At 53.0% G+C, this 56,910-nt stretch carries 56 protein-coding genes (1 of these 56 only partly in view); 36 read left to right on the plus strand and 20 right to left on the minus strand.

The annotated features are described in order from the left end of the window. Both IDM48_RS02445 and IDM48_RS02450 read right to left on the minus strand, forming a co-directional pair. Positions 1–405, minus strand: partial view of a metallophosphoesterase gene (locus tag IDM48_RS02445; RefSeq protein ID WP_190617892.1) — the start only. The gene continues 549 nt to the left of window position 1, outside the view; only the first 405 of its 954 coding nucleotides appear in the window; its start codon is at positions 403–405; its stop codon lies beyond the left edge, outside the window. Between the two features lie 18 nt (positions 406–423). Next, positions 424–2,556, minus strand: coding sequence for a transglycosylase domain-containing protein (locus tag IDM48_RS02450; protein WP_190617894.1), 2,133 nt, complete (start codon positions 2,554–2,556; stop codon positions 424–426). Positions 2,557–2,644: 88 nt separating this feature from the next. On the opposite strand from IDM48_RS02450, the gene IDM48_RS02455 reads away from it, so the two are divergent. The 3 genes from IDM48_RS02455 (at position 2,645) to IDM48_RS02465 (ending at position 4,412) form a co-directional block, all read left to right on the plus strand. After that, positions 2,645–2,842 (plus strand): DUF4177 domain-containing protein, encoded by a 198-nt coding sequence (locus IDM48_RS02455; protein WP_068170608.1) that lies wholly within the window; start codon positions 2,645–2,647, stop codon positions 2,840–2,842. Positions 2,843–2,944: 102 nt separating this feature from the next. Continuing rightward, positions 2,945–3,433 (plus strand): RidA family protein, encoded by a 489-nt coding sequence (locus IDM48_RS02460; RefSeq protein WP_190617897.1) that lies wholly within the window; start codon positions 2,945–2,947, stop codon positions 3,431–3,433. Continuing rightward, positions 3,420–4,412, plus strand: coding sequence for an NUDIX hydrolase (locus IDM48_RS02465; protein WP_190617899.1), 993 nt, complete (start codon positions 3,420–3,422; stop codon positions 4,410–4,412). Before IDM48_RS02460 ends, IDM48_RS02465 begins: the two co-directional genes overlap by 14 nt. Positions 4,413–4,497: 85 nt before the next feature. Here IDM48_RS02465 and IDM48_RS02470 read toward each other — a convergent pair whose 3' ends face one another. Continuing rightward, complete coding sequence (locus IDM48_RS02470) at positions 4,498–5,175, minus strand: Crp/Fnr family transcriptional regulator (RefSeq protein WP_068170614.1); 678 nt, start codon at positions 5,173–5,175, stop codon at positions 4,498–4,500. Positions 5,176–5,459: 284 nt separating this feature from the next. Between IDM48_RS02470 and IDM48_RS02475 the strand changes: the two genes are divergently transcribed. After that, positions 5,460–6,650 carry a MarP family serine protease gene (locus IDM48_RS02475; protein WP_238398014.1) on the plus strand — a complete coding sequence of 397 codons (1,191 nt, stop codon included), beginning with the start codon at positions 5,460–5,462 and terminating at the stop codon, positions 6,648–6,650. 6 nt (positions 6,651–6,656) lie between these two features. Here IDM48_RS02475 and aroQ read toward each other — a convergent pair whose 3' ends face one another. Continuing rightward, on the minus strand, positions 6,657–7,103 hold the full coding sequence (aroQ, locus tag IDM48_RS02480) for a type II 3-dehydroquinate dehydratase (RefSeq protein WP_190617902.1): 447 nt from the start codon (positions 7,101–7,103) through the stop codon (positions 6,657–6,659). A 226-nt stretch (positions 7,104–7,329) separates the two neighbouring features. Then, positions 7,330–9,264, minus strand: coding sequence for an acetate--CoA ligase (acs, locus tag IDM48_RS02485; RefSeq protein WP_190617904.1), 1,935 nt, complete (start codon positions 9,262–9,264; stop codon positions 7,330–7,332). A 216-nt stretch (positions 9,265–9,480) separates the two neighbouring features. Here acs and nth point away from each other — a divergent pair, with 216 nt between their 5' ends. Both nth and IDM48_RS02495 read left to right on the plus strand, forming a co-directional pair. Next, on the plus strand, positions 9,481–10,305 hold the full coding sequence (nth, locus tag IDM48_RS02490; protein ID WP_190617906.1) for an endonuclease III: 825 nt from the start codon (positions 9,481–9,483) through the stop codon (positions 10,303–10,305). Further along, complete coding sequence (locus IDM48_RS02495) at positions 10,295–11,038, plus strand: NUDIX hydrolase (RefSeq protein WP_190617907.1); 744 nt, start codon at positions 10,295–10,297, stop codon at positions 11,036–11,038. Before nth ends, IDM48_RS02495 begins: the two co-directional genes overlap by 11 nt. A gap of 6 nt (positions 11,039–11,044) precedes the next feature. Here IDM48_RS02495 and IDM48_RS02500 read toward each other — a convergent pair whose 3' ends face one another. Beyond that, positions 11,045–12,826 carry a bifunctional 3'-5' exonuclease/DNA polymerase gene (locus tag IDM48_RS02500; RefSeq protein ID WP_190617909.1) on the minus strand — a complete coding sequence of 594 codons (1,782 nt, stop codon included), beginning with the start codon at positions 12,824–12,826 and terminating at the stop codon, positions 11,045–11,047. 185 nt (positions 12,827–13,011) lie between these two features. Between IDM48_RS02500 and IDM48_RS02505 the strand changes: the two genes are divergently transcribed. From IDM48_RS02505 to IDM48_RS02530, 6 genes are all read left to right on the plus strand, one after another. Next, positions 13,012–14,355: a TadA family conjugal transfer-associated ATPase gene (locus IDM48_RS02505; protein WP_190617911.1), complete on the plus strand. Its 1,344-nt coding sequence runs from the start codon at positions 13,012–13,014 to the stop codon at positions 14,353–14,355. After that, the gene (locus IDM48_RS02510) at positions 14,345–15,070 is read left to right on the plus strand and encodes a type II secretion system F family protein (protein ID WP_190617913.1); all 726 of its coding nucleotides are present in this window, start codon (positions 14,345–14,347) and stop codon (positions 15,068–15,070) included. Before IDM48_RS02505 ends, IDM48_RS02510 begins: the two co-directional genes overlap by 11 nt. Next, positions 15,067–15,558, plus strand: coding sequence for a type II secretion system F family protein (locus IDM48_RS02515; RefSeq protein ID WP_190617916.1), 492 nt, complete (start codon positions 15,067–15,069; stop codon positions 15,556–15,558). Before IDM48_RS02510 ends, IDM48_RS02515 begins: the two co-directional genes overlap by 4 nt. A gap of 56 nt (positions 15,559–15,614) precedes the next feature. Next, on the plus strand, positions 15,615–15,851 hold the full coding sequence (locus tag IDM48_RS02520; RefSeq protein ID WP_083147221.1) for a DUF4244 domain-containing protein: 237 nt from the start codon (positions 15,615–15,617) through the stop codon (positions 15,849–15,851). A gap of 108 nt (positions 15,852–15,959) precedes the next feature. Beyond that, positions 15,960–16,433, plus strand: a complete 474-nt coding sequence (locus tag IDM48_RS02525; protein WP_190617917.1) for a TadE family type IV pilus minor pilin — start codon at positions 15,960–15,962, stop codon at positions 16,431–16,433. After that, a complete protein-coding gene (locus IDM48_RS02530; protein WP_238398015.1) occupies positions 16,430–16,813 on the plus strand; it encodes an Rv3654c family TadE-like protein in 384 nt (127 codons plus the stop codon). Before IDM48_RS02525 ends, IDM48_RS02530 begins: the two co-directional genes overlap by 4 nt. Here IDM48_RS02530 and IDM48_RS02535 read toward each other — a convergent pair. Then, positions 16,761–19,247: a DEAD/DEAH box helicase gene (locus tag IDM48_RS02535; protein ID WP_238398065.1), complete on the minus strand. Its 2,487-nt coding sequence runs from the start codon at positions 19,245–19,247 to the stop codon at positions 16,761–16,763. The two genes, IDM48_RS02530 and IDM48_RS02535, sit on opposite strands and share 53 nt — an antisense overlap. A 128-nt stretch (positions 19,248–19,375) precedes the next feature. Here IDM48_RS02535 and IDM48_RS02540 point away from each other — a divergent pair, with 128 nt between their 5' ends. The 5 genes from IDM48_RS02540 to IDM48_RS02560 all read left to right on the plus strand — a co-directional run bounded on the left by IDM48_RS02540 (position 19,376) and on the right by IDM48_RS02560 (position 23,508). Further along, the gene (locus IDM48_RS02540; RefSeq protein ID WP_233126000.1) at positions 19,376–19,825 is read left to right on the plus strand and encodes a pyridoxamine 5'-phosphate oxidase family protein; all 450 of its coding nucleotides are present in this window, start codon (positions 19,376–19,378) and stop codon (positions 19,823–19,825) included. A gap of 32 nt (positions 19,826–19,857) precedes the next feature. Further along, positions 19,858–20,943 carry an NADH:flavin oxidoreductase/NADH oxidase gene (locus IDM48_RS02545; RefSeq protein WP_190617919.1) on the plus strand — a complete coding sequence of 362 codons (1,086 nt, stop codon included), beginning with the start codon at positions 19,858–19,860 and terminating at the stop codon, positions 20,941–20,943. A 122-nt stretch (positions 20,944–21,065) separates the two neighbouring features. Further along, a complete protein-coding gene (locus IDM48_RS02550) occupies positions 21,066–22,088 on the plus strand; it encodes an NADP-dependent oxidoreductase (RefSeq protein ID WP_190617921.1) in 1,023 nt (340 codons plus the stop codon). Between the two features lie 22 nt (positions 22,089–22,110). Then, positions 22,111–23,010 (plus strand): oxygen-dependent tRNA uridine(34) hydroxylase TrhO, encoded by a 900-nt coding sequence (trhO, locus tag IDM48_RS02555; RefSeq protein ID WP_190617923.1) that lies wholly within the window; start codon positions 22,111–22,113, stop codon positions 23,008–23,010. Positions 23,011–23,025: 15 nt separating this feature from the next. Further along, on the plus strand, positions 23,026–23,508 hold the full coding sequence (locus IDM48_RS02560) for a GyrI-like domain-containing protein (protein WP_145176426.1): 483 nt from the start codon (positions 23,026–23,028) through the stop codon (positions 23,506–23,508). Positions 23,509–23,605: 97 nt separating this feature from the next. Here the strand turns inward: IDM48_RS02560 and IDM48_RS02565 are convergent, their stop codons facing one another. After that, entirely contained in the window at positions 23,606–23,758 is a 153-nt protein-coding gene (locus tag IDM48_RS02565) for a hypothetical protein (RefSeq protein WP_158004401.1), read from the minus strand. A gap of 315 nt (positions 23,759–24,073) precedes the next feature. Between IDM48_RS02565 and IDM48_RS02570 the strand changes: the two genes are divergently transcribed. Next, positions 24,074–24,613: a GNAT family N-acetyltransferase gene (locus tag IDM48_RS02570; protein WP_190617925.1), complete on the plus strand. Its 540-nt coding sequence runs from the start codon at positions 24,074–24,076 to the stop codon at positions 24,611–24,613. 29 nt (positions 24,614–24,642) lie between these two features. On the opposite strand, the gene IDM48_RS02575 is transcribed toward IDM48_RS02570, so the two are convergent. Both IDM48_RS02575 and IDM48_RS02580 read right to left on the minus strand, forming a co-directional pair. Continuing rightward, the gene (locus IDM48_RS02575) at positions 24,643–25,089 is read right to left on the minus strand and encodes a pyrimidine dimer DNA glycosylase/endonuclease V (RefSeq protein ID WP_145176423.1); all 447 of its coding nucleotides are present in this window, start codon (positions 25,087–25,089) and stop codon (positions 24,643–24,645) included. Further along, positions 25,089–25,367 (minus strand): GNAT family N-acetyltransferase, encoded by a 279-nt coding sequence (locus IDM48_RS02580; protein WP_190617926.1) that lies wholly within the window; start codon positions 25,365–25,367, stop codon positions 25,089–25,091. Before IDM48_RS02580 ends, IDM48_RS02575 begins: the two co-directional genes overlap by 1 nt. Positions 25,368–25,445: 78 nt before the next feature. Between IDM48_RS02580 and IDM48_RS02585 the strand changes: the two genes are divergently transcribed. From IDM48_RS02585 to proC, 5 genes are all read left to right on the plus strand, one after another. After that, positions 25,446–27,095 (plus strand): DUF7059 domain-containing protein, encoded by a 1,650-nt coding sequence (locus tag IDM48_RS02585; protein WP_190617928.1) that lies wholly within the window; start codon positions 25,446–25,448, stop codon positions 27,093–27,095. Positions 27,096–27,105: 10 nt separating this feature from the next. Continuing rightward, entirely contained in the window at positions 27,106–27,519 is a 414-nt protein-coding gene (locus IDM48_RS02590) for a pyridoxamine 5'-phosphate oxidase family protein (protein ID WP_068170661.1), read from the plus strand. Between the two features lie 327 nt (positions 27,520–27,846). Then, positions 27,847–30,684 (plus strand): type I DNA topoisomerase, encoded by a 2,838-nt coding sequence (gene topA / locus IDM48_RS02595; protein ID WP_068170664.1) that lies wholly within the window; start codon positions 27,847–27,849, stop codon positions 30,682–30,684. A gap of 114 nt (positions 30,685–30,798) precedes the next feature. Next, entirely contained in the window at positions 30,799–31,596 is a 798-nt protein-coding gene (locus tag IDM48_RS02600; RefSeq protein ID WP_190617930.1) for a sugar phosphate isomerase/epimerase family protein, read from the plus strand. A gap of 10 nt (positions 31,597–31,606) precedes the next feature. After that, positions 31,607–32,455 (plus strand): pyrroline-5-carboxylate reductase, encoded by an 849-nt coding sequence (gene proC / locus IDM48_RS02605; protein ID WP_151145365.1) that lies wholly within the window; start codon positions 31,607–31,609, stop codon positions 32,453–32,455. A 467-nt stretch (positions 32,456–32,922) separates the two neighbouring features. Here the strand turns inward: proC and IDM48_RS02610 are convergent, their stop codons facing one another. Together IDM48_RS02610 and IDM48_RS02615 are read right to left on the minus strand one after the other, a co-directional pair. Then, positions 32,923–33,558 (minus strand): potassium channel family protein, encoded by a 636-nt coding sequence (locus tag IDM48_RS02610; protein WP_068170748.1) that lies wholly within the window; start codon positions 33,556–33,558, stop codon positions 32,923–32,925. Positions 33,559–33,583: 25 nt separating this feature from the next. After that, positions 33,584–35,002, minus strand: a complete 1,419-nt coding sequence (locus tag IDM48_RS02615; protein ID WP_420803876.1) for a TrkH family potassium uptake protein — start codon at positions 35,000–35,002, stop codon at positions 33,584–33,586. 134 nt (positions 35,003–35,136) lie between these two features. Between IDM48_RS02615 and IDM48_RS02620 the strand changes: the two genes are divergently transcribed. The 10 genes from IDM48_RS02620 (at position 35,137) to ccsB (ending at position 44,890) form a co-directional block, all read left to right on the plus strand. Beyond that, positions 35,137–36,345, plus strand: coding sequence for an acetoin utilization protein AcuC (locus IDM48_RS02620; RefSeq protein WP_238398017.1), 1,209 nt, complete (start codon positions 35,137–35,139; stop codon positions 36,343–36,345). Positions 36,346–36,505: 160 nt separating this feature from the next. Then, positions 36,506–37,495 (plus strand): metalloregulator ArsR/SmtB family transcription factor, encoded by a 990-nt coding sequence (locus IDM48_RS02625; protein ID WP_238398067.1) that lies wholly within the window; start codon positions 36,506–36,508, stop codon positions 37,493–37,495. A 39-nt stretch (positions 37,496–37,534) separates the two neighbouring features. Beyond that, positions 37,535–39,265 carry an FCD domain-containing protein gene (locus IDM48_RS02630; RefSeq protein ID WP_151145368.1) on the plus strand — a complete coding sequence of 577 codons (1,731 nt, stop codon included), beginning with the start codon at positions 37,535–37,537 and terminating at the stop codon, positions 39,263–39,265. A gap of 249 nt (positions 39,266–39,514) precedes the next feature. Continuing rightward, the gene (locus tag IDM48_RS02635; RefSeq protein WP_005504750.1) at positions 39,515–39,613 is read left to right on the plus strand and encodes a 30S ribosomal protein bS22; all 99 of its coding nucleotides are present in this window, start codon (positions 39,515–39,517) and stop codon (positions 39,611–39,613) included. A 78-nt stretch (positions 39,614–39,691) separates the two neighbouring features. Next, complete coding sequence (locus IDM48_RS02640; RefSeq protein WP_068170679.1) at positions 39,692–39,961, plus strand: glutaredoxin family protein; 270 nt, start codon at positions 39,692–39,694, stop codon at positions 39,959–39,961. A 76-nt stretch (positions 39,962–40,037) separates the two neighbouring features. Then, entirely contained in the window at positions 40,038–40,718 is a 681-nt protein-coding gene (locus tag IDM48_RS02645) for a histidine phosphatase family protein (RefSeq protein ID WP_190617932.1), read from the plus strand. A 42-nt stretch (positions 40,719–40,760) separates the two neighbouring features. Continuing rightward, complete coding sequence (locus tag IDM48_RS02650; protein ID WP_068170682.1) at positions 40,761–41,387, plus strand: TlpA family protein disulfide reductase; 627 nt, start codon at positions 40,761–40,763, stop codon at positions 41,385–41,387. Beyond that, positions 41,380–42,126 (plus strand): cytochrome c biogenesis CcdA family protein, encoded by a 747-nt coding sequence (locus IDM48_RS02655; protein ID WP_068170685.1) that lies wholly within the window; start codon positions 41,380–41,382, stop codon positions 42,124–42,126. Before IDM48_RS02650 ends, IDM48_RS02655 begins: the two co-directional genes overlap by 8 nt. A gap of 15 nt (positions 42,127–42,141) precedes the next feature. Then, positions 42,142–43,746, plus strand: a complete 1,605-nt coding sequence (gene resB, locus IDM48_RS02660) for a cytochrome c biogenesis protein ResB (protein ID WP_068170688.1) — start codon at positions 42,142–42,144, stop codon at positions 43,744–43,746. A gap of 67 nt (positions 43,747–43,813) precedes the next feature. Next, positions 43,814–44,890 carry a c-type cytochrome biogenesis protein CcsB gene (ccsB, locus tag IDM48_RS02665; protein ID WP_145176477.1) on the plus strand — a complete coding sequence of 359 codons (1,077 nt, stop codon included), beginning with the start codon at positions 43,814–43,816 and terminating at the stop codon, positions 44,888–44,890. Positions 44,891–44,973: 83 nt separating this feature from the next. Here the strand turns inward: ccsB and IDM48_RS02670 are convergent, their stop codons facing one another. Continuing rightward, entirely contained in the window at positions 44,974–45,393 is a 420-nt protein-coding gene (locus IDM48_RS02670; RefSeq protein ID WP_190617934.1) for a PLD nuclease N-terminal domain-containing protein, read from the minus strand. Positions 45,394–45,540: 147 nt separating this feature from the next. On the opposite strand from IDM48_RS02670, the gene IDM48_RS02675 reads away from it, so the two are divergent. Then, positions 45,541–45,834 carry a DUF4229 domain-containing protein gene (locus IDM48_RS02675; protein WP_068170691.1) on the plus strand — a complete coding sequence of 98 codons (294 nt, stop codon included), beginning with the start codon at positions 45,541–45,543 and terminating at the stop codon, positions 45,832–45,834. A 119-nt stretch (positions 45,835–45,953) separates the two neighbouring features. On the opposite strand, the gene IDM48_RS02680 is transcribed toward IDM48_RS02675, so the two are convergent. From IDM48_RS02680 to gluQRS, 6 genes are all read right to left on the minus strand, one after another. After that, a complete protein-coding gene (locus IDM48_RS02680) occupies positions 45,954–46,871 on the minus strand; it encodes a 1,4-dihydroxy-2-naphthoate polyprenyltransferase (RefSeq protein WP_151145385.1) in 918 nt (305 codons plus the stop codon). 101 nt (positions 46,872–46,972) lie between these two features. After that, complete coding sequence (locus IDM48_RS02685) at positions 46,973–48,169, minus strand: AMP-binding protein (RefSeq protein WP_190617935.1); 1,197 nt, start codon at positions 48,167–48,169, stop codon at positions 46,973–46,975. A gap of 290 nt (positions 48,170–48,459) precedes the next feature. After that, complete coding sequence (locus IDM48_RS02690; RefSeq protein ID WP_190617937.1) at positions 48,460–49,413, minus strand: 1,4-dihydroxy-2-naphthoyl-CoA synthase; 954 nt, start codon at positions 49,411–49,413, stop codon at positions 48,460–48,462. A gap of 14 nt (positions 49,414–49,427) precedes the next feature. Continuing rightward, a complete protein-coding gene (putP, locus tag IDM48_RS02695; protein ID WP_190617938.1) occupies positions 49,428–50,918 on the minus strand; it encodes a sodium/proline symporter PutP in 1,491 nt (496 codons plus the stop codon). Positions 50,919–51,052: 134 nt separating this feature from the next. Next, positions 51,053–52,036, minus strand: coding sequence for an EamA family transporter (locus IDM48_RS02700; protein WP_190617940.1), 984 nt, complete (start codon positions 52,034–52,036; stop codon positions 51,053–51,055). Further along, the gene (gene gluQRS / locus IDM48_RS02705) at positions 52,029–53,018 is read right to left on the minus strand and encodes a tRNA glutamyl-Q(34) synthetase GluQRS (RefSeq protein ID WP_190618590.1); all 990 of its coding nucleotides are present in this window, start codon (positions 53,016–53,018) and stop codon (positions 52,029–52,031) included. The genes IDM48_RS02700 and gluQRS overlap by 8 nt, the downstream gene beginning before the upstream one ends. 123 nt (positions 53,019–53,141) lie before the next feature. Between gluQRS and IDM48_RS02710 the strand changes: the two genes are divergently transcribed. Continuing rightward, the gene (locus IDM48_RS02710) at positions 53,142–54,056 is read left to right on the plus strand and encodes an MBL fold metallo-hydrolase (protein ID WP_190617941.1); all 915 of its coding nucleotides are present in this window, start codon (positions 53,142–53,144) and stop codon (positions 54,054–54,056) included. Positions 54,057–54,146: 90 nt separating this feature from the next. Here the strand turns inward: IDM48_RS02710 and IDM48_RS02715 are convergent, their stop codons facing one another. Continuing rightward, on the minus strand, positions 54,147–55,184 hold the full coding sequence (locus IDM48_RS02715; RefSeq protein WP_068170712.1) for a phosphatase PAP2 family protein: 1,038 nt from the start codon (positions 55,182–55,184) through the stop codon (positions 54,147–54,149). 138 nt (positions 55,185–55,322) lie between these two features. Between IDM48_RS02715 and IDM48_RS02720 the strand changes: the two genes are divergently transcribed. Continuing rightward, the gene (locus tag IDM48_RS02720) at positions 55,323–56,372 is read left to right on the plus strand and encodes an o-succinylbenzoate synthase (protein ID WP_238398020.1); all 1,050 of its coding nucleotides are present in this window, start codon (positions 55,323–55,325) and stop codon (positions 56,370–56,372) included. Positions 56,373–56,910: the final 538 nt, after the last annotated feature.

A 56,910-nucleotide genomic window follows, 5' to 3' on the forward strand; every position in this document is an offset into this window, starting at 1 on the left:
GAAAACCGGCGCGTAGTAGCAGTTAGACCCTGGCACATAGACGCCGGGGAAATCCAACAGCGGATCCAACGCATTTAGCAGAGAGGGCAGAGCTTTCATATGTGAGAGATTGTCACCGGTGTTGATGACCAAATCAGGATTGATTTCAGCCAGCGAATGCATAAATTCATGCTTCTTCTTTTGACCGGGAACCATATGCATATCTGAGATATGCAAAATGGTGAAATCATCAGATCCGGCAGGCAGAATCGGCAAGGTTTCGTGCCGTATCTGGAAATTGTTGAGCTCAATAAAGTGAGCATATGCGAGGGTGGCGGCCCCTGCGAAAGATCCCGCAGCGGTCAGGGCGCCAACGCCCTTAGCCACAGAAACAGCAGAAGCCGCCACATTGGTGGAATTCACCATGAATATATTTTCTCCTCGTTAGTACTGAGTACCTAGAACCTTCTCAGAAGGCATATTGAATTTCTTGGTGTTGTACTTCTTCGCCTGGGATTGCATGAACTGCTGCCACTGACCACCTGCGTAGGTTGCACCGTCCACGTAGTTCAAGGTCTTGCCGTTGATCGCCAAGTTGTTGAGGGGGCGGTTTTGCTGATCCAAATTACCTACCCACGATGCAGTGGAGAGGCCACGGGTGTAACCGACGGTCCAAGTCTGAGTGGAATTATCGGTAGTACCGGTCTTTGCCGCTGAAGCATCGGGCAAATCAATACCGCGCCTCCACGCCGAACCATCGACCAAAACCTGCTTGAGAACGTAGTTCACACCGTTGGCAACGTCCTTATCGAGAGCTTTGGAGCAGTCAGCCTTGAATTTCTGAATGACTTTACCGCGGCGGTCTTTGACCTCATTGATTGCCTGAGGGGTGCAATAGGTGCCTTCGTTAGCGAAGGTTGCGTAGGCTGAAGCCATCGTCAGAGGGGTAGTTTGCTGAGTACCAATGAGGGACGCTACGTCGGGAACCGAGTAAGCGACTTCTTTATTGTCCGGAGTTGAGCTACCGGTGTACAGGCGGAGGTCTTCCGCTGTCTTCTTCACTCCGCAGAGGTCTTCTTTAGAAGCCATCGAGTAAAGGAAAGAGTTGATGGAGTTCTTGATGCCGTAAGCTACGGTGTTCCAGGTTTGGTAACCCTCTTCTGCGTTGCCAAACTTCCATCCACCAGGAACATAAATGCTCCCGCCATCTACACAGGAGGCTTTCCACCGGAAAGATTCTGGGTAGCTCAGGCTGGTGCCGTCAATGAAAGCGTTGACTCCCTTGCCTTCCCTAATCCACTCGGCAAGCACAATGGGTTTGAACGTAGAACCAGGCTGGAAGCCAGAAGAACCACCGTCGATAGCACCGACGTTGTAGTTGTAGCCAGAAACCTGGTGCGATCCGTCATCTACATCGCCTAGCTTACTGTTCTGAGCCATAGCAACAATCTTACCGCTACCAGGCTCGACAGAAACCAAAGAGGTATTGACATTATCGGGATTATTATCAGAAGGCTGCGTTGATTCAACGGCGTCCTTCGCATCATTCTGAGCAGAGGTGCTCAGTGTGGTGGTGATTGTGTAACCCGCTTGGTACAGGTTCTTCAAACGGTCATCCTTAGTTGCACCGAACGTTTTGTCCTGCATGACTTTAGCCACGATGTAGTTGCAGAAGTAGTCAGCATTTCCTGCGGTCGAGCAACCACTATCGGTGGTGTGAAGGTCAAGATCAAGTTCGGAGTTGACGGCTTCGTTGTATTCGTCTTCAGTGATCTTGCCGTCGCGGTACATCGTTCCTAGCACCACGTTGCGACGTTCTTTAGCCAGCTCGGGGTTCACATCGGGGCGGTACTGGTTAGGCGACTGCACCATACCAGCCAAGAGAGCGGACTGCTGAACGTTGAGCTTAGATGCGGGAATGCCCCAGTAATACTGAGAAGCAGCTTCTACACCGTAGTTAGAACCACCGAGGTTCACGATGTTGAGGTAACCTTCAAGAATTTCGTCTTTGGACTTATTTTGCTCCATGGAAATCGCAAGCTTGATTTCCTTGACCTTATCCATGTAACCCTTGTTTGCGCCCAGAGTTGAGGCTTCTTCGCCGTTGACTTCAGCCTGATCAATCAAAAGATTGTTGACGTACTGCTGAGTGAGCGTAGACGCGCCCTGGCGATTGCCGGGGCGGAGAAAGTTATTAATGACAGCGCGGAACATACCAAGCGGAGATACCGCACCGTGCTCATAAAACGTACGGTCTTCCACAGAAATAATGGCGTCCTGCATATGCTTGGACATGTCCGAAAGAGGCACCGAGGTGCGGTTCTGAGAGTAGAAAGAAGCCAACTCGGTTTTACCATCGGAGGCAAGGATGGTGGACGGCTGAGAGAGCGGTCCATCGGACATATCCTCTGGTAGACCCTTGAACCAGTTAATGGAGGACGTCGCGGCAACTCCCATGCCAACGGTAGGGGGTATCAGAATGCCGGCGGTCAAAAAACCGGCGATAATACTCAGTGCTATGAACTGAATAAAGTCACCTGGAGTGCGCTTGGTACGAACGTTCTTGGATGAAGCCATTCCCACAGTTTACAAGTTGAATCTGGGAATTGGGGAGTGGGAACGTTTTAACTTTCCAAATCCTTATCACAAGCACTAGGCTAGGGGTATGGAAAAATGGGAATATGCAACTGTGCCCTTGATGATTCACGCTACCAAGCAGATCCTCGATAACTGGGGTGAAGATGGCTGGGAACTCGTAACCGTTCTCCCTTCATCTGCACCTGCTTCTTCTGCTCCTGAAGGCAACATGGTTGCCCCTACTGCGGGAAACCCCATCGCTTACTTCAAGCGCAAGAAGGCATAGCCACTACTACACTTGAACAAACGACCGGTTTTTCGTGCTGTTGAGGTACGAAACCGGTCTTTGTGCGCTTTATATACAGCGATTTATTTACAAGGACACACGATGAGCGAAAATAACTCTTATATTGAGGAACGCATCCGCGAACTGGGGTATGAACTACCCCAGGCGCCCGAGCCTGTCGCAGCCTACGTGCCGGCAGTTATCAGCGGAAACTATGTGTATACCTCGGGTCAGCTTCCTTTCGTGGACGGTAAACTGCCCGCTGTGGGTAAAGTCTCTGATGTTGCAACAGAGGGAACAGTTAGCCCCGAGGAAGCGAAGAAGCTAGCCGCTATCTGTGCCTTGAACGCCTTGGCTGCGGTCAAGCAGGTCATCGGTGATTTAGACCGTGTGAAGAAGATTGTTAAAGTTGTCGGATTCGTGGCATCGGAAACCTCTTTCTTCGGTCAGCCCGGTGTTATCAACGGTGCCTCCGAACTGTTTGGTGAGATTTTTGGCGACGCCGGTATCCACGCCCGCTCTGCGGTAGGTACTCCTGTGCTGCCCATGGATTCGCCTGTAGAAGTTGAGATCATTGTTGAGTACATCTAAAACCGGTTTATATACAGGTGCCCTCAATACCGTGCGTCCTAAGCGTCCGGTATCCCCTGCAGAACCCAGCGCCACCTGCGAGCGGTTTTTTAAGATTCCTGAAGAATTTGCTCCCGCTGTCAAAGCATGGATTGAAGAGGGCGCTGAAGGCGCATGCCAGGCAAAAACTGCCTCCTCTATCGTTTATGTACGAGACGGTCGCGGAGGGCTAGAAACTATCCTGACCTACCGTCCGGGATTCTCTCCCATGGGCACGGTGGCGTTCCCCGGTGGTTTATGCACGCCAGAAGATTCCGAACAGGTGCCCTGGATCGGACCCAGTAACGAAGTGTGGCGCGACGTCTTCCACCATGACAATCTCGAAACCGCGCACACGGCGGTAGTGGGCGCTATCCGTGAATCGTTTGAAGAAATCGGTATTCTGTTGGCTGGCCCCGATGAGCTGAGTACCGTAGAGATCAGCTCAGACGGATGCGATCAGATGGCCGTGCGTGAAGCCGTAGCCAACGGCGATAAGAACTTCGGTGACTACCTGGTCAAGCGCGGGCTCAAACTGCGCACTGACCTTTTGCGCCCCATCGTGCGCTGGCACTCACCAGATTTTCGCCATAAACGCTACGACACCCACTACTTTGCGTGTGCCGCACCGGTGGGGCAGAACCCTAAGCTGCTGACCTCCAAAGGGATTTGGGGCGATTGGGTGAACGTGCGCGAACTGTTGGCACAGAAGGAAACTTCTTACCTGGGTGATCTCATCGACCAGGAAGAAACTCGCGGTCGGACCTTTGAAGAGCTCATTACTCCTGGCTCACTGTGCGTTCTTGAAGATCTTGCCCGCGCGTCCACATCTGTCGCTTATCTGGCGCAAAAGCGCGCCGTCAGCGTGAAAAAAGCGGACGTCGTAATGAAAGACGGCGAGTTTATGCTGCGTTTTACCGCACCCACCAAAGCGGGCGCCCGCGAGAAGTGCCGTCTTTAGCGACTCATTTATCAAAGACATAAAAATTCCCCGTGGAAATTTCCACGGGGAATTTTGTTTGCGCCCATTGTGGGGCGATGAAAATTTAGCGTGAGCGGTTGCGTAGACGCTGCAGGTCAAGAATGACCACCGCGCGTGCTTCCAAACGAATCCAGCCGCGGGACACAAATTCAGCCAGCGCCTTGTTCACGGTCTCGCGTGAAGCGCCAACCAACTGAGCCAGCTCTTCCTGAGTCAGCTCGTGAGCTACCAAGATGCCGTCGGTAGCGGGGCGGCCAAAGCGGTCTGCCAAATCCAGCAGAGCTTTAGCAACGCGACCGGGAACGTCGGAGAAGACCAAGTCTGCAAGGTTCTCGTTGGTGCGGCGCAAACGACGAGCCAAAGCCTGAAGAACCTGAGCAGAAATCTGAGGTGACTTCTCCATAGCCTTGCGCAAAGATTCGTGCTTGACGGCTGCGAGACGGGTTTCAGAAACAGCGGTTGCGCTGGTGGAACGAGGTGAAGGGTCGAACAGAGCCATCTCACCGAAAATTTCACCGGGGCCCATGATAGCTACGAGGTTCTCGCGGCCGTCTGATGCGGTGCGTCCGAGCTTAATCTTGCCGGAAACGATGAAGTAGAGCTGATCTCCGGGATCGCCCTCATAAAAAAGGTTAGCGCCTCGTGAAAGGTCGACCTCGGTGATGTCTTCGGTTAGTGCGGCAAATGCCTGGTCGTCGAGGGATGCAAAGAGGGGTGCGCGACGCAGTACTTCAAGATCCATGTCTCTCCTTAAAATCTTAGGGTGTGGATGCCATATCTTTGAGGCGTAGAGAAAGAGTATAAACCCGGCTGTCTATACACGCCAAAAATGGTGTGACATATTCAACTAGTATCGAGACTACCTCAATTTATGGCTGGACACACCCCTATTTACCGGGCATTCACTTTCCACAGGCGACTCTAAGGATGATTTGGGGGCATCCCAGAGAAAAACCTACTAGAGTCGGCATTTCTATCTACGGCACAATAGATAGGTCAGCCTGTCTCAACATGAGGGGAGCACCCGTGGGATTTCATCTGCTCGATATTATTTTGGTGCTTATTCTGGTGCTCTATTTCTTGAACGGATTACGCCGGGGATTTTTCGTATCCTTGGGAACCCTAGCTGGATTTGCGCTAGGTGTTCTTGCCGCTTTCTACATCACTCCCTGGGTCATCACCCAGGTGGATGCCAACTGGTATGTCATTGCAGCTGTCATCTCAGTCGTATTATGCGTGGTGGTTGGCCAGTGGCTTGGTTTCCTCGTAGGACGTGCCATTCGGCGGTTTTCTGACGCCACCCCCTTACGCGGCGTCGAGCGAGTAGCAGGAGCAATTCTGAATCTTGTGGTTGCTTCTTTGGCAATCGTGGTGCTTGCCCTAATCGTGAAACCTTTGGGTGTAACGCCCATCAATACAGCTGTCTCTGAATCCAAGGTAATTGAGATGCTCGTTCGTCTCACCCCCGATTCCTGGGAAACTCAGGTAGAAAAAGCTCGGGCACAGGTCATGAGTTCAGGAGTAATTCCTGAAGTTCAAAATCTTTTGTTCCCCTCAGAAGAAGCACCTACCGAGGTTATTTCTAATCCTGCGCTAGAAGCTGCTCGGGAATCGGTGGTGCAAATTTGGGGAGCGGCGGAGGCATGCAGTTTCAGTTCCGAAGGATCAGGCTTTGTTGCTGCACCACATGTAGTGGTGACGAACGCGCATGTGGTCTCCGGCGTCGAGCAACCCGTGGTTCAGGACGCAGCAGGCAAGTCCCACAGGGCAGATATCGTTTACTATAATCCCACCGAAGACTTAGCGCTCTTGCGAGTCGATAATCTTGAAACCACGCCGCTTACCCTGGGAAGCAACGCCGCAGCGGGAACCACCGTTGCTTTTATGGGCTTTCCGCAGGGTGGACCGTTCCAGAATCGCAGCGCCACGGTGCAGGGGCTCGGTTATACCCAAACCATCGATTCAGCAACAGGCGAAAAGAACCCGGTGCGACTGGTGTATCAATTGGCTGCCAATGTTGAGCAGGGAAATTCTGGTGGTCCGGTACTTGATGTAAACGGCAACGTAGTGGGCATTATCTTTGCCAAAGCAACTCAGGGACAGACGGGCTACGCTATTCCGGTCTCGATCCTCTCCGACGTCCTAGCATCTCATTCCGCCGATACGCAGACTGTCGATAGTGGCCAGTGTACTCCCGGCACGATACCAACTACCTAGCGCTCTTTACGATTTCTCATTCAAGTAATGGGCTAGGAAATCTATTGCCATGGTGTAACCCCATGCGCCCGCTCCAGCGATCACTGCGGTGGCTTGCAAAGACACAAATGAACGGTGTCTAAAGTCCTCCCGGCGGTGCACATTCGAAAGATGAACCTCTACTACCGGTAATTCGGCGGCTTCTAGAGCATCGTGAATCGCCACCGATGTGTGCGTATAAGCTGCCGGATTGATGATGATTGCCGCAGCTTCGGTGCGTGCTCGCTGGATTTCGTCGATGAGCGCACCTTCATGGTTTGACTGCATAAACTGCACATCGAACCCTGCTTGTGCGGCGCGCTTTCGTACCTGTTCCTCAATATCAGCGAGGGTGGTGATTCCATAGATTTCGGGTTTGCGGGTGCCCAGCATATTCAGATTGGGGCCATTGAGGACGAAGATGGTTTGCGACATGGCTTTAGTCTAACGGTCAGTATTTTCTGCAGAAAGTTGCTCGGCGCGTCTACAACGAATGTGCGTCATCGTGAAGCTCCGATAAATACGACTCGCGAGTTATAAACGCCGGCGGGCGTCCTCCCAACTATCTGCTAAAGCTGAGATTTTAGCTAAGGCTGGTGGGACGCCCATCGGCGGTTATTGTTCGAGCTGGAGTGTTTGTCGGAGCGGAAGAGCGCGACTGCTACTTTTTGTACGTCTCTACAATCGCATCCATGACGGCCGAGTCAGCCAAGGTTGTGACGTCGCCTACCTGGCGGTCTTCTGCGACGTCTTTGAGCAGGCGGCGCATAATCTTGCCGGAGCGAGTCTTGGGTAGCTCGGGCACGATGACCACTCGCTTGGGTTTAGCAATCGGTGATATTTCTACGCCCACGTGCGCGCGGATTTCCTGCTCCAGTTCTTCGTGGTTGAGGTTTTGTCCCTGCGCTTCGTCGGAGAGGATGACGAATGCCATGACTGCCTGGCCGGTGGTTTCATCGGTTGCGCCTACTACTGCAGCTTCTGCGACTGAGGGGTGGGAGACTAGAGCGGACTCAATCTCGGGGGTGGAGAGGCGGTGGCCGGAGACATTCATGACGTCGTCCACGCGACCCAGCACCCAGAGGTCGCCGTCGGCGTCGCGCTTTGCGCTGTCGCCCGCGAAGTAGCGGTCGCCAAAGCGTGCCCAGTAGGTGTCGACGAAGCGGCCGTCATCGCCCCAAATGGTGCGTAGCATAGAGGGCCAGGGCTCGGTGATAGCCAGCAGTCCGGGTTGTTCATTGGGTAGCGGATCGCCGAGGTCGTCTACTATATCGATGCTGATACCGGGGATAGGCTGCTGCGCCGACCCGGGCTTTGCAACGGTGACGCCGGGTAGCTGAGAAATCATGATTGCGCCGGTTTCTGTCTGCCACCAGGTATCGACGATGGGGCACTTGCCGCCACCGATGACTCGGTGGAACCAGACCCAGGCTTCGGGGTTGATAGCTTCGCCCACGGTTCCCAGAACGCGCAAGGAAGAAAGGTCGTATTCAGCGGGGATGTCTTCGCCCCACTTCATCATGGTACGAATCGCGGTAGGGGAGGTGTACATGATGGAAACGCCGTATTTTTGCACAATTTCCCAGAAACGGCCGCGGTGCGGGGAGTCTGGGGTGCCTTCGTAAATGACCTGGGTGGCGCCATTGACCAGCGGGGCGTAGGCAACGTAGGAGTGACCGGTTACCCAGCCAACGTCAGCAGTGCACCAGTACACGTCGGTTTCGGGTTTGAGGTCAAAAATGTTTTTGTGGGTGAAAGCACCTTGGGTGAGGTAGCCTCCGGTCGTGTGCAAAATGCCCTTAGGTTTGCCGGTAGTGCCGGAGGTGTAAAGGATGAACAGCGGATCTTCGGCGTTCTGTACCGAGGGGGTGTGTTCAGTTGAAGCAGCATCGACAACGTCGCTCCACCAGAGGTCACGCCCTTCGACCCATGCAACCTCAGCTTTATTGCGCTTGACAACCACAACGTTGGTAACTGACTTGCCACCCTTTTCCAGTGCCTTATCGACGGCTGGCTTGAGCATGGAAGGCTTGCCGCGGCGGAAGGAGCCATCGGCAGTGACCACGAGCTTAGCTTCGCCGTCTTCAATGCGGGAAAGAAGCGCATCTGCAGAGAAACCGCCGAAAACAACCGAATGAATGGCGCCAATGCGGGCACAAGCCAACATGGTGATGACGGCTTCGGGAATCATGGGCAAGTACACTGCCACGCGATCGCCTTTGCTCACGCCCAGGGATTCGAAAGCGTTTGCAGCCTTGGAGACTTCATCTTTGAGCTGAGTATAGGTGTACTCGCGGGTATCGCCAGGTTCACCTTCGAACAGGATGGCGGTGCGGTCGCCCTTGCCAGCTTCTACATGGCGGTCCACGGCGTTGTAGCAAGCGTTGAGTTCACCGTCTGCAAACCATTTGGCAAAGGGAGGGTTCGACCAGTCCAGAGTCTGCGTGAAATCCTTGCTCCAGGTGAGAAGTTCTCGTGCTTGATGAGCCCAGAACTCGGGGCCCTGCTCGCGAGCGGTCTCGTACAAATCTGCGGTGGCATTTGCCTGTGCGGTGAATTCTGCCGGGGGAGCAAACGTTTGAGGAGCCTCTGACATGGGAATATCCTTTCAGCTGACGTTGAGCAATATGCTCAGCGGGAAGTGTAACTACTTTTCACAGTAAGGGAATTTGTTGCTCCTGTCACATTTATTCCGTCATAAGCTCGTAAAAATCAGGTGAAATATTCAGCGTGTAATCTTGAACGAGTGAGCAGATTAACGCCAACCGAGCCTTTATCAGAACAGGAGCTGAGCCTCCTGGAAATTCGCCAGGTGCCGCCTTTTAAGGCGGAGGACGCCGCTCGTCGTCGCCGGAAAAATCCTGAATCGTCCCTGGGCAAGAAAAGACGCGCCCGCAAGATCAATCGAATCCTGGCAGACACTTTCCCCTATGCTGTTGCTGAATTAGATTTTGAGAGCCCCTTTGAACTGCTCGTTGCCACGGTACTCTCTGCCCAAACCACCGATGTGCGGGTCAACTCGGTGACTCCCACTCTCTTTCAGCGTTATCCAGATGCTCACGCACTGGCAGAGGCTCCCTTGGAAGCAGTAGAAGAAATAGTGCAACCGCTTGGTTTTTACCGTTCTAAGGCAGCCTCTATCGTGCGCCTGGCGCAGCAGCTCACTGAAGACTATGACGGCGTAGTTCCCCAGGAATTAGAGGAGCTCGTCAAACTTGCAGGGGTCGGTCGGAAGACCGCTTTTGTGGTGCTAGGTAATGCTTTTGGGCGGCCTGGTCTAACCGTTGATACGCATTTTGGACGGTTATCGCGCCGGCTTGAATTCACTACTCATGAGGAACCTGCGAAGGTTGAAAAGGATGTCGCTGAACTCTTCGATTCTTCTGATTGGACTGATCTCTCTCAGCGTCTCATCTATCATGGACGGCGTATTTGTCACTCTAAAAAACCGGCATGCGGAGTGTGCCCTATCGCCGATTTATGCCCCAGCTATGGAATCGGCGAAACCGATGAGACAAAAGCGGCACAATTATTGAAGTACGAAATGGCACCGGGGCGCGAACACCTGCATCTCAGGTTTGTGCAGGGTGCATCTCGCCGAGAATTGCGAAGTGAAGGGTGGAGTCTTGGAGCATAAAACTGAGCATCGGGCTCTAACGCAGCTCAAGAAGCTTGCACAGGCAGAGAACTTGGTGAACGATCCTGCAGAAAGCTGGCGAGTGGGGGAGCTAGATGATTCCAGCGTCAAACAAGCAGCCGTGTTGATTCTGTTTGGTGTTTTGGATGAGGTTCCCGCGACCCATCGTCAGGGACACGTTGCAGATGATTTAGATGTCCTGATTGTGGTGCGCGCGGCAACCCTACGCCAACACGCTGGTCAACCTGCATTTCCCGGTGGAAAGGTCGACCCAGAAGATCTAGCGACCGCCTCTGAAACCAACAAACCCGTCTCCTATGTTGCCGCTTTACGCGAAGCCGTGGAAGAAACCGGGCTCGACCCCTCCGGCGTCGAAATCTTAGGAGAATTTGGCGAAATCGGGCTACCCGTGAGCAATTTCAGCGTAACTCCCGTGCTGGCGTGGTGGAACAAACCGTCGCTCGTGGCTGCCCAGGACGCCAAAGAATCCGCCTTGGTTCTACGCGTTCCAGTCGCTGATTTGCTGAACCCTGCAAACCGGCATATGGCAACGGTCAAACATGGAAAGAGCGTTCATTCCTCCCCGGCTTTTACCGTACAAAACGCCGAACAAGAATTTGTGATTTGGGGTTTTACGGGCATCGTTCTGGACCAAATCTTTACCCAGTTAGGGTGGATCGAAGAATGGGACTCCACAGTTCGCCGTCCGGCACCTGGGTACGAGAAAAAATAGGGAACCCTATTTCGCTGTGGAATAGTTATCCGTGACGGCAATAGTTACGGGAAACTCCACCGAAATATGACCAAATAGAAGCTCACCGGCAGCTTGTGCGGCGTCCCGAACTATCTGCTCGCACAGTGAAGCCTCGCGTTCAGGGCCGTAAATCATGATCTCATCGTGGAGGAAATATACCAGTTGAGATTGCAAAGGCTTTCCGAACAGCGTGGTGGCGCGGAGCTTTTGTCGAATCTGCGCCATCCAGCACAGAGCCCACTCTGCGGCGGTACCCTGAACCACAAAATTGCGGGTAAAACGACCCCAACTACGAGAAGCAGCCATCGCCGCCCGCTCGTCTTCGGCTGTAGCCTGGCGGCGTTGGCGTTCAAACCACTCGGAAGAAGGCGCCGGAGACACCCTGCCCAAATAAGTGCTGACCTGCCCGCCCTGCTCTCCAACGCGGGCCGCGCGTTCAGTAAATTCAATCGCCTGAGGGAACATCGTGCGTAGGTGAGGCATGAGCTTTCCAGACTCGCCGGTGGTCGCCCCATACATGGCACCTAATAGCGCAATTTTTGCCTGAGCACGCTCGTTCAGCGCTGACCCGGTATGCTCACCAATTTTGGCAATACCCAGGTATAAATCAGTTCCTCTGCCGGCAAGCGCTAGTTTTTCGTCCCCGCTCATTGCCGCCAGGATACGAGGCTCCACCTGGCTGGCATCAGCAACTACCAGCATTTTGCCGGGCTCAGCGGCGACGGCAGTGCGCACGTCGCGAGGAATCTGCATGGCACCACCACCATGAGCACCCCAGCGCCCCGTCACCACACCTCCCACCTCATAGGAAGGATGAAAGCGGTCATCTTGTACCCATTCGTCTAGCCAGTTCCACCCGTTCGCGGTAAAAAGCCGAGCAAGTTTTTTATAAGCAAGGAGGGGTTCGATGAGGGAGCGACGTTGCTGAGCCAACTGAGGATTCTCCTCAGCCCACCCCTTCAATGCCCACTTGCTGGTAGATTTCACCCGAATCCCTGCAGACTGAAGCGCTCGTAAGAGCTCCTGCGGTGAATCCACATTTAGCTTGGGTGTAGCGAGTTTTTCGCGAATTTCTGTGGCTAATTTTTCCATTTCGGCAGGGCGCTCGAAAGGAGCAGGTCTGGGACCTAGCGTTTCAACGAGGAGCTTCTCATGCAGAGATTTGTTCCAGGGCATGCCGTGAAATTTCATTTCAGCGGCAATCATTCCACCGGTAGATTCCGCTGCCGCCAAGAGTTTGAGACGGCGGGGATGGGGTGCAGCTTCTATTGCGCGGAGTTGAGTTTGAAGTTCGACGGCAAGTTGCGACGCCGTTGGTGCCGTTTTCTGACCTGTATCCGGCTTGCTAGCAGATAAGAAACCGTCATCGAATAGGGAATCTTGCCCTTGAATTTGCCGTGCGGGCGGGAGCATTCCCCAGGGTTTTTCAGGAGATTCTTGCAGTAAATCAAGGGTGGGGGCAAAAGTGATGTGGCTCTGGGAATGTGTAGTGGCGATACTCAAAATTCTTTGAATGAGCCGCAAATCATGGGATCGTTCGGGCGAGATACCCTGCGCCAAGAAGAGGGGCATGATCTGACGCGAATCAGCCCATACCCAGCGAATCGGTGCGGGGCGGTTAGAGTCTTCAACCTCATGGACGAACTGCCCCAGTTTAGATTCAGGTACCGTGCGCCGGGAACCTACACGACCGTCTGCAACAGTGACGGCTTCCCAGAGAAACTCGCCTGCTGCTCCGCTCTCGGACGCGCCCAACACAATGTACATGTACTCATTATGACCGAACCTCCTTAAGCCGAACTTAGGTACCTGCAAAATGTGGATAACTTTTTACCCCTTTCTTTCGCGAAAATCATGAATCGGGTTATCCACAGATTCTCGAATTTCGATTTTGACGCGCGAAAAACAGGTGCAATGGGAACGACCCGTTAGCTCACCGGCAGGAGAAATCCGTGGCGAACATCCCAACCATTGCATCAGATGCCTCTACTGAGTCATCTCTTGACCTCGTGGTGCGTAAGGCCCGCGATCGCTTCTTGCTCCAAGAATTTGAGGGACTAGAGGCAGAACCAGAACCGAAGCACACACCCCAGCACAGTGCGCCAGCAGAATCTCCTCGCTTTACCCTCAAAGCGCAGTTTTCCCCTGTACCCGAGGCACAGAGGTTTACCGCTCCCACAGATTTACCGCAGCTTATTCAAGACATTGATGAAGAAGAAAACAGTCAGTTGGATACGAGCGAACAGCAGGAAGCTCTGCAGTATCTCAAAGCGCAGATGTATGGGCTCGGTATCTTAGAAGGACTGCTCGATATCCCCGGTGTCACCGATATTTTTGTGAACGGCCCGCAAGACATTTGGTACGAAGCCAACGGCGCACTCCATCGCTCAGACCTCGCATTCATCGCTGAACCTGACCTCAGAGCACTGGCCACTCGACTCATTCATAGTGCGGGCGGACGGCTCGATGAAGCTTACCTCAGCGCTGATGTTCTTAACGATCGAGGGCAACGAATCCATGCCATGCTGCCACCTCTCTCACGGCATGGAACTGTACTTTCCATCCGTATTCAGCCTGCGCACCGCGCGTCGTTGGAAGAACTTCAAGAGAGCGGCATGTTCGATGACGACATCGCCGCCGTGCTGCGCTACCTGGTGCGTACCAAAGCTAATTTCCTCGTCAGCGGTGGCACCGGAACAGGAAAAACCACTCTGCTCAACGCCATGCTCTCGCACTGCGAAGAGACAGACCGAATCATTACGATTGAAGATTCCGCTGAGTTAGCGCCTGTCCATCCCCATGTGATTTCTCTGCAGTCCAAAGCGGCCAATGCTGAAGGTAGAGGAGAAGTTTCCCTGACAGAACTAATCCGTCAGGCACTGCGTATGCGGCCGGAAAGACTCATTCTGGGTGAATGCCGTGGAGCGGAGCTTGCAGATATGCTCACCGCAATGAACACCGGGCACGCCGGTTCAGGCGGTACTCTGCATGCCAATTCTGCCGCGGCGGTGCCCGCGCGTCTTCTAGCAATGGGCGCTATGGCAGGCATGACGCCTGAGGCTCTTACTCTTCAAGCACTCACCGCCGTCGAATACGTCATTCATATTTCTCGCGCCGACCACCGGCGATTTATCAGTGAAATTGGTGTGTTCAAACAACACCAGAAGACTCTCAGCGTAGAGCCTTTGTGCCGTTGGGAACGCGGTCGGCGCGGCCAGGTGTTGCACTGGACCGACGCAGGAGAGCTTCTCAAAGAGGTTGCTCATCAGCGGGCTGGGGGTAGCGGTGAAGACTAGGAGAAAGAATATTTCTAGACCACTACCTCACCGGCTGACTCACAGCAAGGCGGGCATTGAAGAAATGGAGCTGTGGCCCGATACGGTGTGGCGTCTTGCCGCCATGCTGAGGGCAGGTCTAGCTCCAGCGCGAGCGTTCCAACTTCTGGCAGAAGAAAACGCTGAGGACGAAGAAACATCCGGGGAATCCCAGGCGAAGTCACTTTTTACTGGAAAAGAGAATCCACTCCGTGCGAAGAATCGTGCGCTGGAACTGGCCCAGGAAGATATCCAGACTCTACTGATCACGTGTGCGGAGACCGCTGCGAAAGGGCTACCTCTGGCCGAAGCTATGCAAGCGGCTACTGTGAAACGAAACTACTCGAACCAACGGGTCGAGGAACTACGCGCCTGCTGGTATATCGGCGAGCGCACCGGCGCCCCTTTAGCTTCGGTTTTAGAACGATTAGCTCGTTATCTAGAACAAGAGATTGATCTTTCTCAGGCACGAGATTCTGCTATGTCTGGCCCTAAATCGACAGGAACTATCCTCTCGTGGTTGCCGTTGTTGGGTCTGGGATTGGGCATTTTGATGGGGACTAATCCGGTGGGCATCCTCTTGGGGTCGATACCGGGGGCAGTTGCCGGTGTGCTCGGTGTGTTTTTGGCATTAGCTGGACGCCGATGGACCGCGCGTCTGGTTCAACGGGCGGAGCGGGGGATTGAGCCATCATGAACCGGCTTCGTCTTAACCGTGTAGTCCGCAGAGAAATTTCTGAAGAAGAGCCCCAGCCCCTGAGCCCAGCTCTTTATCTTGATTTGACTGCTTCGATGTTAGCAGCCGGTCTCTCATTGCAGCGGTGCTTGCTAATGATTGCTAACGTCGGCTCGATGCACGCTCGCCGGCAGCTGCGAATGGTGGAGCGGCGTCTTTCGTTAGGTGCTGATTGGCAGACTGCCTGGACTTTTTCTGAGCCAGTTCCTGAGCTAAAGGACTTGCAACGAACCTTGGGATTTTTGCTAGAGACTGGCGCGCCCACCGCAGATTTACTGACCGTGATGGCAGATCGCCAGCGACGCCACAGCTTCCGCTTTGCCGAACAATCGGCAGCGAAATTGGGTGTGCATCTAGTGGTGCCCTTGGGGTTGTGTTCTTTGCCTGCATTCATCTGTTTGGGGGTGATACCGGTACTTATCTCATTGGTTCCAACACTGGGTTTTTAACTCAGCCTTCTTTCTGACAATTCAACTTTCATGACAAATTATTTTGAGGAGAAATCATGCAAAAATACACCGCATTCCATCAGGCAGAATCCCAAGAAATCGCTCCCCTTGTAGAAGGCGAGCTCGTGGATTTAGCTCAGGATCCTGAAGCGGGTGCGACCACCGCAGAGTATGGGATTGTTCTACTAGCCGCAGTCGGTTTCGCCGGGCTACTAGTAGTAATCCTCAAATCTGATGCAGTGCGCGCTTTACTGATGGGCATCGTAGAGAAAGCTCTCTCTACGGGGATGTAATTCTAGGCGCTATCTTGCAGAACGCATCGGGCAGGGCACTGTTTGGAGAATCTATCACCGGTTGCCCTGCCCTCCGTTATCTTTTTCAGTTGAGAGGGGAGAACCCGCATGAAGACTTCATCACCCCCAACAGGTTGGGGGGTTCAGCCTATGCCTTTCCCGCACCGGCGGGGCAGGAAAGGCTCGGCGTCTTGCCGGGCTACCTCTGGTTCTTTCGATTCTTCAGAAGCAGGCGCCGTCACCGCTGAATTTGCCGTTGCTCTACCTGCGGTTATTTTTCTACTGGCTCTCCTAATGGGCTCTATAGCTACCGGCGTGGTTCAGTTGCAACTGGAAGAATCGGCGAGGGTAGGCGCCCGTGCTGCCGCTCGGGGAGAAGCTATGGAGGACGTGCGACGCGTTGCCCAAGACGTAGGCACAGATATTTCGGTAGTAGTAACAGATCATTCCGAAACGGTGACCGTGCAGACGAGTAGGCAAGCACCGGGGCTCATCGGGGAAATCACAGGGTGGACCCTGTACGCCGATTCGACCATTCCCGCTGAACCGGCGGCGATAAAACCGGGGAAGGAGAAGTCATGATGACGTCGCCGTCTCGTGAGCACGATAGTTCAGAGCGCGGTTCTGGAACGGTACTGGCTTTGGGGCTGGTTTTTGTACTGCTGATTTTCTTCGTCGTCATTGCAGGAGTTATTACTGCTATATCAGCTCAACATAAAGCAATGGCTGCCGCCGATTTGAGCGCGCTCGCTGCCGCCGATACCGCACGTGGTCTGAGGGAGGGGGAGCCTTGTACCGTAGCTGCGGAGATAGCACGTGTTAACCACGCGGAGTTAAAAGGGTGCGCTCAGCCTGAAGGGTACAGCGGCATTGTGGACGTGCGAACCACCGTGCCTATCGGCGGGCCCTTTACCTGGCTTGGCTTGGCAGAGGGGCTGAGCCGCGCGGGCCCGCCAGAGTAGAATGCTCCTCGCTGATTCGTCCAGATTGTTCATCTCTTGGCATCGCATGCATGAGCATTGCTTCCAGGAGGCGGGCTGCGCCGTCTTTCTCCAGCGGATCATTGCGGTTCCCACATTTAGGAGATTGCACGCAGGAGGGGCAACCGGTTTCGCACTCGCAGGAGCGGATGGTATCGAGGGTAGCTCGAATCCAGTGCTGCGCGGCAGCAAATCCTCGTTCTGCGAATCCTGCCCCACCCTGGTGGCCGTCATAGACAAAAATGGTGGGTTTCTCGGTATCCATGTGCAGGGCTGTAGAAAGCCCCCCAATATCCCAGCGGTCACACGTAGCAATCAACGGCAACAGCCCTATCGCCGCGTGTTCGGCTGCATGTAAAGTACCCGGGAAATCGGGTTCTTTGACTCCCGCACCGCTCATTACAGTGGGTTCCATCGTGAACCAAATAGCGGTGGTCATCAGATTTTGCGGGGGCAGATCAAGAATTTCCTCGCCGAGAACCTCTTGACCGATAAGAGATTTGCGTTGATAAGAGACCACCTGCGTGCGGACTCGAACGTGCCCAAAATGCAAGGTGACTGGGCCCCACTGCTCGGTCTTGTCTTCAGAGAGAATCTTTACCTCGGTCAGGTCGCGCGATTGAGTGAAGTAATCGGGAAAGACGCGCGAAACAGCAATGACTCGGTTTTCAAGATCTAAGTCTTCAACCACATAGGTGGCAGATTGGTGGGTGTAAATCGCGCCCACATGGCCTTGGTGTTGCGCCTGAGAAGCATCCATCGTCCCCACCACAGTGCCCGTTTCTATCTCAATAATTTGAAGCGGTGAGCCGCCGCCCCCGCGCAAATCTACAAGCTCGGAGGCATTTTCAGGGTGGGTCCAGAACCAACCCGTGGCTCGACGACGTAGGTAACCCTGGGCAACGAGCCGTTCTAATAGTTGCCCGGCGGTCGGGCCAAAGAGCGCCACTTCTTCGGTGCGCAAGGGCAGTTCTGCGGCTGCGGCACACAAATGTGGAGATAGCACGTAAGGATTGGTGGGATCAAAAACGGTAGATTCAACCACCGTAAAGATATCTTCGGGGTGGTGCACCAGATAGGTATCCAGCGGGTCAGCACTGGCGATTAACACCGAGAGCGATTCCTGCCCCGCGCGTCCGGCACGCCCAATTTGTTGAAAGAACGACGCGCGGGTGCCCGGCCAGCCAGCCACGAGCACGGCGTCTAACCCGGCGATGTCTATGCCCAGTTCGAGGGCGGAAGTAGAAGCAATACCTAACATTTCGCCGCTACGTAATTGCCGTTCGAGTTCGCGGCGTTCCTCGGGCAGAAAACCTGACCGGTAGGCGGCGACTCGATGGGAGAGGCCAGCTTCCACCTCATCAAGATAGCGGGAGGCGGTTTGAGCAATTGCCTCTGCTCCACGGCGCGATTTGATGAAGGCAATAGTTCGGGTGCGTTCAACTACTAAATCGGTGAGCATTTCAGCGCTTTGTTCAATGACCGATTTACGCTGCGGAGCATTCTTCTCGGCTTCAGATTGACCGGTTTCCCGTGGGGCGGAGAGCTTATCGGTAACTGGCTCGCGAAATTCAGGTTCCCAGAGGATTGTGTGGGTTGCGCCGTGCGGAGCAGTGTCCTCGGTAATCGCGGTCACGGCGGAGGAATCAACTCCTAGTAACTTAGCGAAGGATTGCTCAGGTTCGGCAGAGGTCGCGGAGGCGCCAAAGAAGACGGGAGAAGCACCGTGATAACGGCAGATACGGCGTAATCGGCGCAGAAGCACGGCAATATGAGCACCAAAAACCCCTCGATAGCTATGCGCCTCATCGAGCACCACATATTTAAGGCGGCGCACAAAGGAGGACCACTGAGCGTGGTTGGGCAAGATTCCATAGTGCAACATATCGGGGTTGCAGAGAATGACATTGGCGTGCTGCCTAATCCAACGGCGCTCGGAGGCGGGGGTGTCGCCGTCGTATGTTTCAGCTCGCACGGTCGAAAGCTCCAGTGCGCGAATCGAGTTGAGCTGGTCAGCGGCGAGCGCTTTAGTGGGGGAAAGATAAAGGACGGTGGCGCGTTCGTCATCCATACCCTTTTTAGGTGCTATTTCGCCGCGGTGGACGGCGTCCAGCGAGGGGAGAAGGTAAGCCAGTGACTTGCCTGAGGCTGTTCCCGTTGCCAGGATCAGATGCTGGCGAGAACCTGTCGCCATCGAGGTGTGGGCGAGATCAGCTGCCTGCACTTGATGCAGGTAAGGTTCAGGAACGCCCAAGGATTCGAAGGCATCTTGGACGTCCGGATGAACCCACTCCGGCCAATGTGCGGTGATAGCTTCGCGAGCAGGAGTGGAGCGGACGTGAAGAATTTGCTCGGGTACAGGACCGTACCCCAGTTTGGAGATGAGCGAGACGACGCTCGGAGGTAGCTGGGCTATGCGCTGGGAGAGCGAGAGGGGTTCTGCTGATTCTTCGGACACGCCTCTATTGTCCCACTCCCCGGTAGAAAGCTCATACACCGGGGTAAGGGCTCAAAATTCCTACCAAAAACTGCAATAATGTGACCATGACTACACCTAAGATGAATATTCAATCCACTCACCAGAACTCATCAGCGCCCCAGCAAGCTCCTGTTACTGAGCTCACCGAGCCTGAGTGCTGGGAACTGGCAGAAAAAACTAGTTTTGCTCGCCTGGGCACGGTAGATAACGGAGAAGTCTTCATTACCCCGCTCAATATCGTTACTTCTGAAGGAAAAATCTTTTTCCGCACCGCGCACGGTTCTAAACTCACAAACCTTATCCTCAATGAGAAAGTCACGATTGAATTTGATAAGGCTGAGGGCGGTTCTGCCTATTCAGTGAATATTTTTGGGACTGCACGGTTGCTTACGGACTCTTCTGAATTGGAGCGAGCTGCGCAGCTGCCTCTTACCCCGTGGATTCGTACGGAGAAAATTGAGTTTGTAGAGATTACTCCTAGCACGATGACCGGGCGGCGTTTTATCCTGGGCTAAGACCATATTCACTGTGAAAGGTGTCTTTTTCCATGGCTTCTCAGCTTTTTGAACCCATCACATTGCGCGATGTGCAGTTTCGTAATCGCCTCTGGGTTCCGCCCATGTGCCAGTATTCGGCGCTCAATAAAGATGGTGTGCCCACTTCTTGGCATGAAGTTCATTATGCTTCAATGGCGCGCGGTGGAGCAGGCGCCATCGTGGTGGAAATGACCAACGTGGAACCGGAAGGGCGTATTAGCCCGCACTGTCTAGGCTTGTGGAATGACGAGCAGAAAGAGGCATTTGTTCCCATTGTTCAGGGCATCAAAGCCGCTGGTGCCCGAGCTGGAATCCAGATTGGTCACGCGGGGCGAAAAGCTTCCACCCACCCCGAATGGGGTACCGACGGTTCGGGATTGCTGGCAGAAGATGAAGGCGGCTGGCCTACAGTGGGGCCTTCAGCAGTGGCTTTTCCCGGCCTTAAAGATCCAGAGGAACTGGACACCGAAAACATCAAGCGGCTCGTGAAAGCCTACGGCGATGCCGCCGCGCGTGCGGTCGACGCTGGTTTTGAGTTCCTCGAAATTCACGGCGCACACGGTTATCTTCTCACCGAGTTTCTCTCGCCGCTGTCAAATGAGAGAACCGATGAATATGGTGGCTCTTTAGAAAATCGCGCTCGCTTTCTGCTCCAAGTAGCCGATGCTATGCGCCAGCGGATGCCTGAGGGCATGCCGCTTCTCGCTCGTCTTTCGGCAACAGAGTGGGTCGACGGCGGCATTACAGTCGATGAAACCGTGCAGGTAGCACGCTGGCTCAAAGAGCACGGGGTGGACATGATTGATGTTTCTACCGGCGGAAATTACCCTGCCAAGATTTCGGTTTTCCCGGGATACCAGGTGCCGGCGGCAACGCGCATCAAGAATGAAGCCGATATTCCTGTTAGCGCTGTAGGAATGATTAATGAGCCGCGTACAGCAGAATTTTTGGTCAGTAGCGGTCAGGCAGATGTCATCATGAACGGTCGAGAAATCCTGCGTGATCATGCTTATCCGCTACACGCGGCAGCAGAGCTCAAAGCAGAAATCGATTACGTGCCCCCGCAGTATCAGAGGGCTTACAGAACCCGCCGATAATTTCGCGCTCTCTACCACCACCGGGCGTAGGCCGAACCCTTTGCGGTTTACTGTGCCTGGCGGTGGGGGTGGCTCTTTTAACATCGTGGAATAAGGCGGGAACGAGTCGTGTTGTACTTGCTATGACTGAACATCTTCACACCAGCACCCAGATTCAACTCGTCCAGCGCCCTCAGGGCATTCCCACCGAACATGATTTCCATATTCAGCGCGTAGAACTGTCGCCCTTGAATGAGGGTGAGGTACGCGTACGCAATGAATTCATTTCCTTTGACCCTTATATGCGCGGACGTATGAACGATTCGAAATCCTACATCCCACCCTTTCCTCTAGGGGAGACCATGACGGGTTCGGCGGTAGGGCGCGTCATCGAAAGTCGTGCCGAGGGGTTCTCTGAAGGTGATTTGGTTACCCACTTTATGGGGTGGCGTGATATCGCTCAGGGGAGTGCCGAAGAATTTACCGCAGTACCCGAGTTGGGGGATAAGCCGGTCTCGGCGTACTTGGGTGTTTTGGGGCTTACCGGCATGACTGCTTTTGCCGGGCTTACTAAAGTGGCTCAGATGAAAGATGGTGATACCGTCTTCGTCTCTGGTGCCGCAGGAGCTGTGGGTTCCATTGTGGGGCAGATTGCCCGCCATCGCGGTGCCCGCGCCGTCATCGGGTCGGCAGGCTCAGCAGAGAAAACAGCGCTTTTGACTGAACGCTACGGGTTTACCCACGCCATCAATTACAAAGAAGCGCCCATCCTCGAGCAGCTTGCGGAGGTAGCTCCCGAAGGCATCGACGTCTACTTCGATAACGTCGGAGGTGACCATCTCGAAGCAGCCCTAGCGCACCTGAACCGTTATGGACGCGCCGCCCTGTGTGGAGCAATCTCGGTGTACAACGCAGAGGACCCCCTATCACTACAGGGTCCGCGCTTCATGACCAACATCGTTACCCGATCCCTCACCCTGCAGGGCTTCGTTTTGCAGGACTACCTCCAGTACGCCGATGAATTCCGCGCCGAGATCGCCCCGCTGGTTATGGACGGAACTATCAAGGACGACGAAACGGTAGTCGAAGGTCTCGACCAGGCCATTGAGGCCTTCCTTGGACTTTTCGAAGGAAAGAACACCGGCAAGATGGTCGTCCGCATTTAGAGCAAAGACTAGAATGGTAACCGTGGCTCAAGAACGAATTATCCTGTATTACTGCTTTGCTCCTATCACCGACCCCACCGCCGTCATGCTCTGGCAGCGTGCTTTGTGCGAAAAATTGGGTCTGACAGGGCGAATTCTTATTTCCAAACATGGAATCAACGGCACTCTCGGTGGCGACGTCAACGCCCTCAAACAGTACGGCAAAACTACCCGCCAGTACCCCGGCTTTGGCAAATTGGAACTCAAGTGGTCCGACGGCGGTTCGGCTGACTTCCCCAAACTGTCGGTGCGTGCCCGCGATGAAATCGTGGCGTTTGGTGCCCCGGATGAGTTGAAGGTGGATGAAAACGGCGTGGTCGGCGGTGGCATCCATTTGAAGCCCGAAGAGGTGAACAAGCTGGTTGAAGAGCGCGATGACGTGGTCTTCTTTGATGGTCGCAACGCCTACGAGGCAAAAATCGGTAAATTCAAGAACGCAATTGTTCCCGACGTCAACACCACCCACGATTTCATCAAGGAAATCGAATCAGGTAAGTATGACGATTTGAAGGACAAACCCGTTATTACGTACTGCACCGGTGGTATCCGCTGTGAAATTCTTTCGGCGCTGATGAAGAACCGCGGGTTCAAAGAGGTTTATCAGATTGACGGCGGCATCGTTCGCTACGGCGAGAAGTATGGGGATTCGGGGCTCTGGGAAGGTTCTCTCTATATTTTCGATAAGCGCATGACGATGAATTTCTCTCCCGATACTCTCACTATTGGCGAGTGTGAGCACTGTGGTGCCCCGGCGAATAAGTTTGAAAACCTTGATGATATGGGCGGGCGCGCGCTAGTTTTGCTGTGCGATAGCTGCATTGAGAAATCTCAGGCTAAGCGTGAGGCAATGCAGAGCGACCCAGAACCTGTTCAGACTCAGTAAACGCAGTAGGAGTTTATGGAAACCGCGCTCATTGAATACGGTACGTTTCTGGTAGCGGGTAAGACGATCCAAGCTACCCCGCAGAGCGATTTTGCGCAGGTGTGGCAGGATTTATTCACCCAGTTAAGCCCGGAACAGGTTCAGGCTTGTGAGAAGTTGCAGGCGGTGGGCGTGATGATGCCCGACGCCGACGACACCGGTTTCACCTATACCGCTGGTTTTATGGTGAAGGGTATCGCTGAAGTTTCTGCGTTAGGACTTACCGGTGTGGTGGTGCCTGCAGCAATGTATGCCACAGTGCTCGTGCAGGGAGCCGTACCCGATTGCATTAAGCCCGGTTTCGAGTATCTTCACTCGGAGTTTATTCCTGCCAAGGGGGCTGAGCCCACGGGTGTCAATCTTGAGGTGTATGGGCCGGGTAATCGTGAGTCTGAGGATTATCGGATGTATCTGTGGAGTGCAGTGTCCGGACTTGAGGTTCAACCACATCGCGCCTAATGCTTTGTTAAACAGCTGTGACCGTGTATCCCTAAACACACGGTCACAGTCATTTAAAGGTGCCTAAAAGTGACTTCAGAAGGTAGATGCGGAGCAACTAAGCGTTCTTTGCGGATTGGAGGTCCGCTTGGAGCTTGTTAAGGATTTCTTCGACTATCTCGGGGGAGACAGGAGAAGTACCATTTGCAAGCCGCGCCTGCCAGTCAGCAATTGACTTTTCAATGTTTTCAATATTCTGAGCATCTGCCATAAGGTCAGTCTACTGGATAATTTGCTGTTATTACTAGTCGGTAATGAAAATTACGGCGGAAGGAATAAATTTTTTTTACCGCATGCAGTCATACCTCTATCTTTTAGATTGAGCACCCCTGGTCCGGAAAAATATGCTTCTGACAAGCCATAACGCAACTTGGTAAGAATTTGAAATATTGAGCAGAGGGAGTATTGATGCATATAAATATTGCTGCGCTCTATTTTTATTATATTTTCGGGTTTTACCCAGACTAGGAGAAAATGATGGAGAAACCTGATAGACGGGGGCGGAACGCTCTGTTAGTTTGTGCTCATGGATTACTTCATTCGCGATGCTCAGGTCCAAGACGCGCGGGCATTAGCTGAGATTTATACGTTGGGGTGGCAGTTTGCTTATGAGGGGCTGATGCCCCAGAACTACCTGGATTCCTTAGAGATAGAGGCTCGGGTACCATTTTGGGAAGAAACACTTTTAATCGCTCCTGCTCAAAGAAAATCGACACGTCGAGTTGCACTAGATAGCGAAGGAGCTGTTCTGGGAGTAGTCAGTTTTGGAGCTGATCGTGAAGGCAACGTTGAAAGAGGGGAGATCTATACGCTCTATGCGCGCCCATCGAAGATTGGACAAGGCATAGGGTTTGCCCTCCTCGCACATGCGTTAGGAGCACTGACGGAGCAGGGGGTTGAATCAGTCATTTTATGGGTTCTTGAGGGAAATGAACGGGCGATGAGTTTTTATGAAAGCCAGGGATTTAGACTGACGGGACGAGTCCGCGAGGAGCCGTTGGGCGACGTCGTCCTTAAAGATTTGCAGATGCTGAGGCATCTTGGGTCTGTAGCGGTGGAAGATTAAATCTCCCCTGAACTATAAGCGCAGGAAAGCTAAATGTCTTTCACTTTCTCCCACGGTTCAATACCGCCGGGAACGATGAAGAAAAGCGGGTGAAGCGCTGGTTTCTCTAGTCCGTGAAGATGCTCAGCAAACCACTTTTCATCCCGCTTTTCGACTTTCTGCATCAAAAAAGCAAGCTCGTACTCTGCTTGCCCCACGGTTACGGGAATGAGAGGCTTTTCAAGCTGCGCAATGCCCGCAATCTTTGAACGGTCAAAATGGTAGTCACGTGAGTCTGCTTCGTCGCACAGACCGTGAAGGTAGCTGGCGATAGCCTCTAAAGGGTTCGACGTCGTGCGAAAGCGGTGAAGCTGGGGATGGTTGGTGTAGCCTCGCGTGAGCCCCTGGAGCACTTTTTGGGCAAGGAGGGTTTCGCGCCAGCACGCAACCAGCCCCTTCGAATCCAAGAGCGACGGGTGGATTGACCAGATACGCATTATGACATCTCCTGAGGGTGAGTGGAATAAAGAGTGTGCGTCAGAAGCACAAGTTTAAAATCGCTCAGATAAGCAAAACCCGCCACCGCATCATGCTCATCTACTGCCACCATGACCGGATAGCCCTGTGCCTGTAAACCCTCCCACCAGCGTGTCTGATCTTCTACCGTGAGCGGTTCGAGATCGTAGCTGGCAGTAGTTCCTACGCCACTCTCGTTGTAGATGGCGTTAATAGCAGGTATGTCTTTTTCGTTGGCGTGGCGAAGTGAAAGGCTCATAAATGCAAGGCTAGCAGGGGAGTGTTTCAGCGGTGTTACTCTTCCAAAACGAATGGGCGACTGTGCCACAATAAGACTGTGACTATCTCTGATTTTTCTCATGTTCCAGGCGCACCCCAAAGTACTGATTTGCCCGCTCTTCAGCAATTCGCTGAAGGTTTACGGGCCGCTAATTATTCTCAAGAAGCGATTGCTACCCTCTTAGGCGATGGCGCCTATGCGGCTTTACAGCGCGATCAGATAGTGCCCGCACAACTACAGATAGAGAAACTCACCGCTTCCACAGATTTATCTGAGCAAGAGGACGCGCTTGCCTTGATTGTTTCTTTCTTTCTGCTGGGAAACCCACTGACAGCATCCGAGCTTGACCAGGCACTGAACAGCAACTCAGGAAACGCTGTAGCGCTACTGCGCTCCTTAGGTGTTGCCGAGCCAAATATTGCAGAGACAGCCGAACCAACTTTCCGCGCTTCGGTAGATATACGCCCTCATTCAGCAGACGACGGCGTCGACATCTGGGTGGCTTCAGACCTTCCAGCTCACATCCGCCGTGGTATCTTGCGCAAGGACCACGTTCTGGGAATCGGACATGCGTCGAGAAATCTTGCTCAATTCATCGAACGTCAGGCTACGAGGCGAGCACTTGATTTGGGAACCGGCTGTGGAATTCAGACCTTTCACTTGCTGAGCCACTGCGAACACGTCACTGCCACAGATATATCCGAGCGGGCTTTGGGGTTTACCGCTTTTAACCTTTTACTCAACGCTTCGGCATTGGGGATCGACCCCCAGCAGCAGGACGAGCGAGTCACCCTCAAGCTGGGATCCTTACTAGAGCCCGTGCAGGGAGAAAAATTCGATCTAGTAGTGTCCAACCCTCCCTTCGTTATTACCCCGCGTTGTGAAGGAGAAGACGCCACATCCCAATTTACCTATCGCGATGGCGGCATGGCAGGAGACCAAATTGTTTCTACTTTAGTTCGCCAGCTCGGAACTGTACTTAACGACGGCGGAACCGCGCAGATGCTGGGTAACTGGGAAATCCCCGGCGATTCTGAGGGACAAAAAGAGTGGGATGAACGCCCCCGCCAGTGGGTCGGCGACTCCATGGAAGCATGGTTTATTCAGCGTGAAGAGCTCACCCCTGAGCAGTATGCCGAAACCTGGTTGCGAGATTCGAGTGAAACCGCAGATAGGGCTGCCTTTGAGGCGTCTTACCGTCGGTACCTGCTTGATTTTTCTGCACGCTCGGTCAGTGCGATCGGATTTGGCATGATTTGGCTACGCCGCCCCGCAAAGGACACTACCGAGCCCTTATTGCGCCGGTTCGAGGAAATCACTTACCCCATCCAGCAGCCCTTGGGGCCGTTTATGACCGAAGCAATCGACCTATTCGATTCTTCAGCTCACCTCAGCGATGAGGAACTTCTTTCCCTTCATCTCATGGTGGCGCCCGACGTCACCGAAGAACGACATACCGAACCAGGCGCTGAACATCCCGGTGTAATTTTGCTGCGCGAAGGAGCAGGTCTGCGTCGAACTATCTTGGAGTCAACGGCGACTGCCGGCTTCGTTTCCGCCTGCGACGGCGAACTTTCGGTGGGGCAAATCGTCGGCGCTTTAGAAGCACTCCTAGGGTGGGACGGCGATTCCGAGCGGCAGGAACTCTTAGGTCACATTCGTGAGTTGATCCTCAAAGGTTTCCTGAGAATAGATGCGGGGAACTAGACTAACTTCCATGGTAGACCCAACACCGAACGACCATCCGCTCACCGATCTCAACGAAGAGACCTGCTGGGCGCTTCTCAACGCGCACAGCATCGGTAGACTCGCTCTGCGGTCGGGAAACAAGATAGATATTCTGACCGTGAAATACGCCGTGTATCAAGGACGTATCTATTTTCAGTCCAAAGCGGGTGAAAATTTTAGCTCTATTGTGGTGAGCCGCCAGGTTGCTTTTGAGATTGATGAGGCACGTAGCGATACCGTGAAATCGGTGATTGTACACGGAACTGCCGAATGGCATTTTCATGAGATGCCGATTAATCCTGCTGTGCTGGATGACGTGCGGATAGACAGCGGGGAGAACATGAATTGGGTGGTAGTGACACCGGAATCTATATCGGGGCGAGAGCTCAGAATCCTCGGTTAGTGTTACGGTTTTGTTGAGATCTATTCAATATATGAGGAGCCAGGCAAGCACAGCACTAAGGTGAACTGGCTGGGTCTGGCATGAATCACCTAGTGAGCGCCAGCGAACTCGGTGAGAAGGTTAGTTCACCGGTGCTGTGCTTGCCTGGGGACTGAGGACACTTTTGAATAGCCTCAGTTACATCAACGGGTGAGGTTCAACTTGCGGTGCAGAGTTCTTTGAATGTTGTGACCGCCCTGGAGCTATCTACCCACCCACTCAACTTTTGCCAGTCAATGTGCGCTATTGTTGAGCAATATATACCAGAGACCATTTTCAAGGAGCGCTGTGCCCACCACTGCCAAGGCCACTGCAAACCACGGTAAATCCCTACTCATCGTAGAGTCGCCGTCTAAGGTGAAGACTATTAGCGGCTACCTCGGTGATGCCTTTGAGGTTGAATCCTCAATGGGTCATATCCGCGATCTTCCCCAGCCCTCAGAATTACCTGAAGAGTTGAAGAAGTCGCCGGTGGGCAAGTTTGCGGTTGATTTGGAAGATAACTTTGAACCCTACTATCAGGTGAATCCTGATAAAAAGAAGAAAGTTACCGAACTGAAGCGCAAGCTGAAAGAGGCAGACGCCCTCTATCTGGCAACCGATGGGGACCGCGAAGGCGAAGCTATTGCGTGGCATCTTTTGCAGGTGCTCAAGCCCAAGGTTCCTGTGTATCGTTTGACGTTCCCAGAAATTACTCGTGAAGCTGTAGAGCGTGCTTTCGGTGAATTACGTGATATCGATCAGGACTTAGTGGACGCGCAGGAAACCCGCCGTGTGCTTGATCGTCTCTATGGATATGAGCTTTCACCAGTGCTGTGGCGTAAGGTATCCCGCGGTCTTTCGGCAGGTCGTGTACAGTCTGTTGCAACTCGTTTGGTGGTTGAGCGCGAGCGCGAGCGTATGGCTTTCCGATCGGCTAATTACTGGGATTTGACCGGTACATTCTCTACGGCAAAGCAGGAAGAATTCACCGCTAAACTCTCGGCGATAGACGGCGCTCGCGTGGCAACGGGTAAGGATTTTGGCGACGACGGCGTGCTTAAGGCGGCGTCCAAAGCTAAGGTGGCTCATCTCGATGAGGCGAATGCGCACTCTCTTGCAGAGGCTCTGAAGGATTCGACTTTTGCCGTTCGCTCGGTTGAAACCAAGCCTTATACCCGCCGTCCAGCGGCTCCTTTTACCACTTCTACTTTGCAACAGGAAGCTGCTCGCAAGCTACGTTTTTCTTCCCGTTCTACGATGCAGGTAGCTCAGCGCCTGTATGAAAACGGCTATATCACCTATATGCGTACCGACTCGGTGGCGCTCTCTACCCAGGCGATTAATGCGGCTCGTACACAGGCGAATGAGCTGTACGGTGCTGAATTTGTGCCGAGTTCACCTCGCAACTATGCATCGAAGTCGAAAAATGCTCAGGAAGCCCACGAAGCAATCCGCCCCGCAGGTGATTCCTTCCGCACTCCGAGCCAGGTGAAGAGCGCGCTGAGCCCTGATGAGTTCCGTCTCTACGAGCTTATTTGGAAGCGCACCGTTGCATCCCAAATGGCAGATGCCAAGGGTTCGACCGCTTCTATCAAACTGGGTGCCCAGGCATCCGATGGTCGCGACGCCGAATTCTCAGCGTCCGGCACCGTGATCACCTTCCGAGGTTTCCTTGCAGCTTATGAAGAAGGACGCGACGCCACTCGGGCAGAATCCAAAACCGAAGAGGTAAAGGGTGAGAAGCGCCTTCCTCAGCTGGCAGAAAAGGATGCCCTGAGCGCATCCGATATTCAGGCTGTAGGGCATGACACTACAGCACCTCCTCGCTACACCGAAGCTTCTTTGGTGAAGGCACTCGACGAGCTTGGGATTGGTCGCCCCTCGACCTATGCAGCCACGATTTCTACCATCATGGATCGCGGTTACGTCAACAACCGCTCAGGTTCGCTGGTTCCTTCCTGGACGGCGTTCTCTGTGGTTCGCCTGCTCGAAGAGCACTTCAACCGCTATGTAGACTACGAATTCACCGCAGCGATGGAAGAAGACCTCGACCGTATTGCCCGGGGCGAGGAAAATCGTCCTCATTGGCTGGGGGAGTTCTACTTTGGTGGAGAAGACAAAAAGGGTCTCAAGCCTATCGTCGATAACTTGGGAGATATTGACGCGCGTGCCATTAACTCCATTGAGATCGCAGACGGCATTACCCTGCGCGTAGGCAAATTCGGCCCTTACCTTGAAATGGGCGGCGAAATTAATACTGAGACCGGTGAAATTACCGATCCCATCCGCGCTAACGTTCCATCCGATATGGCTCCCGATGAACTCACCGCTGAAAAAGCAGCTGAACTCATCGAAAAGGGTAAATCAGACGGGCGGGAGCTCGGTGTAGACCCGGAGACCGGCCGAACTATCGTCGCCAGGGATGGCCGATACGGCCCGTACGTCACCGAAGTAATCCCCGAGATGAGCGAAGAAGACATCCAGAAGTGGATGGATGAGCAGCCCACCGAGTACTACAAGAACGGGCGGGCTAAACCGAAGAAGAAGCCCAAGCCTGAAAAGCCCCGCACAGGTTCACTGTTCAAGTCGATGGACCTTGCCACGGTAACTCTGGAAGATGCTCTCAAGTTGATGAACCTTCCCCGCGTTCTGGGGCAGGACGAAGAGGGCAACGATATTACCGTGCAGAACGGTCGTTTTGGTCCTTACCTGAAAAAGGGCACCGATTCGCGTTCGCTGGGTTCTGAAGAAGAGATTTTCACTATCACGTTGGAGCAGGCGAAAGAAATTTATTCTCAGCCTAAACAGCGTGGTCGTGGCACTGCTAAGCCACCTCTGGCTGAGCTGGGCGTTGACCCGGTTTCTGAGAAAAAGATCGTGATTAAGGACGGCCGCTTTGGTCCCTACATCACCGACGGCGTCACCAACATTACGGTTCCCCGCAGCGAAACTATAGAGTCGGTAACGCACGAACGCGCGGTAGAGCTTCTGGCAGAAAAACGTGCTAAGGGTCCGGTCAAACGCAAAACGACAGCAAAGAAAGCCCCTGCCAAGAAGGCTCCAGCTAAGAAGACAGCAACAAAGAAACCCGCTGCCAAAAAGGCGCCGGCGAAAAAAGCTCCGGCGAAGAAAACTGCTGAATAATTAGTTTTCTTCTGTCAGTATCAAGCACCCTTCCTTTTCAGGAAGGGTGCTTACACTTTTAACGGATAGTGTTAATGTGCAGTTACGCTGATGCAAATCGCCAAGGAGACCACGATGGATAGTACGCAGAATCATCAAATAGAGGTAGCGCTTTCTACGTCGTGCCTCTTTCCGCCTAGCGTTCCCGAGACCTTTTCGACGGCGGTCGATTTAGGGTATGACAGCGTGGAAGTCATGATTACCGGAAACGCACTTTCCCAAGAACCCCACGATCTCTTGGAGCTAGTGCAAAAGTTTCAGATTCCTATCTCTGCCATCCACGCGCCTACTCTTCTGCTTACCCAGCAGGTGTGGGGTCGTGCCTGGAACAAGATGCAGATGGCAGCGAAAATGACCAATGATGTGGGCGCGAACGTCATTGTTGCTCACCCACCTTTCCGCTGGCAAAAAGCGTATGCCAAGAACTTCGTGGAGGGCGTCCGCGAAATTTCGCAGGCAGAGGGCGTCAAGATCGCTGTGGAGAATATGTACCCGTGGAGTGCTGCTGGGCAGGAAGTAGAAATGTATGCCCCTCACTGGGATCCTACGCGGTTTGACTATGACTGGATGACGTGGGATTTCTCCCATGCTGCCGCAGCCAGGGTAGATTCGTTAGAATTCGTGAAGAAAATTGGAGACCGCCTAGGGCACGTGCATCTGACAGATGGTAGTGGGGACAAGGTCATGGACGAGCACCTCATGCCCGGATACGGGTCGCAGCCGGTAGCTGAGACCCTCGAATATTTGGCAGAGAAGAAGTGGAACGGCGTCGTCTGCGCTGAAATCTCAACCAAGGGTAAGAGCGCAGCTCTTCGAGATGAAATGTTGTATGAGACTTTGCAGTTTGCACACCGCCACTTGGGCAGATCATAAAGGAGAGATGATGAGCGAGAAAATTGTAACTTTTATTGGTACTGGCTCCATGAATGGAGCCATTGCATCAGGGCTGTTAGCTAGTGGCTTTCATGCCCAGAACGTGCGTGCTACCGTCCACAGCGCCAAAAGCGCTCAGGAGCTTCCAGAGAAGCTGGGAGAAGAAGCAGAAGGGGTAGAGGTCTTTTCCTCTGAGGTGTCCGCAGATGCCAACCAGAAAGCTGTTCAAGGCGCTGCGGCAGTCTTGCTTGGAGTGAAGCCCTATGACATCCTGGATGTCCTTGAATCTCTCAAAGACGCGCTGGATGAGGAAACCGTGGTGATTTCCGTTGCCGCGGGCGTTTCACTGGATTCCCTCCAAAAAGCGGCAGGGAAAAAACAACCTGTCATTCGCTGCATGCCTAATACTCCCGCGCGCGTAGGCAAAGGTGCCCTTGCATATTCTGCAGGTTCAACCGTCACCGCTGAGCAACGCAAACTGGCAGAGGAAATCCTCGGAGCAGTCGGAATGGTTTTCCAGGTAGAAGAAGAACAGATGGATGCCGTCACCGCCCTCTCTGGCTCGGGTCCCGCCTACGCCTTCCTGCTAGCAGAATGCATGAAGAAAGCAGGTATGGAACTGGGGATTGACGAAGAACTGGCTAAAAATCTCGCCTCAACCACCGTGGCAGGCGCAGGAGCACTTCTAGAAAAAGACCCTAATCCTGAGGATCTCCGCAAAGCTGTTACCAGCCCAGGTGGAACCACAGAACAAGCTATTAAGGCTTTTCAGGAGGGCGGTATCGAAGAGCTTACGTTGCGTGCCATGACAGCCAACGCGCAGAAATCTGCCGAGATGAGCCAGGAATATAACAAGTAACTTGCTAACTAGGCACAGCAACGGGAAACTAACCTTCTCACCTGAATTCGCTGGCGCTCATTGAGGTGATTCACGCCAGACCCAGCCAGTTCACCTTGTGCTGTGCCTGGTTAGTCTCTTCGACATAAGTTAAAAAAAGAAAGCTTCGACTGTAGGGAATCAGTCGAAGCTTTCCTGAATGCTCACTCGAAAGTTTGCATTCCAGTTTTGTTGTCTCAACGTCCGGCTTAGGGGATGCCAGCTCTTTGTCGAGAGTCCTAAACTGATTTGAACGGGTTCGCAATCCGTTCAGTAATCACTCGCACCTTTAGAGGTGACTCCATCATAAGCACCTTGAGGGCATATTGCCAATACAAAAACAGAAAATATTTGACGTTTTTTTAACAAAAATGATAGTTATGTAGATTTTCTACGGAGAAGTAGGTTGTGACTAGGTGGTTTAAACCCGTAGAAAAAACCAAAGAATTTTAGGGGCGATCAGCAAAACGTTCTAGTAAATCCACCTGGCCGGAGACAATCAACAAATCCCGGCTGGAAACTTTGGTACTCGGTGTTGCGTACGTAAAATCATCGCCGGGAGTCTTCACTCCAACGATAGTGACGCCGTACTTACTGCGCACATCGGATTCTGCCAAAGTGAATCCTTGAGTCTCCTTGGGCGGGCGCATTTTGACGATCGCGAAGTCATCATCAAACTCGATGTAGTCTAAAAGACGCCCTGAGACCAGGTGCGCCGCGCGTCGTCCTGCATCTGCTTCGGGGAATATGACGTTGTGCGCCCCAATACGGGAGAGAATCTTGCCGTGGGAGGGTGTGATTGCTTTAGCCCAGATTCGCTCAATTCCTAGGTCAACCAGGTTTGCTGTAATGAGAACCGATGCTTCCACCGAAGTTCCAACCCCCACGACGGCAGCGGTGAAGTCTGTTGCTCCTAGTTGGCGCAGGGCGTCGATATCCGTAGCATCGGCTTCGACCACGTGGGTGAGCAAACCTGACCATTTCTGAACGAGAACGGGATCTTTTTCTACCGCCAGAACCTCTTTGTTCTGCCGTTTGAGTTGGGCTGCTGTAGCGGCACCGAAGCGGCCTAACCCAATGACCATAACGGGCACGTTGTTTTTGTTGCGATCAGCCAATGATGGGCCTTTCTTCTGGGTATTTGTAGAGACGGCGACGCGAACGTAGCGCAAGGCCGGTCGCTACTGTAATGATGCCGATACGTCCGACGAACATAAGGGCAGTTAAGACATAGATACAGGATGGCGGAAGGGATGCTGAGAGTCCCACGGAGAGGCCACAGGTAGCGTAGGCGGAGATGACCTCAAAGAGCACCCGGTCCAGGCTCTCGCCGGTGATGAAGACGATGGCGGCGGTGCCGAGAAAAACGATGATCGCGCTCATCATGATGACCGAGATAGCGATGCGCAGAACCGAATCGGGAATTGTTCTATTGAAAGCGACGACGAACTGGTCGCCTCGTGCTTCGGCGATGACCGCAAGGATAACTACGGTGATGGTGGTAATTTTGACGCCGCCGGCGGTAGACGCCGAACCGCCGCCAATGAACATGAGCACATCGGTAATCAGAAGCGTGATGGGGTTAGCATCGTTCATATCTACCAGGTTGAAGCCGCCAGAGCGTGTCATCACCGAGGCAAAGAACGAGTTCAACAGCTTGTCTCCCATGCCTAAAGAACCGATAGTTTTGGCATTAGACCATTCGAAGAAGCCCCATAAAACCGCGCCCAATACGAGAAGGGTGACTGTGCCAATCATCGTGAGTTTGGTGGTGAGGTTCCAGCGGTTGAATCGGAAGGGATTCTGCTGGATGACCAGAATAACGGGAAAGCCCAGCGAGCCAATGAAAACGCCGATGCACAGAGGCAACAGCAACCATAAATCATGTCCATAGGGGACTAGACCATCGCTGTGCGGGGTAAAGCCGGCGTTATTGAAAGCAGAAACGGAATAAAAAATTCCATGCCAGATGCTTTGGAAAACTGACTCGCCTAACAGCATGAAACGCGGAATGAGAACCAGGGCAATGACCGCTTCAAAAGTAATAGAAGTGACCGCGACCGTTTTCAGCACCGAACCCAGCTCGCCGAGTTTACCGATATTCATTGCTTCCTGGGCAATCAGCTTGGAACGTAATCCGAGTTTTCTGCCGACTGCCATGGCGAGCAGTGACGTCATGGTCAACGTACCGAGTCCGCCAATTTGGAAGGCGAGAAGGATCATAAGTTGGCCGAAAAATGACCATTGAAGGGCAGTCGAGACCGTGGTCAATCCAGTCACGGTCACGGCAGAGGTCGCTGTGAACAGGGCATGGTGGAATGCGACTGCGTGGCCGTCGTTAGAGGAAAGCGGCAACATGAGCATCACGGTGAAGAAAATAATGACGATGCCGAAGGCGAAAATTGCCATGCGAGAGGGCGAGCTGCCCACGGTGCGGTCGATCAGGTCACGGATACCAGTTAAGAATTGAAAAAAACGATCTCTACCTTCTGTGGCATCAAATTCGCTCTCTAAGCGGTTTGAGCTCAATTTCGCCTCCTTTCCTAGCGGTTTTGGCGTTATTTAGCTTAGTCTGCCTCGTCAAAAAGTGGCATAGGCGCTCAGAAAGAGTAGGGTGTGTTTAGTATTAACTGTGAGCAACATTACTAGTAAGAGGTTGGGTTATGAGCTTCACTAATCGATGCCACCCTGTGCCCACGGGCATCATTTGGGGCTCCAGCATGGGCGAATACTTTTTCGGTGACTACCACCCCATGCATCCCAGTCGTCTGGACGCTACCGCTCGCCTGGCTTCAGACCTAGGTATTTTTGATCTTCCTCAAGTGAATGTCGAAGAGCCTGAAGTTGCCGGGGACTCGGTTCTCTGCCTTGCCCACGACCAGAAATATATTGATGAAGTAAAAGCTGTCAGTGCTAACCCTCAACTCACCATTGAAGACTGTGGGTTGGGAACCGAGGATACTCCGGGATATGCGGGCATCCACGAGGCTAGTGCGCGTTTGGCTGGTGGCAGTTATCAAGCCGCAGAAATGATTTTGAATGGCTCTGCAGTTCATGCGGTGAATTTCGGCGGAGGGATGCACCATGCTGCCCGCAACCGTGCCAGCGGGTTTTGTATCTATAACGATTGTGCGGTTGCTATCCAGCAACTACTCGATCAGGGGGTTAAGCGCGTGGCGTACATCGACGTCGACGCCCACCACGGCGATGGCACGCAGAGCATCTTTTGGGATAACCCCAACGTGATGACCATATCCATGCACGAAACGGGAATGAAACTGTTTCCCGGCACTGGGTTCTGCAACGAGTCAGGCCCCGAAGGAATCGCCAGCGGCACTTCAATCAACGTGGCGATGCCAGAGAACGCAAGCGATTCCGACTGGATTCGCGCCTTCGACGCGGTAATCCCTGCGATATTGCGAGCCTTTCAGCCAGAAGTTATCGTCAGCCAGCACGGGTGCGATTCCCACTTCAGCGATGATATGTCCCATTTGGGAATTAGCATCGAATGCCAGCGGGAAATAGCAGGATATGTGTCTGTCTTGGCGGACGAGCTCTGTGAAAGTAGATGGATCGCCACCGGCGGGGGAGGGTATTCGATTTATGATGCGGTTCCTCGGGCATGGACCCACCTGATGGCAATCGCTGCAGGCTCCCCGTTGGGTGTTCAACTGCATACCCCCACATCGTGGCAAGAATACATGCTGGAAAAGTACGGAACTCGTGCCCCTACTGTGATGGGTGATTTTACGGATTTGTGGTGGAGTTCGTGGGAAATCGGTTTCAATCCGGCAGATGAAACGGATCGAACGGTCATGGCAACGCGTAAAGAAATCTTCCCCCACTGGGGTCTTGATCCCTGGTATGACTAAACGCCTCACGGAACTGTGCACATATAATCCCAGCGGAATAAAGCCAAGTGGAGTTGAAGTCTGAAGCAATTCTGAGAGCTCTCCTAAAACTTTAAGGAGAATTCGAAACTTCACAGTGTCTATGCATTCGCCGTCGGGTATATATGTAATTATTGTGCTTATGATTGATGACGTTTTTGCAGTTATCGCAGATCCGACTCGTCGCCAAATTCTGCGCACCTTGTCTTCCGGGCAGCGTGCAGTAGGTGATTTGGTGGATGAGCTGGAAGTCAGTCAGCCCACAGTCTCAAAGCACCTGAAAGTTCTTCGAACCGCCGGTTTAGTTGAGACTCAAGCAGCCGGTCAGAAGCGCTACTATTCACTGACCCCAGCACCACTTGCAAAAGTTTCGCTGTGGATAGAGAGCCTTTCTTCCGCTGATGAGCAGACCAACGCTTCCCCCGAATCTGTTGAACAGATCCCCGAATCCCCCTTGTCCGTCGCTCAGACTGCTTCTGTAGAAAAAACTGCAGAAGACACTGGTACGGACTTAGCTGAAGATTCAGAACCTACCGCTGAAGCCGAGGTGCCTGAGAATCGCGAAGAGCCACAGCAAGCCGAACCTTCAGAGCGATCTCAATTCGACATGGGGGCAGAAGGGGGACCGTATGTGTCTCATCAGCCCAGACACTCCAGCGCTGCTATTAGCTTCTCCCCGCTCAAACCTTTTGTGCCGCAACCTTTCACTCCTTTGAAGCCTTCAGAGAAGACTTCGCAGGAAGCTCTGCCAGGGAAAACCGTGTCAGAAGAGGTGCCCAAGTCTTCCCAATCTGCTGAGCCTGGTGTTCACCCAGAACCAGAAGCAGAGACGCCGCGAGAAACAAATCTGTCCCTTACCCCGCAGGAAGACACCGCTGGGATGGAGCAAAAAGACAGCGAACTCGAAGAAGTTGAAGCACCTGCAGCTTCTGCCCTCGATGCGGATGAGCACGGCTCAGACGGCTTAGAGGAAGAGCCACACGTTGCTGAATCTTCACCAGAATCGTCGCCGCATATTCAGGAGCTACCCGGTTTGCCGACTGCCGCTGAGCAGGATAGCTCCCGCCGCGAGGAAGAACATCGAGGATTGTTCGCTACGCTCTCTCGCTGGGGACGACGTCGTTCTCGCTAATACCCACCCTCTTTTCTGGAAAGACTATAGAAGCCGTTCATGTCTGTAAACCGAAAAATTCTTACCTGGCTTGAAACTGAATTGTTTGAGGGTCGCCTTGAACTAGGGCAAAATTTGCCCGATGATCGCAAACTAGCCAACATTATCCATGCCAGCCATTCCAGTACTCGTGAAGCGCTAAAACAGCTGGAAATTATGGGTATTTTGCGACTCTACGAGGGTAAGCGCAAGACCATCATCGCTCGTCTGGTGAGTGAGCCCTTTGTCTCGGCCGCACCGGCTTTGCGCCTACATATGTCGAGCTCTCGTCATCCTATGCGCGATATTGTGCAAACTCGTATCCTGCTGGAATCGTGGGCTGTGCGCCATGCTATTCCTAGTAGCCCCGTGTTGGAGGAGCTTGAAAGCATTCTCACAAGCATGCAACGAGAGGGCATTTTGCCCCAAGAATTTCACCAGTACGAAGTTGACTTTCATATCGCTCTCACCAAGCTTTCAGGCAATCAGCTTCTGGCTGGTCTGATGACCTCAATGCGCGAACCCATCTACGAATATTTGCTGTCGATTATGGGCAAAGTTCCGCTGTGGAGCGCTACTGCTATTCGCCTGCGAGCTGAACACCAGGCTATTTTGGCTGCGTTGCAGGCTGGCGATGTAGAAATGGCTAGCCAGCTGGTTATTTCGACTATAGAGCGCCAGTATTCTGAAGCGGGAATAGACTTGGACGAGGCAACCGAGGTGGTCAACGATCTTCCCGGTACCCGCGCGTCCATAGCCCCTGTGGAGGTAGAGCAGGACGACCTGATTCCTCAGGATTGGGAAGTTCCCGTGGCATCCTCGCTTATTGAGGCATTAGAGAATATTGGGGCTTCCGCTCATGCAAGTGATCACCAGGCCTACGAGCACCGATCTTCTTTAGTCGATTCAGCCCCCAGAGATGCTGAAAATGAGGAATCAGAAGATAGCGAGACCGCTCAAGACGCCGAATCAGCCAAGCCTTCAGAATCCGCTGAAATGATTACTCATCAGCGATCCACCACGTCGGCAAATTTCATTGCAGTTGCAGACCAGAAGTCTTCGGCAGGTTCCTCTCGCCGGCGTCGCGGCGTGGTGAGTTCTGCGGTTCATGCGACCGTCATTAAACCTATTAATCGTTCTCAGCCTGCCGTTTCAACTCCCTCCGAGCCTGAATCCGCAGAGGCACGCGAATTAGCGGAGCAAGAGCGTTTACAACGAATAGCGCAACTAAGTGAAGAAGGGAATGTACCAGCTTCTTTGCCAGAAGAGCCTCAGATTGAGTCAGTTGCGGCTCAGGAGGTGGAGCCCGCGGAACCGGCTCTTGAAGCTGAGACCCCTACTCCTAAAAAACCGCGCCGTCTCCGGGGCTGGTTAGGGCTGGGCAAGAATTCCAACGCCAGCACTTCTGCGCAGGAGAAAGAAAACTCGCAAGAAGAAAATACCTCTGAAGAGCTCAACACTCCCGTCGAGGAAGAACCTCCTGCAGGTTCTTCTACAGACGTTTCCCCTGAATATTCAGCAGAGGAAACTGTCTCAGAGGATTTTTCCGCAGAACGAGAAGATTTCCCGGAGCCAGTGCAACCTCAAGCTCCTGAGGGGTACGTCTTTGCTAATGAAGATCACCTCGCACCAGAAATTATCGACGAAACCCCCAGAGAGCCGAAGACCAAGAAAGTCGAAGAGCAGGCAAGTCTCTCGGATTCTTTTACGATTAATAAAAAGAGCCAGAAGAAAAAGAAGCGGAAACGCTAGCGATGGGATGACCTGCCGGTTTCGCCCAGAACGAGAAAATCCTCTCATTTCGTAGCAGAATGCGGAAAATTCACAGATTGCTTGTACGCTATACAGAGAGCGTTTTTCAACCGTTTAGGCACTGTTGTGCCTATTTTGGTTTTTATGAAGCGTTTATACCGGTATAAACCGCAACCCGGCTTAGCTAACGCTTTACTCGCCCTAGCGGGCAAAGTGGCTGGGTGTTAATTGTTAAGTGAGGTGAATCCAATGGGTTCAGTTATCAAGAAGCGCCGCAAGCGTATGTCCAAGAAGAAGCACCGTAAGCTTCTCCGTAAGACCCGCCACCAGCGTCGCAACAAGAAGTAAATTCTTGTCAGCTTTTCGAGCCCCGCATTCTTTCGTGGAATGCGGGGCTCGAATACTTAACCCTCTAAACTGGAGGGTATGAATTCTCAGCAAATACCTCAGGTATCGCTTTTAACCAGACCAGGTTGCCACCTTTGTGACGATGCACGGGAAGTAGTTGACAGGGTCACCTCCGAGTTAGGGCTGGGCTTTGAGGAGATTAACGTGGATGAGTATCCTGAGCTCAAAGCCGCTCACGATACGGAAATACCTGTGGTGCGCGTCAACGGCGTGCCTAAAGATTTTTGGCAGATCAATGCCCGTCGGCTCACAAAAATTCTGCGTACTGAGCTGGAACGCGCAGCCTAAACACAAGTAAGTTTGATTCAAATAAACTTGCGTTCTTGGCTGGGCACGCCCGCCACAATTTGAGAGACTGGTCAGTATGAGTTCTTCACACGTCAAAGTACACGTTATGCGCCACGGCGAAGTAGAGAATCCTGAGCGGATTGTCTACGGTCGTTTGCCTGAATACCATCTCTCCGCACTGGGACAGAAGATGGTGCGAATGAGTGCTGAGGAATTCAAACGTATGTCGGATGAGGGCGCTAATATCGTATATTTGGCGATGTCACCGCTCACCCGTACTCGTGAGTCTGCCGCTCCAATTACTGAGCTGTTGGGACTAGAAGGACATCCGGACGAGCGTGTGATTGAGGCAGATAACCATTTTGAGGGTTTGCACGTGAATCGTGAGGAGATCTTGAAGAACCCCCGCCATTGGCCTCATCTTCTGAATCCGCTGCGCCCATCCTGGGGGGAGCCTTTTACTCATCAAGCTCACCGGATGGCAGAGGCAATAAAGGACGCCGGCGCTCAGGCGCTCGCTAGAGGTGGGAGCGGTGCCGAAGCTATCGTGGTGTCGCATCAGCTTCCTATTTGGATGGCACGAAGATCAGCAGAGGGCAAGTTCCTGCCCCATGACCCCCGTACTCGCCAGTGTAATTTGGCATCTATCACCACCTTCGAATTCGATGACTTGTGGTCACCTCAACGCCCTAAAATCAGTTATAAAGAACCGGCTGCGCCCCTGTACTCAGGTGTTATCCAGCTACCCGGGTCATAATTAAGTTTTGTCCTGTGCCCTTTATCTACTGTGAGAGTGTTTATGCCTGCGTTTTCAAGTCCAGATCGTGAGCTACGCGGATTTTCCCGCAAGCAAGCCTTATCGCTCGCCGGAGTTGCTACTGCTCTGCTTTTGACTGGTTGCTCTTCATCGAATGATTCGCTGGCTAGCCAGGCAGACGCTGGAGATTCTAAAGGCTATATTGCTGGGGACGGCTCGGTCACTGAATATTCTGAGGAAGAGCGTAGCCAGCCCGTTTCTTTCACGGGCACTCTCTATGATGGTTCGACCATTACCGCCGAAGAGTTGCGCGGTAAGCCTGCGTTACTGAATTTCTGGTACGCCGGCTGCGCCCCGTGTCGATCCGAGGCACCTCATCTCGTTGAACTTCATGAGAAATTTGGAAATAAGGTGCAGTTCTACGGCGTTAACGTCCGCGATGAGAGGGGCACCGCCGAAGCCTTTGAAAACAATTTCAAGATTAAATACAAGAGCTTTAAAGATGCCGATGGCAAGGTACTCTACAATCTTTCGAAGTTTGTGCCCGCTCAAGCAGTACCTACCACGCTCATTTTGGACGCCCAGGGTCGTGTGGCCGCTCGCATTCTAGGTGAAATTGATTCATCTATCCTGAAGACCCTTCTGGAAGATCAGGCGAAGAGTGTTTAATTTTGGTCAAGTAGTGACCGATGGGTCGCTGTGGCTATCGGTTCCCTTGGCGGCACTGGCGGGGCTTGTTTCTTTTGCCTCGCCCTGCGTCCTGCCTCTTGTGCCCGGTTATCTTGGTTATGTATCGGGTCTAAGCGGTAGCGATGCGCGGCATCCCACTCGCCGTACCATTCTTGGCATAGCTCTGTTTATCCTTGGATTTTCCACTATTTTCGTGCTCATGAGCGTGGTGCTGGCTCAGCTAGGGGCGGCTCCCTGGTTACGGGGGCAGTCTTGGGTTCAGGTAATACTTGGTCTTTTGGTTATTCTGATGGGCCTTGTATTTATGGGTAAGGTGTCCTGGTTCCAGCGTGACCTAAAGATTGAGCGCAAACCTCCGGCTGGTCTATGGGGAGCGCCGATTCTTGGCATGACGTTTGGTTTGGGTTGGGCGCCGTGTATCGGACCGACCTTTGCAGCGGTTCAAACCCTGGTGTACATCGACGGTTCCAATAGCGTGAAAGCAATTTTGCTGACTCTTGCTTACTGCATGGGGCTTGGCATCCCGTTCATGTTAGTGGCGCTAGGCATCACCCGGGGCGTTTCGACCTTTGGCTGGGCTAAACGCCACCACAGACTTCTGCAACAAGTGGGCGGGTTCGTGCTTATTGTCATCGGTATCATGATGGCAACCGGAGCCTGGACTGCCCTTATTTCGTGGGTTCAAGCAACCCTTCCGACCTACACCCTTCCAATCTAGTAAGAGAGCTTATCGATGGCGAAGAAAGAGACGACGGCGACTGCGCTTGGGCCCATGGGTATGTTGCGCTGGGCTTGGACTCAGCTCACCAAGATGAACACTGCGTTGTTCTTGCTGTTGATGCTGGCTGTGGCGGCTGTGCCCGGTTCTATTTTCCCTCAGCGTATTCAAGATCCCACCAAGGTGAGCGATTATATTGAGACGCATCCTACGTGGGGTCCTATCGCCGATAAAATTCAGCTCTTCGATGTCTTTAGTTCTGTATGGTTCGCCGCAATCTACATTCTGCTTTTCATCTCTTTAATTGGTTGTGTGATTCCTCGAGCGAATCAGCATTATAAAGCTCTTCGGAAGAAGCCTGCAAAGACTCCCAAGAATTTCGATCGCTTGCCGGTTCACCGCACTCTCACCATTCCTTCATCAGCTGGAGTGGAGGATCTCTCATCTGAACAGGCGATTACCGATGCTACAGCGGTTCTGAAAAAGCGTCATTACCGGGTGGATGTGCAAAGCATAGATGGCGTTTACTCGGTTAGCGCTGAGCGCGGCTATATCCGTGAAATTGGAAATATCATTTTTCACGTGGCGATGATTGGCGTGCTCATCGGAGTCGCTGTAGGTTCATTGTTTGGGTACCGAGGACAAAAGATTTTGGTGGAGGGGGACACCTTTGTCAACTCACTGATTAGCTTTGACTCGTTTACACCAGGTACTAACTACAATCCTGACTGGCTAGATCCTTACACTGTCACTTTGAATAAGTTCGACGTGGAATACGATCGCCAGCAAGGCTCTCACACCTATGGCGATGATTTGGACTACACCGCCGATCTCTCCTTCCAGGAGACAGACGGAACGACCGACCAGGCAACGCTGAAGGTCAACGATCCGGTGAATGTCAACGGCACGAATCTTTATCTTTCCGGTAATGGTTACGCTCCCATCATTAAGGTGGAAAACTCAGACGGTTCAGTTGCCTATGAAGGTCCCGTGGTTGGTCTGACCTCTGATGGAAAATATACTTCTTCAATTGTGCTCAAAGTCCCCGATGCAAAGAACGGGCAACTTGGGTTTGTTGGAATGTTCTTGCCCACTGGTGAGCGGGATGCGACAACTAACATCCCTCGTTCTATCGATTCCGAAGCCTTGAACCCCATGCTGGTTCTGCAGTCTTACACTGGCGATTTGGGGCTCGACAGCGGCCGACCGCAAAATGTCTATGTGCTCGATACCAATACGCTCAAACCGCTCAACACGATGGCTACAGGTAACGGTATTGTGCTGGACGCCGCAAACAACACCGTAGATTTGCCCGAGGGGCACGGCAAAGTTACTTTTGAAGGTTACAAGCGGTACGTTGGATTAGACGTGCACTACGACCCTGGTAAGAAAATCGTATTGTGGTCCTTTATCGTGGCATTCTGCGGTCTGATTATTTCCCTCTTCGTTCCCCGACGTCGTGTCTGGGTTCGCGCACAATCCGCAGGTTCAGATCTCCTAGTCGAATATGGTTTGCTCGCACGCGGCGAAGACCCACGTCTGGCAGACGAAGCAGATAAACTAACCGATATCTTTGCGGCCCGCTGGGGTCTAGAATTTAGTGAAGCTGACGACGCTTAGCTAGAAAAGCTGTTCGGAGGAACAAACATTGCTTAATCAAACCCTCGCCCAATGGAGCGAGCTGTTCATGTTTTTGGCGGCGGTGACCTACATGGTTGCCTTCATCGCCTTCGCGTGGGACGTTGCAGCGCATTCGCGTACCACTCAACGTCTTGAGTCGCAGCACGTTCAGAAGAAGGCTCCGGCCCGCAAAGCACAGCTAGTCGGTGCTGGAGTGGGTTCAACTGCAAAATCCGGCACTCGAAGTGCCAACAAAAATGAGGGCAGGCTCGTCAGCAACGAGCAGGGTACTGGTGCTCGCGGTCTGGGGTTCAATAAGTCTGCGGCAGAAATGCTAGAGGGCGAAGTTGCCGACTCGTCCATGATGTGGGGTAGCGGTACCCAGAAGCGTACTGCTGCGCGCATTGCGGTTGCTGTGATGATTCTGGGCGCTGTGATTCACCTGGCGGGTGTTCTGTCTCGTGCCTTCGCAGCAGGTCGTGTTCCCTGGGGAAACATGTATGAGTTCTGCACTACCGGTGCTCTTGTGGTGTCGGTGGTTTTCCTCATCTCGTTGATTTTCCGTGATCTTAGGTTCGTCGGTGTCTTGGTTTCAGGTTTGGCACTGACCATGATGACGGCGGCGACCATCGGCTTCCCCACCCCTGTGGGTCATCTCAAGCCCGCTCTGCAGTCTTACTGGTTGGTTATTCACGTTTCGATTGCGGTTTTAGCATCAGGCATTTTTACTATTACTTTTGCCATGGCAGTTTTGCAGCTCATCCAGACCCGCCGAGAACGTGACATCATCTCAGGCAAGGGGTCCAAGCTGAACTTCATGCGCTTGGTTCCTTCCTCTCAGGCACTGGAAAACTTTGCCTTCCGCCTGAACGCTGTGGGTTTTGTAATGTGGACCTTCACTCTCGCCGCCGGCGCTATTTGGGCAGAGAAAGCATGGGGACGCTACTGGGGCTGGGATACTAAGGAAGTCTGGACGTTCGTCATTTGGGTTGTTTATGCCGCCTACCTGCACGCTCGTGCAACCCGCGGTTGGGCCGGTCCTCGATCGGCGTGGCTTTCTATCGCAGGCTACCTGTGCATCGTTTTCAACTTTACGATTGTGAACGTTTTCTTCTCGGGGTTGCACAGCTACTCGGGTCTCTAAAATTTCGTAGCTAAATATGGCAAAAGCGCGAGTTTTCAAAATAATATTTTTGAAAACTCGCGCTTTTTACCTGTAAAAGGAATTTAGAGGGAGGGAGGGTTCTCGCCCTCTTCGTTCTTGTTGTGCCGTTGCTGGCGCATCTTGCGTAATTCTTCATCGAGCTGGGCGTTCAGTTCCGCTTCCCGTTCTTCTTCTCGACGGCGGGATTCGGCCTCCCGCTTGGCCCGCGCATCCAAGAATTTGAGGTATTCGGCGTCATCGTCTGGAGCTTGACGGGGCTGAGGTGTCACCGGCCCGAAGCTCGTTGAAGGTTTGCGCTGTTTACCCAAGAAAAGCCAGAGCAGGGCTCCTATGACTGGGAAAATGATGATGAGCAGTATCCAAGCAGGTTTGGGAACTCCGCGAACTTGGGAGCGGTCGGTGCGCCCACAATCAATGAGCGCATAAATAATGAGCGCCACTAAGAGTGCTCCGCCACCGATAATCATCATTGCTCGAATCATGTCTAAATTCTTTCATGCCAGCACCCATTTGTGCCCTAATTTCTCGCTCAGCAATGACTTGCACCGGGAGCGGGGTCAGTGTGGTTTTCGCAGAAAGCTACTGGGAAGCACGTTATTTCTCGACCCAAAGTTCGCTAGACTGGTTTGGTGAACTTTCTCAAGTATTCTTTGCTTCGTTTCGGTCTGATGATCGTTGTCTTTCTTCTGTGCATGTGGCTCAACGTGGGCTTGATTCTTTCGGGAGTCTTTGCCATACTCATTGCCTTCGCCGTCTCCTATTTGGCGTTTCCCAAGTTGCACGTCGCTGCTGGTCAAGATATGCAGAGATGGTTTTCTAAGCGTCGCAAGGACACCCCTCAGAAAAAAGCGGTCGCAGAAGATACTGAGATTGAAGATGAATACGCTGAACAGAAACGCCGGGAAGAAGGAATCGACTTCTAAGATTCTGTTCAGATATAGCAAAAGAGCATTCCAGATGGAATGCTCTTTTGTGTTTAAGCAGGGAAATGCAGCGCGAACTTCCCGCACCAACCATCTAAGTGTTACCAGACATCCAAGTGTTAGTAGCCGAGGAAAGGCACTGACTCGGGAGTAAAGATGTCGAAGGTTCCTAGATAGGCAGCTACAGCGACCAACAGAGAATATGCCATAGCAACCAGCCCCGCCTGTTTGAGAACGGGGATCAGTGCTTTACCGTTGCTGCCAGAAAGCACCACAAAGCACGAATGCAGGATGGGACCCAGCAAGATGAATACCATCAGATACCAGGGATTTGCTGGCACAAGGAGGGCGGTGAGGAAAAGCCCCAGAAGCATCTCGATGGCGTAGACGCGACGGGACCACGTATCACCCAACCGTACTGCCATCGTCAATTTACCGACTTCTCGGTCGGTGGGAATATCACGCACGTTATTTGCCATGAGCAGGGCGCAGGAGAAAAGGCCCAGAGCGAGGGCAAAGACCCAGCCTTCGAGTGTGAGGTGAGCAGTCTGAGTGAAGAGAGTCCCCAGGGTAGCTACCAGACCAAAATAGATGAAGACGAAGATGTCACCCAACCCCATGTATCCGTAGGGGTGCTTGCCGCCGGTATAACCCCAAGCCGCGAAAACAGAAGAAGCGCCGATGGCTAGGAACCACCATTGCTGGGCAAGAACGACCAGCCCTAGACCGGCAAGCATTGCCAAACCAAAGCAGAGAAAAGCAGCTGCTTTAACATGAGATGGTTTTGCCACGCCAGAGCCCACGAGGCGGAGCGGGCCTACTCGAACTTCGTCGGTACCCTTTACCCCATCGGAATAATCGTTGGCGTAATTGACGCCCACCTGCAGAAAAAAAGCCACCAAAAAAGCTAGGAATGCGCGGAAAGGTTTGAACTCGCCCCAGGAATATGCCGCTGCGGAGCCTGCGATAATGGGAGCAATCGCAAGGGGGAGCGTGCGTAGGCGCGCTCCTTCAATCCATTGAGCGGGTGTAGCCACAGAACTCTTCTTTCTACGAACCAAAAACTTGAGCAAGCAAACTTTATTCTCTCACACGGGCCGCAGGCTTCCTCGACTGCTCCGGTGTGAGGAGTAGAGCACTACTTCCCTGCGGCAACGGCAAGCAGTGCGGCAAGCTTTTTACGGTCGGGCTTGCCGGTAGAGAGCTGAGGGAAAGTATCTAGCGCTTCAAGGTGCTTAGGGCGCTGGGCAGGATCTAGCTGTTCAATGAGAGCGGATATTTCGCCGTCAAACGAACTTGTTTTCTCGCGCACGTTGACTGCTGCAACCACAGCGGATCCCCATTTAGCATCGGGGATGCCGCACACGAATGCTTCGCGAACCAGGGGATGTTTTTCGAGCTGTTGCACTATGGGGGCGGGAGAGACCTTTACCCCACCGGTGATGATGATATCGTCTGATCTACCTTCTACTCGCAGCTGACCGCGAGAGAAGGCGCCGACGTCGTCGGTGCGGTACCAGGGCAGCCCGGCTGAATCGAAGAAGAAATGTTTTTGAGTTCTGTGCGGGTCGTTCAGGTAGCCGCTACCCACCATATCTCCACCGAGCCAGATACGTCCCGCTGTACCCTCGTTTGTTTCTTCTATCCGAATAGAGACGCCGGGGAGGGGTTTGCCGTTGTAAACGCAGCCTCCTGAGGTCTCCGCCGAACCGTAAGTGGTGTACACCTTCAGGTTCTTTTCTTCAGCCTGTTGCAGTAACGCTGCGGACGCGGATGCTCCTCCGAGAAGGATCCCGTCGAAAGACTGAAGAGCTTCTAAGACAGCAGGTTGGGTTTCGGCGGCTTCCAGCAGTGTATGAAGCTGAGTAGGCACCAAGGAAAGCATCCGTGCGCCACCACTCATCTTTTCAGCCGCTGAAAGAAAAGACTGCGGGGTGAAATGTTCCCCGCGTGTGATGGAAGAAGCGACGACCGGCGCCGTACCTGCTAGGACTGAGCGGGCAAGCACTTGGGCACCTGCCACATAATGCACCGGGAGCGCCAACATCCATTGAGCATGTTGCGTTCCACAAAATTGTTCGGTAGCTCTGCCTGAGGCGGTGAGGGCACGGGAGGAAAGTACCGTCTTCTTGGGCATCCCTGTTGAGCCGGAGGTAGCGACGACGAGCGCAGCGTCCTCGCTGGGGTGAGCAAGCAACTTCTCAAAGGTGCGGAGCATTCCTGAGATGTCAGAAGGAATATTTTGCCCCACCGTTATCGCGTGCCGGTGGAGGCCAGCTGGGGCAGAAAAGGGCTGAAGATTCTGCGGGTCAAAAATGGGGTGCTCTAAAGTCATGATGCTTCAACTTTATCCTGAAGATAACGAGAAAAAAGAAGTTCTAGTTCCTGGTAGATGACTCTTCGTACGATACTTCGGGCATGCTGCACAGCGAGAGGCAAACTGGCTGGGGCTGGCATGAATCGCATTTGTGAGCGTCAGCGAACCATGCGAGAAGGAATGTTTGCCGACGCTGTGCAGAATGGCAGAGACGGGGCGGCCGTCAGTAATTCTTTTTGAATAAGGTCTTCTGCGACAAAAAGGGCAACCGAATAATCTCGGTTGCCCTTCTTTGTATCAGAGAGGTTTTAGAAGTAGTAGGGGTACTGTTCCCACTGCGGATTACGCTTCTGTAAGAAAGCATCGCGACCTTCTACCGCTTCATCGGTCATGTAAGCCATACGCGTGGCTTCGCCAGCGAAGACCTGCTGACCTACCATGCCGTCGTCTGGCAGGTTGAAGGCGAATTTCAGCATGCGGATGGCCTGCGGTGACTGGCGTGCGATGTGAGCTGCGTATTCCAGCCCTTTCTTTTCAAGGTCCGCATGGGCAACGATCTCGTTGACCGCTCCCATCTCATACATGCGCTGAGCATCGTATTCTTTGGCTAAGAAGAATATTTCTCGGGCAAACTTCTGTCCCACCTGGCGTGCAAGTAAAGCTGAACCGTAACCGGCGTCGAAAGAACCTACGGTGGCGTCAGTCTGTTTGAACTTACCAAATTCGGCAGAAGCAATAGTGAGGTCAGCAACCACGTGGAGCGAATGCCCGCCTCCTGCTGCCCACCCTGAAACGAGTGCGATTACCACCTTAGGCATGGTGCGAATGAGTCGCTGAACTTCTAGGATGTGGAGACGACCAGCGCGTGCTGGGTCAATCGTCTCCGCGGTCTCACCTTCAGCGTAGTGGTAGCCATCGCGACCGCGAATTCGCTGATCGCCGCCGGAGCAAAATGCCCAACCACCGTCTTTCGCGGACGGCCCGTTGCCGGTGAGAAGAACCGTGCCCACGCTGGAGGTCATGCGGGCATGATCAAGTGCGCGGTACAGCTCATCTACGGTGCCGGGGCGGAAGGCATTTCGTACTTCGGGGCGGTCAAAGGCGATACGAACGGCTGGCAAATCGCGCAGGATTTCGCCCGATTCGTTGCGTTCTACTTGGCGGTGGTAGGTGATGTCTTGAAAGTCTTCAAAACCTTCCACCACGCGCCACTGGTTGGGGTCGAAAATGTCAGAAACTTTTTCGGGAAGCTCAATAGTCATAGCGACAATTCTACCTACCGAGTTTTTACGGCGTGGACGGCGGCGTCGAACTCCGCTTCAATCTCGGCATTGGGTTTATAGGTCACCAAGGAAACCACGATGGAAAGAATGAAGTTCACGATAAAACCGGGAACGATTTCATACATGGTGGAGTGAAGGGATTCGATATTGCCCCAGATGAAGACGGTGAGAGTTCCAGCTACCAGACCAACGATCGCGCCCCAGTTGGTGAGCTTCTTCCAGTAGAGGGAGAGCAAAACGATGGGACCAAAAGCCGCACCAAAACCTGCCCAAGCGAAAGAAACGAGTTCGAGGATGGAGCTTTCGGGGTCGCTTGCCAGAAGTGCAGCAATGAAAGCAATAACCAGTACGCCGATACGTCCGAGCCATAGCCCCTGGGTATCACTAAGTTTTTTCGAGCTGAAGGCCCCATAGATGTCTTCTGCCAATGCTGAGGAGCAGACGACCAGTTGGGAGGAGAGGGTGGACATGATTGCTGCTAGCACCGCTGCCAGAATGAAGCCCGATATGAAGGGGTGCAAGAGCAGTTGGGAGAGATCAAGGAAGACCGATTCAGCGTTCTTAGTATCGGTCAGCGTTGCTTCGGGGTGACGGGCGAAGAAAGCAATGCCAATGAGACCTGCAGAGCAAGCACCGATAACCGTCAGTACCATCCAGCTGATGCCAATGCGACGGGCGGTATTGGCGTCGGATACAGAGCGGAGCGCCATAAAGCGGGTAATGATGTGAGGCTGACCGAAATATCCCAAGCCCCATGCGGCGGTGGAAATAATGCCTAGGAAGGTGGTTCCTGTAAACAGGGAGAGAGCGTTGGGGTTGACTTCGCGGATAGTATCTACGGCACCAGTGGGTCCGCCCACATAGAAGAGCGCCATGATGGGCAGAATGATAAGAGCCGCCAACATGAGAAATCCCTGCACCATATCGGTGTAAGAAGCTCCGAGGAATCCGCCGAAAACGGTGTAGAGCAAGGTGACGCCCGCGATGAGCAACATACCCCAGATGTAAGGAAGACCGAACGTTGACTGGAAAAAGACGCCGCCGGCTACCATGCCCGAGGAGGCGTAGAAGGTGAAGAAAACTAGGGTAATCAGTGATGTGAGGATACGCAGAATCTTGGTGTTATCCCGTAGGCGGTTGTGAAAGAAGACGGGAACGGTAGACGAGTTGTGGGAGATTTCCGTGTAGCTACGCAAACGGGGTGCCACAATTTTCCAGTTGGTCCATGCGCCGATGGTCAGGCCAATTGCCATCCATCCTTCGGCTAAACCGGTGATGTAGAGCGCACCGGGCAAACCCATGAGGAGCCAGCCGGACATATCTGCGGCACCGGCTGAAAGCGCTGCGGTAGTGGGGGAGAGCGAACGCCCGCCCAGGATGTAGTCGTCGAGATTATTATTCTTGGTCTTAGCCCAGAGGCCAATGGCAATCATTGCCAGGAAGTAGATAGCGAGAGCGGCTATCTGAAAAGCTTGGTCGCTCAAAAGAACCCCTTATAGCGATATAGCGGAAGGAAATGTGATGTTCGTAATAATAGCTGTTGAGCTAAGTTACAATCAAAATTCTGATGAACGGCTCGAAAACTATTTGCATAAGAATAACTTATGCAAACAGTTAACTATTTCTTGATGTCAGGGGGAGAGATTTGAGGAAACTGCCCCGTTTTAGTGGAGACGATGGCATCTAGCATCGCAGTGTTCGTATTGAGTTTGATTGCAGACCGGTTGGTTTGCCAGACCAGGACGGCGCCTGAGACAGCAATGAGCAAAATACCCAGGTAAGACCAGAGCGGCAAGACTTCTCCGAGAAGAATCAGCCCAATCAGCGCACCGTTGACCGGATCTAGGCTAAAGAGCACTCCAATGACTGCCGCTGACGTGAGGCGACCGGCAAGCGCATCGGCTGAGTAAGCAAAGGCAATGCCTAAAAGTCCCCCGGCAAATACTCGCATCCAGGCGTCGGTGTCTAAATGCGGAATGGCAGGTATGGAAAAAGGGGCAAAAATAAGGGACGCGCAGCAGATGGAGAGCGTGAGACCTTTGAGCCCTGCAACGGCGGGGGAACCATTGCCCATGCGTGCAGAGAGAAGGGTGTAGCCTGCCATGGACACTGCGCTGAGCGCTGCATAGAGATAGCCCACGGCATGTGATAGCTCAAAAGTGGGTCCGGCAATAAGAATGACTCCTACCAGGGCGCCGATGGAGAGCAAGCCATCGCGTAATCGTCGAACACCCAAGAGGGATACTCCGAAGGCACCCAGATATTCAATGGTGACGACAATTCCCAGCGGCAGATATTTAATAGCCTGAAAGTAGCCGGTGGTCATCAGACAGACAACTACCGAGTAAATCAGTACCTGGGGCCAGTCCGTTTTTTTGAGCGCTAGAGGGTTGGGGTGTACCAGCAATGCAAGGATGAGGGCTGCAGCCCCCATGCGTAATCCGGCAACGGACAGGGGGGAAAAATCGGTGTAAAGGTGGGACAGCAATGCGGTGGAGCTTTGAATGGCTAAAGATCCCAGAACTACTAGGATAAATGCCGCAGTACCTCGATGATGAGCCGGGATGGTCTGTGCGAAACTCGCAATGCTGAACTTAGCCACCTATAGTTACTCCTTTCAAAATTTCATCCTGAACAGTCCAGGGGGTATTGCTGGGCTGTGAATCTTGATAGACATCGAGCATTTCTGCCGCCGATGAGGGAAAACGCGCTGTGCCGTCGCTTTCGATGTTTTTTAGGGGAAATGAAGCAGCAATCAGTGCGAGAACTTCAGCATCTTTTACTCCCCGGTCTCGTATCTCAGCAAGGGTGACCGCTCCATCACGTTTAGCGAGCCGGTCCCCTTTTCCATTCAGAGCCAAAGGCACATGACGGTACCTGGGGGCAGGAAAACCTAAGAGATTAGCCAAGTATGCTTGGCGCGGCGTAGAAGACAAAAGGTCGTCTCCGCGAACTATCTGGGTAACACCTTGATATCGGTCATCAAGTACTGAAGCCAGATTGTACGCTGCCGTCCCATCATTTCTCAGCAATACAAAATCATCGACGTCCGAAGTAAATTCACCGGCGATATCATCCACCACAGTAAATTCGCGCATCTGCGCTCTCAAACGTATCGCACCGGGGCGGTCTTGACGACGCCGCGAACGCTCGTCCTCACTGAGATTACGGCAGGTGCCAGGATACGCCCCGGGCGCCGCATGAGGAGCACTGGTTGCCGACTGAATTTCTTTGCGCGTGCAAAAACACTCGTAGGTAAGCCCTTGAGCGGTTAGCTCCTTAACCACCTGTTGATAAGCAGCAATGCGAGTGCTTTGGTACAGCACCTCGCCGTCCCAATCAATTCCCAACGCCTGCAAATCTGCTAGCTGACGCTCGGCGGCTCCCTTTTTCACCCGATCTAAATCTTCCACCCGCATGACGAACTTTCCTTCTGAACTGCGAGCCTCTAGCCACGCCCACAACGCCGTGCGCAAATTACCCAGGTGTAAATCCCCCGAAGGCGAGGGAGCATAGCGACCAACGACCGGCGCATCGGAGGGAAACTGGTGGGCAACACTGGAAGAAATAATCACTCTTTCCATGGTAGGGGACGGCGGCAAAAACGTCAGATGAACGGCGAAAATACGGTGTGAAACGTAACGCAACACTCTCTCAATACTTGAAATATAGGGTGGAATGGCTGAACTTCCAGTACCTTTATATATATGGCACGAACAATCGAAATTTCAGACGGCGTCTATCTGATTAGTACGGATAACTATCGTTTGAATACTGGGCTTATTGTGGGCGCAGACAAAGCTATGGTCGTAGACACCGGCGCCGGTCCTAGACAGGGCGCTGAAGTTCTACGCGCCGTTCGTCGAATTACCGAGCTTCCTCTGACTGTAGTTACTACTCACGCTCACTTTGACCGCTTTATGGGTCATGCTGTCTTTGAAGCAGACGGCACCACCGAATTCTGGGCACACCCTCGCGCCGCTCGAGCTATTGAGCTTTATGGCGATCAGCAACGTTCGTATGTGGAAGTTCTTGAACCTGAGATGGCTCATGCTCAGGGTCCTAACACCCACCTCGTCATTCCGCACCGTTTACTTCCGGGAGACGGCACCCGCGCGTCGTTTACTCGCGTTGAGCTGGGGGAGCGGGCAGTGACCTTGTTCTACCTCGGTCTTGCTCACACAGACTCTGATGTATTGGTGGGAGTCGACGATGTTCTATTCTGCGGTGATTTAGTGGAACAGGGTTCCGATCCCGCATTTGATGATTCTTACCCCGAATCATGGGTCTCTACTTTGCACGATTTGGCAGGTCTTGATCGCTATCGTGTTTTTGTACCGGGTCATGGTGTGCCGGTAGAGCGTAGTTTCATTACCCGCATGGCAGATACGATGCAAGAAGCCATTGATATTATTAAAGCCTCCACTCGTACAGGAAACGTCAAACCAGCAACTGCTGCCATGTACAAACTGCCCTACACCGGTGGCTCTACCCGTATTCTTCTAGACCGCTTGGAATGGCTAGAAAAACAGGAGAAAGAAGGGCAAGGGCTCTCCACTGCACAATTCGATGAGGCACCTACGGGCCTTACCGGGCCAATTACTATTGGGCGCGCGCTCTAAAATATAAAACAGGTATATACAGGAAGCGGTAGATAGCGTTGAGTTATCTACCGCTTCCTGTTTTTAATAATCTGAAACTTTGATGTTCTTCTAGTAGGTCCAAATTTTGGTGTAGGCGGAACGCTGTTTGTTGCGCGCTCGCAGGAGACCGATTTGGAGCGAGGTTGTGAAGGCGAGAACTGCGAGAATCATGCAGATAGCTGCCATCAGCGCGCCTCCGGGGATGGGGTCATAGAAGGTGACTAAGTAAAGGGCTAAGGAGCAGAATCCCAGGAAGAAGCCGCTAATGCTCAGAAGCGGAATCAAGATGAGTCCTGTGCGCTGCGTATTGCTGAGATCGAGTTCTTCAGATCGTAGAAAGCGTAGGATTGTCAGCCCAATAACTGTCCAGATGGAAGTCAGAATGATGGCTGTTATGACGTCGGCTGGGCGGTGCCATCCGTTGATGATGGTGGAAAAACCCGCGGCGAAAGAGATGACTGCTCCGAGGAGCGCGACGGCGGGGCGCAACTTCTTGGGTGAGGCGATAAAGAGAGCTGCTGCGGCTGCTGCAGCAAAAGTAGTGTGCCCTGAAGGTGCCGAGTTGAGCGCTGCTTCTTGGATTCCAAAATTTGGTTTAGAAATAACAAGGTTTTTGAGGACCTGTGCCGAAATGTTCGCGCAGAGGGCAACGCCTAGACCAACGAGTGCAGGTACAAAGCGGTGTTTCCACAGGAGAACAAAGATAATTCCTACCACTGCCAGCACCCCGGCGATCGCTGGAATCAAATCAAGTAATTGCAGGGTCTGGTTTTGTAAGCCTAGGAACTGGTATGAGAATTCGTTGAAAGAAATCTCATCGAGCTGCTGACCGACGGGTATTTGGATGTAGAAACCGACTGCCACCAGCAACATGAAACTGAGCAAGAAGATAGCAAAAATATGTTGCATGAGAGCCCAGAAAGTGGGGCGGGTTCTGCGAATGTTCTTAGGGGAGAGCTGACCTAGGGGGGAGGGGCGTTCCCCGTTTTCAGGTTCCACTACTGAAACCGGAGCATGGGTACTGTTCTCGATAGTTGTACTCTTCCAGGCGTTTGCCGGTGATGTGGAGAGCTGATTGTTCGGCTGTTCGCCGGTTCGATGAATCATGGAACGTCTGAACTGCCTTTCTATCTCGAGCGCAACATTGAAACACGAATTCCTCTGCACAGATATTTTGGCAGAAAGTCTTGTGCGTTTGCTGAGAGAAATCAGTGTAACCACAGATTTTCTGAGTTTTTGAGGGAGATGAGTACATTGGAAGCTATGAAGACTTCAATTCCTCCCTTCTTCGATGGTCAACAGCTTCCTTCCCTTCAAGAGGTCCTGGAGAACGTGAGAATTTGCTCGATACCTATGAACGTCAAGTTCCGTGGCGTTCAGGTGAGAGAAACGGCTCTTTTTCACGGGCCTGCCGGGTGGGGAGAATTTGCTCCCTTCCTCGAATACTCTGTTGAAGAATCTGCGGCGTGGCTCGCCAGCGCTGTGGAGAGTGCCTGGCTGGGTTTTCCAGAGGCCGTCCGAACGGAAATTCCTCTCAATTCAACCGTCCCAGCAGTCGAGGCCGCACAGGTTCCTGACATTTTGGGGCGCTATAAGGGCGAGATTCGTGAGGTGAAAGTTAAAGTCGCGGAAACGGGGCAGAGTCTGCAGGACGACGTCGCGAGGCTGCGCGCAGTGGCTCAACACCTGCCAGCCGCCCGTCTGAAGGTGGACGCCAACGGAGGGTGGAGCGAAGATCAGGCAGTAACTGCTTTGAGCGCTATGGAGGAATTTGACCTCCTCTACGCGGAGCAGCCGGTCGAATCTGTTCAGGGGTTGGCCCGGGTGCGAGAACGGTTACATGAGAAGAAAATATTTGTACCCATCGCCGCCGATGAATCTGTCCGCAAGGCTGAGGACCCCTTGGAGGTGGCCCGTTTGGGGGCAGCTGACGTCATTATTATCAAAGCGGCTCCTTTAGGTGGGGTTCGCCGGGCGCTTGCGGTAGTAGAGCGATCAGGCTTACCTGCGGTTGTTTCCTCGGCTTTAGAGAGCTCGGTGGGGATTCGGACGGGCGCGGCATTGGCGGCGTCTTTACCAGAACTGCCCTTTGGGTGCGGCCTGGGCACGGTGACGTTGATGACTCAGGACACAGTGGAGCACTCGTTGGTTGCGGAGAACGGTGTATTGAAAGTGCGCCCGGTGGTTCCCGATGAAAAACTTCTGCAAATTTTGGCGGTTTCCGCTGAAAAGAATGAATGGTGGCGGCAGAGAATTACTGACTGTTACCGCTATTTAGTGGATAGCCAGAATTGAGGCGAGATTTACCACCTATTCATCCGTGTTCTACTTCCTGGTTAACCGGCGCGTGCAGAGTAAGTGTTGTCAAGGTCTTGGGCCTATACGGTGAACCACGAAGGAAATAAAAGTGCAATTTTCAAAATATTTTTTCAAGAAAACCGCGAACTCCTGGCAGCGCGTAATCCGTCAGATGTTTCTTACTCCGTCGCTTAGTCCTCAAGAGCGTTGGGATTGCTATTACGAGTACCGCTGAGGTCCGGACGGGCAGTGAGAAACCTATCATGCCCAATTAGACCCAGCTTATTTGTATATATAAATAATTTGATTACATTTTGGGGATTGGATTAGGGGTCGAATCGCAAAATTGGTCTGCAATTTGTTGGGTTTGTCCCCTAAAATTTCTTTGCAAGGTAAGAATAAAAATAGCCTTGTCCCCTACTTGTGGGACGAGTTTTCTTAAGATAAGTTACTCTTGAATCACAGCAAAAGAGCTTTACTTGTAAAGTTTATATAAATCCGTTTTTATCCCCTTGCCGCTCCCCGGCGGCATCCC

The sequence above is a fragment of the Rothia amarae genome (genome assembly GCF_014705945.2).
GTDB classification, from domain to species: domain Bacteria; phylum Actinomycetota; class Actinomycetes; order Actinomycetales; family Micrococcaceae; genus Rothia; species Rothia amarae.

What these genes read in the sequence shown, in the direction of transcription:
- IDM48_RS02590 (WP_068170661.1), top strand. Translation starts at nt 27,106, where the DNA reads ATGGTAGACCCAACACCGAACGACCATCCGCTCACCGATCTCAACGAA.
- IDM48_RS02575 (WP_145176423.1), bottom strand. Translation starts at nt 25,089, where the DNA reads ATGCGTATCTGGTCAATCCACCCGTCGCTCTTGGATTCGAAGGGGCTG.
- IDM48_RS02450 (WP_190617894.1), bottom strand. Translation starts at nt 2,556, where the DNA reads ATGGCTTCATCCAAGAACGTTCGTACCAAGCGCACTCCAGGTGACTTT.
- IDM48_RS02610 (WP_068170748.1), bottom strand. Translation starts at nt 33,558, where the DNA reads ATGGTCATTGGGTTAGGCCGCTTCGGTGCCGCTACAGCAGCCCAACTC.
- IDM48_RS02710 (WP_190617941.1), top strand. Translation starts at nt 53,142, where the DNA reads ATGGCACGAACAATCGAAATTTCAGACGGCGTCTATCTGATTAGTACG.
- IDM48_RS02525 (WP_190617917.1), top strand. Translation starts at nt 15,960, where the DNA reads ATGAAGACTTCATCACCCCCAACAGGTTGGGGGGTTCAGCCTATGCCT.
- IDM48_RS02560 (WP_145176426.1), top strand. Translation starts at nt 23,026, where the DNA reads ATGGAAACCGCGCTCATTGAATACGGTACGTTTCTGGTAGCGGGTAAG.
- IDM48_RS02645 (WP_190617932.1), top strand. Translation starts at nt 40,038, where the DNA reads ATGAGTTCTTCACACGTCAAAGTACACGTTATGCGCCACGGCGAAGTA.
- IDM48_RS02565 (WP_158004401.1), bottom strand. Translation starts at nt 23,758, where the DNA reads ATGGCAGATGCTCAGAATATTGAAAACATTGAAAAGTCAATTGCTGAC.
- IDM48_RS02640 (WP_068170679.1), top strand. Translation starts at nt 39,692, where the DNA reads ATGAATTCTCAGCAAATACCTCAGGTATCGCTTTTAACCAGACCAGGT.
- IDM48_RS02460 (WP_190617897.1), top strand. Translation starts at nt 2,945, where the DNA reads ATGAGCGAAAATAACTCTTATATTGAGGAACGCATCCGCGAACTGGGG.
- IDM48_RS02635 (WP_005504750.1), top strand. Translation starts at nt 39,515, where the DNA reads ATGGGTTCAGTTATCAAGAAGCGCCGCAAGCGTATGTCCAAGAAGAAG.
- IDM48_RS02570 (WP_190617925.1), top strand. Translation starts at nt 24,074, where the DNA reads ATGGATTACTTCATTCGCGATGCTCAGGTCCAAGACGCGCGGGCATTA.
- IDM48_RS02500 (WP_190617909.1), bottom strand. Translation starts at nt 12,826, where the DNA reads ATGTACATTGTGTTGGGCGCGTCCGAGAGCGGAGCAGCAGGCGAGTTT.
- IDM48_RS02580 (WP_190617926.1), bottom strand. Translation starts at nt 25,367, where the DNA reads ATGAGCCTTTCACTTCGCCACGCCAACGAAAAAGACATACCTGCTATT.
- IDM48_RS02530 (WP_238398015.1), top strand. Translation starts at nt 16,430, where the DNA reads ATGATGACGTCGCCGTCTCGTGAGCACGATAGTTCAGAGCGCGGTTCT.
- acs (WP_190617904.1), bottom strand. Translation starts at nt 9,264, where the DNA reads ATGTCAGAGGCTCCTCAAACGTTTGCTCCCCCGGCAGAATTCACCGCA.
- aroQ (WP_190617902.1), bottom strand. Translation starts at nt 7,103, where the DNA reads ATGTCGCAAACCATCTTCGTCCTCAATGGCCCCAATCTGAATATGCTG.
- IDM48_RS02600 (WP_190617930.1), top strand. Translation starts at nt 30,799, where the DNA reads ATGGATAGTACGCAGAATCATCAAATAGAGGTAGCGCTTTCTACGTCG.
- IDM48_RS02670 (WP_190617934.1), bottom strand. Translation starts at nt 45,393, where the DNA reads ATGATTCGAGCAATGATGATTATCGGTGGCGGAGCACTCTTAGTGGCG.
- IDM48_RS02720 (WP_238398020.1), top strand. Translation starts at nt 55,323, where the DNA reads ATGAGTACATTGGAAGCTATGAAGACTTCAATTCCTCCCTTCTTCGAT.
- IDM48_RS02625 (WP_238398067.1), top strand. Translation starts at nt 36,506, where the DNA reads ATGATTGATGACGTTTTTGCAGTTATCGCAGATCCGACTCGTCGCCAA.
- IDM48_RS02470 (WP_068170614.1), bottom strand. Translation starts at nt 5,175, where the DNA reads ATGGATCTTGAAGTACTGCGTCGCGCACCCCTCTTTGCATCCCTCGAC.
- IDM48_RS02545 (WP_190617919.1), top strand. Translation starts at nt 19,858, where the DNA reads ATGGCTTCTCAGCTTTTTGAACCCATCACATTGCGCGATGTGCAGTTT.
- IDM48_RS02715 (WP_068170712.1), bottom strand. Translation starts at nt 55,184, where the DNA reads ATGATTCATCGAACCGGCGAACAGCCGAACAATCAGCTCTCCACATCA.
- IDM48_RS02550 (WP_190617921.1), top strand. Translation starts at nt 21,066, where the DNA reads ATGACTGAACATCTTCACACCAGCACCCAGATTCAACTCGTCCAGCGC.
- IDM48_RS02540 (WP_233126000.1), top strand. Translation starts at nt 19,376, where the DNA reads ATGACTACACCTAAGATGAATATTCAATCCACTCACCAGAACTCATCA.
- IDM48_RS02515 (WP_190617916.1), top strand. Translation starts at nt 15,067, where the DNA reads ATGAACCGGCTTCGTCTTAACCGTGTAGTCCGCAGAGAAATTTCTGAA.
- resB (WP_068170688.1), top strand. Translation starts at nt 42,142, where the DNA reads ATGGCGAAGAAAGAGACGACGGCGACTGCGCTTGGGCCCATGGGTATG.
- IDM48_RS02685 (WP_190617935.1), bottom strand. Translation starts at nt 48,169, where the DNA reads ATGACTTTAGAGCACCCCATTTTTGACCCGCAGAATCTTCAGCCCTTT.
- ccsB (WP_145176477.1), top strand. Translation starts at nt 43,814, where the DNA reads ATGTTTTTGGCGGCGGTGACCTACATGGTTGCCTTCATCGCCTTCGCG.
- IDM48_RS02630 (WP_151145368.1), top strand. Translation starts at nt 37,535, where the DNA reads ATGTCTGTAAACCGAAAAATTCTTACCTGGCTTGAAACTGAATTGTTT.
- IDM48_RS02690 (WP_190617937.1), bottom strand. Translation starts at nt 49,413, where the DNA reads ATGACTATTGAGCTTCCCGAAAAAGTTTCTGACATTTTCGACCCCAAC.
- IDM48_RS02520 (WP_083147221.1), top strand. Translation starts at nt 15,615, where the DNA reads ATGCAAAAATACACCGCATTCCATCAGGCAGAATCCCAAGAAATCGCT.
- IDM48_RS02620 (WP_238398017.1), top strand. Translation starts at nt 35,137, where the DNA reads ATGAGCTTCACTAATCGATGCCACCCTGTGCCCACGGGCATCATTTGG.
- proC (WP_151145365.1), top strand. Translation starts at nt 31,607, where the DNA reads ATGAGCGAGAAAATTGTAACTTTTATTGGTACTGGCTCCATGAATGGA.
- IDM48_RS02455 (WP_068170608.1), top strand. Translation starts at nt 2,645, where the DNA reads ATGGAAAAATGGGAATATGCAACTGTGCCCTTGATGATTCACGCTACC.
- IDM48_RS02650 (WP_068170682.1), top strand. Translation starts at nt 40,761, where the DNA reads ATGCCTGCGTTTTCAAGTCCAGATCGTGAGCTACGCGGATTTTCCCGC.
- gluQRS (WP_190618590.1), bottom strand. Translation starts at nt 53,018, where the DNA reads ATGGAAAGAGTGATTATTTCTTCCAGTGTTGCCCACCAGTTTCCCTCC.